At 29.1% G+C, this 57,671-nt stretch carries 47 protein-coding genes and 2 pseudogenes (2 of these 49 cut by a window edge); 7 read left to right on the top strand and 42 right to left on the bottom strand.

Translation table 11 applies throughout. The features are described 5' to 3' along the window. Positions 1-162 carry the 3' end of a tyrosine--tRNA ligase gene (gene tyrS / locus CBquer539_RS01950; protein WP_500836212.1) on the top strand. It extends 1,122 nt beyond the left edge of the window, so the window shows 162 of its 1,284 coding nt (coding positions 1,123-1,284); its start codon lies off the left edge, out of view; its stop codon occupies positions 160-162. Between the two features lie 97 nt (positions 163-259). Here tyrS and nth read toward each other — a convergent pair whose 3' ends face one another. Together nth and fumC are read right to left on the bottom strand one after the other, a co-directional pair. Continuing rightward, positions 260-919 (bottom strand): endonuclease III, encoded by a 660-nt coding sequence (nth, locus tag CBquer539_RS01945; protein ID WP_500836211.1) that lies wholly within the window; start codon positions 917-919, stop codon positions 260-262. Between the two features lie 87 nt (positions 920-1,006). Then, a complete protein-coding gene (fumC, locus tag CBquer539_RS01940) occupies positions 1,007-2,407 on the bottom strand; it encodes a class II fumarate hydratase (RefSeq protein WP_500836210.1) in 1,401 nt (466 codons plus the stop codon). Positions 2,408-2,695: 288 nt separating this feature from the next. Here fumC and CBquer539_RS01935 point away from each other — a divergent pair, with 288 nt between their 5' ends. Then, positions 2,696-4,600, top strand: a complete 1,905-nt coding sequence (locus CBquer539_RS01935; RefSeq protein WP_500836209.1) for an inverse autotransporter beta domain-containing protein — start codon at positions 2,696-2,698, stop codon at positions 4,598-4,600. A gap of 133 nt (positions 4,601-4,733) precedes the next feature. Here the strand turns inward: CBquer539_RS01935 and CBquer539_RS01930 are convergent, their stop codons facing one another. The 13 genes and pseudogenes from CBquer539_RS01930 to CBquer539_RS01870 form a co-directional block, all read right to left on the bottom strand. Beyond that, a complete protein-coding gene (locus tag CBquer539_RS01930) occupies positions 4,734-5,345 on the bottom strand; it encodes a UbiX family flavin prenyltransferase (protein ID WP_500836208.1) in 612 nt (203 codons plus the stop codon). A gap of 322 nt (positions 5,346-5,667) precedes the next feature. Next, positions 5,668-6,435, bottom strand: a complete 768-nt coding sequence (gene kdsB / locus CBquer539_RS01925; protein WP_500836207.1) for a 3-deoxy-manno-octulosonate cytidylyltransferase — start codon at positions 6,433-6,435, stop codon at positions 5,668-5,670. Further along, on the bottom strand, positions 6,432-6,614 hold the full coding sequence (locus CBquer539_RS01920) for a Trm112 family protein (protein ID WP_500836206.1): 183 nt from the start codon (positions 6,612-6,614) through the stop codon (positions 6,432-6,434). Before CBquer539_RS01920 ends, kdsB begins: the two co-directional genes overlap by 4 nt. Before the next feature lie 217 nt (positions 6,615-6,831). After that, on the bottom strand, positions 6,832-7,845 hold the full coding sequence (gene lpxK, locus CBquer539_RS01915; RefSeq protein WP_500836205.1) for a tetraacyldisaccharide 4'-kinase: 1,014 nt from the start codon (positions 7,843-7,845) through the stop codon (positions 6,832-6,834). Next, positions 7,823-9,595 (bottom strand): lipid A ABC transporter ATP-binding protein/permease MsbA, encoded by a 1,773-nt coding sequence (gene msbA, locus CBquer539_RS01910; protein WP_500836204.1) that lies wholly within the window; start codon positions 9,593-9,595, stop codon positions 7,823-7,825. Before msbA ends, lpxK begins: the two co-directional genes overlap by 23 nt. A 704-nt stretch (positions 9,596-10,299) precedes the next feature. After that, positions 10,300-11,997 carry a 30S ribosomal protein S1 gene (rpsA, locus tag CBquer539_RS01905; RefSeq protein ID WP_500836203.1) on the bottom strand — a complete coding sequence of 566 codons (1,698 nt, stop codon included), beginning with the start codon at positions 11,995-11,997 and terminating at the stop codon, positions 10,300-10,302. 75 nt (positions 11,998-12,072) lie between these two features. Then, positions 12,073-12,792, bottom strand: a complete 720-nt coding sequence (cmk, locus tag CBquer539_RS01900; protein ID WP_500836202.1) for a (d)CMP kinase — start codon at positions 12,790-12,792, stop codon at positions 12,073-12,075. 134 nt (positions 12,793-12,926) lie between these two features. After that, entirely contained in the window at positions 12,927-14,225 is a 1,299-nt protein-coding gene (gene aroA, locus CBquer539_RS01895) for a 3-phosphoshikimate 1-carboxyvinyltransferase (RefSeq protein ID WP_500836201.1), read from the bottom strand. Positions 14,226-14,358: 133 nt separating this feature from the next. Continuing rightward, positions 14,359-15,447, bottom strand: a complete 1,089-nt coding sequence (serC, locus tag CBquer539_RS01890; RefSeq protein ID WP_500836200.1) for a 3-phosphoserine/phosphohydroxythreonine transaminase — start codon at positions 15,445-15,447, stop codon at positions 14,359-14,361. Between the two features lie 296 nt (positions 15,448-15,743). Next, entirely contained in the window at positions 15,744-17,030 is a 1,287-nt protein-coding gene (serS, locus tag CBquer539_RS01885; RefSeq protein WP_500836199.1) for a serine--tRNA ligase, read from the bottom strand. A 1,210-nt stretch (positions 17,031-18,240) separates the two neighbouring features. After that, complete coding sequence (gene lolA, locus CBquer539_RS01880; protein ID WP_500836198.1) at positions 18,241-18,858, bottom strand: outer membrane lipoprotein periplasmic chaperone LolA; 618 nt, start codon at positions 18,856-18,858, stop codon at positions 18,241-18,243. Between the two features lie 138 nt (positions 18,859-18,996). Then, positions 18,997-20,181: pseudogene (locus tag CBquer539_RS01875) on the bottom strand (DNA translocase FtsK); the annotation flags it as partial. Positions 20,182-20,889: 708 nt separating this feature from the next. Further along, positions 20,890-21,351, bottom strand: a pseudogene (locus CBquer539_RS01870) (DNA translocase FtsK 4TM domain-containing protein); the annotation flags it as partial. Positions 21,352-22,034: 683 nt separating this feature from the next. On the opposite strand from CBquer539_RS01870, the gene trxB reads away from it, so the two are divergent. Next, positions 22,035-22,988, top strand: a complete 954-nt coding sequence (gene trxB / locus CBquer539_RS01865) for a thioredoxin-disulfide reductase (protein ID WP_500836197.1) — start codon at positions 22,035-22,037, stop codon at positions 22,986-22,988. Between the two features lie 433 nt (positions 22,989-23,421). Next, positions 23,422-23,640, top strand: a complete 219-nt coding sequence (gene infA, locus CBquer539_RS01860; protein WP_500836196.1) for a translation initiation factor IF-1 — start codon at positions 23,422-23,424, stop codon at positions 23,638-23,640. Between the two features lie 178 nt (positions 23,641-23,818). On the opposite strand, the gene CBquer539_RS01855 is transcribed toward infA, so the two are convergent. Beyond that, positions 23,819-25,969, bottom strand: a complete 2,151-nt coding sequence (locus CBquer539_RS01855) for a TonB-dependent receptor domain-containing protein (RefSeq protein WP_500836195.1) — start codon at positions 25,967-25,969, stop codon at positions 23,819-23,821. Positions 25,970-26,600: 631 nt separating this feature from the next. Here CBquer539_RS01855 and CBquer539_RS01850 point away from each other — a divergent pair. Beyond that, the gene (locus tag CBquer539_RS01850; protein WP_500836194.1) at positions 26,601-27,236 is read left to right on the top strand and encodes a winged helix-turn-helix domain-containing protein; all 636 of its coding nucleotides are present in this window, start codon (positions 26,601-26,603) and stop codon (positions 27,234-27,236) included. A 944-nt stretch (positions 27,237-28,180) separates the two neighbouring features. Here CBquer539_RS01850 and CBquer539_RS01845 read toward each other — a convergent pair. Together CBquer539_RS01845 and mntR are read right to left on the bottom strand one after the other, a co-directional pair. Next, positions 28,181-28,834, bottom strand: coding sequence for a transglycosylase SLT domain-containing protein (locus tag CBquer539_RS01845; RefSeq protein ID WP_500836193.1), 654 nt, complete (start codon positions 28,832-28,834; stop codon positions 28,181-28,183). Positions 28,835-29,255: 421 nt separating this feature from the next. Then, positions 29,256-29,720, bottom strand: coding sequence for a manganese-binding transcriptional regulator MntR (gene mntR, locus CBquer539_RS01840; protein WP_500836192.1), 465 nt, complete (start codon positions 29,718-29,720; stop codon positions 29,256-29,258). Positions 29,721-30,422: 702 nt separating this feature from the next. Between mntR and mnmA the strand changes: the two genes are divergently transcribed. Both mnmA and purB read left to right on the top strand, forming a co-directional pair. Then, positions 30,423-31,535 carry a tRNA 2-thiouridine(34) synthase MnmA gene (gene mnmA / locus CBquer539_RS01835; protein WP_500836191.1) on the top strand — a complete coding sequence of 371 codons (1,113 nt, stop codon included), beginning with the start codon at positions 30,423-30,425 and terminating at the stop codon, positions 31,533-31,535. Between the two features lie 369 nt (positions 31,536-31,904). Beyond that, entirely contained in the window at positions 31,905-33,284 is a 1,380-nt protein-coding gene (gene purB, locus CBquer539_RS01830; RefSeq protein ID WP_500836741.1) for an adenylosuccinate lyase, read from the top strand. Between the two features lie 333 nt (positions 33,285-33,617). Here purB and lolE read toward each other — a convergent pair whose 3' ends face one another. The 24 genes from lolE to odhB form a co-directional block, all read right to left on the bottom strand. Continuing rightward, positions 33,618-34,853: a lipoprotein-releasing ABC transporter permease subunit LolE gene (gene lolE, locus CBquer539_RS01825; RefSeq protein WP_500836190.1), complete on the bottom strand. Its 1,236-nt coding sequence runs from the start codon at positions 34,851-34,853 to the stop codon at positions 33,618-33,620. Between the two features lie 10 nt (positions 34,854-34,863). Next, positions 34,864-35,565: a lipoprotein-releasing ABC transporter ATP-binding protein LolD gene (gene lolD, locus CBquer539_RS01820; RefSeq protein ID WP_500836189.1), complete on the bottom strand. Its 702-nt coding sequence runs from the start codon at positions 35,563-35,565 to the stop codon at positions 34,864-34,866. Beyond that, a complete protein-coding gene (gene lolC, locus CBquer539_RS01815) occupies positions 35,558-36,769 on the bottom strand; it encodes a lipoprotein-releasing ABC transporter permease subunit LolC (protein WP_500836188.1) in 1,212 nt (403 codons plus the stop codon). Before lolC ends, lolD begins: the two co-directional genes overlap by 8 nt. A 242-nt stretch (positions 36,770-37,011) precedes the next feature. Then, positions 37,012-37,542, bottom strand: coding sequence for an LpoB-related protein (locus CBquer539_RS01810; RefSeq protein ID WP_500836187.1), 531 nt, complete (start codon positions 37,540-37,542; stop codon positions 37,012-37,014). A gap of 205 nt (positions 37,543-37,747) precedes the next feature. Next, positions 37,748-38,107: an HIT domain-containing protein gene (locus tag CBquer539_RS01805; protein WP_500836186.1), complete on the bottom strand. Its 360-nt coding sequence runs from the start codon at positions 38,105-38,107 to the stop codon at positions 37,748-37,750. 258 nt (positions 38,108-38,365) lie between these two features. Beyond that, positions 38,366-39,151 carry a YchF/TatD family DNA exonuclease gene (locus tag CBquer539_RS01800; protein ID WP_500836185.1) on the bottom strand — a complete coding sequence of 262 codons (786 nt, stop codon included), beginning with the start codon at positions 39,149-39,151 and terminating at the stop codon, positions 38,366-38,368. A gap of 4 nt (positions 39,152-39,155) precedes the next feature. After that, the gene (locus CBquer539_RS01795; protein ID WP_500836184.1) at positions 39,156-40,172 is read right to left on the bottom strand and encodes a DNA polymerase III delta subunit-related protein; all 1,017 of its coding nucleotides are present in this window, start codon (positions 40,170-40,172) and stop codon (positions 39,156-39,158) included. An 11-nt stretch (positions 40,173-40,183) separates the two neighbouring features. Further along, the gene (gene tmk / locus CBquer539_RS01790) at positions 40,184-40,816 is read right to left on the bottom strand and encodes a dTMP kinase (RefSeq protein WP_500836183.1); all 633 of its coding nucleotides are present in this window, start codon (positions 40,814-40,816) and stop codon (positions 40,184-40,186) included. Positions 40,817-41,200: 384 nt separating this feature from the next. Continuing rightward, positions 41,201-42,025 (bottom strand): aminodeoxychorismate lyase, encoded by an 825-nt coding sequence (gene pabC / locus CBquer539_RS01785; protein WP_500836182.1) that lies wholly within the window; start codon positions 42,023-42,025, stop codon positions 41,201-41,203. A gap of 598 nt (positions 42,026-42,623) precedes the next feature. Continuing rightward, complete coding sequence (acpP, locus tag CBquer539_RS01780) at positions 42,624-42,881, bottom strand: acyl carrier protein (RefSeq protein ID WP_500836181.1); 258 nt, start codon at positions 42,879-42,881, stop codon at positions 42,624-42,626. Between the two features lie 132 nt (positions 42,882-43,013). Continuing rightward, positions 43,014-43,748 carry a 3-oxoacyl-ACP reductase FabG gene (gene fabG, locus CBquer539_RS01775; RefSeq protein WP_500836180.1) on the bottom strand — a complete coding sequence of 245 codons (735 nt, stop codon included), beginning with the start codon at positions 43,746-43,748 and terminating at the stop codon, positions 43,014-43,016. A gap of 32 nt (positions 43,749-43,780) precedes the next feature. Continuing rightward, the gene (fabD, locus tag CBquer539_RS01770) at positions 43,781-44,716 is read right to left on the bottom strand and encodes an ACP S-malonyltransferase (protein WP_500836179.1); all 936 of its coding nucleotides are present in this window, start codon (positions 44,714-44,716) and stop codon (positions 43,781-43,783) included. Positions 44,717-44,745: 29 nt separating this feature from the next. After that, positions 44,746-45,699: a beta-ketoacyl-ACP synthase III gene (locus CBquer539_RS01765; RefSeq protein WP_500836178.1), complete on the bottom strand. Its 954-nt coding sequence runs from the start codon at positions 45,697-45,699 to the stop codon at positions 44,746-44,748. 6 nt (positions 45,700-45,705) lie between these two features. Beyond that, complete coding sequence (plsX, locus tag CBquer539_RS01760) at positions 45,706-46,761, bottom strand: phosphate acyltransferase PlsX (RefSeq protein ID WP_500836177.1); 1,056 nt, start codon at positions 46,759-46,761, stop codon at positions 45,706-45,708. 3 nt (positions 46,762-46,764) lie between these two features. After that, positions 46,765-46,935 (bottom strand): 50S ribosomal protein L32, encoded by a 171-nt coding sequence (gene rpmF / locus CBquer539_RS01755; protein ID WP_500836176.1) that lies wholly within the window; start codon positions 46,933-46,935, stop codon positions 46,765-46,767. Positions 46,936-48,239: 1,304 nt separating this feature from the next. Next, the gene (gene ybgF, locus CBquer539_RS01750) at positions 48,240-48,980 is read right to left on the bottom strand and encodes a tol-pal system protein YbgF (RefSeq protein WP_500836175.1); all 741 of its coding nucleotides are present in this window, start codon (positions 48,978-48,980) and stop codon (positions 48,240-48,242) included. 58 nt (positions 48,981-49,038) lie between these two features. After that, a complete protein-coding gene (gene pal, locus CBquer539_RS01745; RefSeq protein WP_500836174.1) occupies positions 49,039-49,566 on the bottom strand; it encodes a peptidoglycan-associated lipoprotein Pal in 528 nt (175 codons plus the stop codon). Between the two features lie 59 nt (positions 49,567-49,625). Then, a complete protein-coding gene (tolB, locus tag CBquer539_RS01740; protein ID WP_500836173.1) occupies positions 49,626-50,978 on the bottom strand; it encodes a Tol-Pal system beta propeller repeat protein TolB in 1,353 nt (450 codons plus the stop codon). Between the two features lie 85 nt (positions 50,979-51,063). Further along, entirely contained in the window at positions 51,064-52,656 is a 1,593-nt protein-coding gene (tolA, locus tag CBquer539_RS01735; RefSeq protein WP_500836172.1) for a cell envelope integrity protein TolA, read from the bottom strand. A 140-nt stretch (positions 52,657-52,796) separates the two neighbouring features. Further along, complete coding sequence (locus tag CBquer539_RS01730; protein WP_500836171.1) at positions 52,797-53,222, bottom strand: biopolymer transporter ExbD; 426 nt, start codon at positions 53,220-53,222, stop codon at positions 52,797-52,799. Further along, positions 53,191-53,937 carry a protein TolQ gene (gene tolQ / locus CBquer539_RS01725; protein ID WP_500836170.1) on the bottom strand — a complete coding sequence of 249 codons (747 nt, stop codon included), beginning with the start codon at positions 53,935-53,937 and terminating at the stop codon, positions 53,191-53,193. The genes CBquer539_RS01730 and tolQ overlap by 32 nt, the downstream gene beginning before the upstream one ends. A 342-nt stretch (positions 53,938-54,279) precedes the next feature. Beyond that, positions 54,280-55,152: a succinate--CoA ligase subunit alpha gene (gene sucD / locus CBquer539_RS01720; protein ID WP_500836169.1), complete on the bottom strand. Its 873-nt coding sequence runs from the start codon at positions 55,150-55,152 to the stop codon at positions 54,280-54,282. A gap of 4 nt (positions 55,153-55,156) precedes the next feature. Beyond that, on the bottom strand, positions 55,157-56,335 hold the full coding sequence (sucC, locus tag CBquer539_RS01715) for an ADP-forming succinate--CoA ligase subunit beta (protein WP_500836168.1): 1,179 nt from the start codon (positions 56,333-56,335) through the stop codon (positions 55,157-55,159). A 117-nt stretch (positions 56,336-56,452) separates the two neighbouring features. Beyond that, positions 56,453-57,671 carry the 3' portion of a 2-oxoglutarate dehydrogenase complex dihydrolipoyllysine-residue succinyltransferase gene (gene odhB, locus CBquer539_RS01710; protein WP_500836167.1) on the bottom strand. The gene runs 29 nt beyond the window's last position, so the window shows 1,219 of its 1,248 coding nt (coding positions 30-1,248); its start codon lies off the right edge, out of view; its stop codon occupies positions 56,453-56,455.

Here is a 57,671-nt window from a genome sequence, read left to right as displayed (position 1 = left end):
CGAACACAAGCACGAGAATTAATTACATCCAACAGCATTGCTATAAACTCACAAAAACAATTAAAAACAGAATATGTTTTTTGCGCCACTGACAGGTTATATGACCGTTACACATTATTAAAACGAGGAAGGAAACATTACTGTTTAATAAAATGGAAATAAGCCATTATTATATTGATAATATATAACTCGATTCATTTTGTTAAAAATGATATGAAATAATTTCACATCCTTTATGCCACGACCATGGAAATATTGATTATATACCTTCTCTTCTAAGATGAGACAGATGATTTTTTTCTTTAAATTCACATAAATCTTTAATCACGCAAATACGACAATTTGGACATCTAGCTCGGCAAACATTCTTACCATGCCACACTAACCATTGATGACAATTATTTTTGAATTCTTTTGGTACTACTGATAATAATTTCTTTTCTACAGAAAAAACATTATTTCCTAGTGCAAAACGACTGCGATTACAAAATCTAAATACATGCGTATCTACTGCAATTGTAGGCCAGCCGAAAACTAAATTTAGAATAATATTTGCAGTTTTACGCCCAACTCCAGGCAAAGATTCCAATCCAACACGATTTGATGGAAGCATACTATTATGCTGTTCAATTAATAAATGACAAGTATTAATAATATTTTTAGCTTTAATATTAGACAAACCGATAGATTTGATATAATTTTTAATTCCATCTACACCAAGAAGTAACATACTTTTTGGTGTATTGGCTGCTTTAAATAAATTCTTTGTTACTTTGTTAACTTGAATATCGCTTGTTTGAGCTGAGAGTAATACTGCAATTAATAACTCAAATTCCGATCGATAAATTAATTCAATGACTGGATGAATATTATTATCTCTCAATTTACACAAAATCTGATATCGTTTAATATAATTCATTAATAATATTTCATGCTTTCATATGTTTTGAAAAAAATTTGTAATACTTACTGTTGATATTTATATTGTCATCATGTGTTTAATGACTTATGACATTTCTGAGGAGTTTATCATATTTTCTGGACAAACCCATTTATCAAATTGTTGTTCATTCACATAACCTAACTGTAATGCAGCTTCTTTTAAACTTAATTCTTCTAAATGTGCTTTTTTAACAATTTCCGCTGATTTATCATATCCAAGATAAGGACTTAATGCAGTAACCAACATTAACGAATTATCGAGTAATTTTTTAATTTGTTGATACTTCGGTTGAATTCCTATAATACAATATCTATGAAAGCTTTCTATACCATCTGCCAGCAACCGTACCGATTGTAAGAAATTGTATATAATCAATGGTCTATATACATTTAATTCAAGATGTCCAGACGCACCACCAATATTTATGCTAACATCATTTCCCATAATTTGAGAACATAACATAGTCATAGATTCGCATTGCGTTGGATTAACTTTTCCAGGCATAATCGAACTACCTGGTTCATTTTCAGGAATACTTAATTCACCTATACCACATCTAGGACCAGAAGATAGCAAACGCACATCATTAGCAATTTTTGTCATAGACACCGCTAAGCCCTTTAAAGCTCCATGACTATGTACTAATGCATCACACGTTGATAATGATTCAAACTTATTTGGTGCGCTAACAAAATTATATTTAGTAAGAAGTGATAATGCATCGGCAACACGGCCGGCGTATTCTGGATGAGTGTTAAGACCTGTACCTACTGCTGTCCCACCTAATGCTAATTCACATAAATGAGGTATAGTAACTTTTATATGGTCTATGTTATGTTTCAGCATAGATACCCAAGCGGAAATTTCTTGTCCTAAAGTTAACGGGGTAGCATCTTGAAGATGAGTACGTCCAATTTTAATAATGTTATTAAATTCAATAGATTTTTCAAACAAAGTTTTTTGCAACATTTTAACTTTAGGTATTAATTGTTCGTTTAAATCCACTACTGCCGCAATATGCATTGCGCTAGGAAAAACATCATTTGAACTTTGACTTTTATTGACATGATCATTTGGATGGATAAATTTACTATTTGCGCTTTGTTTGTTTTTTAGTAATTCATTGGCTCGATTAGCTAAAACTTCATTCATGTTCATATTACTTTGAGTTCCAGATCCAGTTTGCCAGACTGATATTGGAAATTCGTCCTTATGTATTCCAGATAACACTTCATCTGCTGCTTGAATGATTACTTGAGCTCGTTCGTAATCTAACAATTTAAGATCATAGTTGACTTGTGCTACAACGCGTTTGATTTGTGCTAATGCTTTAATCAATGATGCAGGAATTTTTTCATCAGAAATATGAAAATATTTTAATGCACGTTGTGTTTGTGCTCCCCATAATCTATTATGTGGTACTAAAACTGTACCCATACTGTCTTTTTCAATACGCATCATCATAAAAATACCTTTAGTTGTAAAAAATATTAATTTCTTCCCGTTAAGAATAACAAATATAATCAGTTATATATGTCATATATACAAATAAATGATATCATTTTTAAAACTAATTTTTGTCAAAACATAATTTTATAATTATAATCTTATATTATGTATTATTCATTTAAAATTATAACAATTAAATATAATGTACTATTTAATATATTTATCGATATAAAAAAAATGCACATACCGACATTTATGATATTAATAATAGTATTTCAGATATTTTCATACAACGAGATCGCTTTGTGTAATATTTCTAAAAATTGTATCAAATTTAATGCTAGTAGCAGTATATTTCAAGATAATTTACATCAACAAGCAATGCAACTGTATGCTCACGATCATCATCCACGTCATATTCTTAATGTTTATCCCTATGCAATGAACAAATTGCGTCCTCAGGCATATGATTATAAATCTTCATTATCTTCTGCTTATAAATCTATAATACAATTACAAAATGATTCGATAAACATGTTTCATTCATTGCATACGCGATATAACGAACATCAACAAAACTTATTCTTTATGCAATTAGGAATACACAATCTTTTTTCAGAACAGTTTTTTAATTTTGGAGGAGGGAAAAGATACCTAATTAACAATAGACGTGCTATTGGCTATAATACTTTTTATTATTGTCCTATTCCCCATCAAAACGACAAACCATGCTCAATTAATTTTGGCGTAGAATATTGGTTATATAATACGGTGTGCATTCTAAATAATTATTATAATTTAGGAAATATTTTTAATTCCGAAACTTCATTACAAAAATGTGACATACACTATCCAAAAATTGGATACCAACTACATATTCAAACTAAATTTCCAAAATTTTTAGAATTTACTGGAAAAATAAAGTTGGAACAATTAATTTATGACAAAAAATATAAAAAAATTTTTAATAAAAAAAATAATGATTATTGTTTATCTTTAGATTTGAATTATCAACCTATTCCCATGTTAGGTTTTAGTATAAATAATGTTTTTGTAAATAAAAAATACAATAACACTATTTGTCAGGTATTAATAAATTACCAATTTGGTGTTCCTCTTATAAATCAAATTAATTATATAAATAGACAAAATAAATCAATGCTAAACGATCTTAATACTATAATACAACCATTTATACCTACTGTGATTCAATATTATAATTATGTTATATTTCACCATAATAAATATGTGGAATCATCGCAATCCGCTCGAAAAATGACAGGTTACCCTGGAGAAATTAAAATAATTAAAATTGATGCCAGTAGCGATAAATCTGTGCAATGGGATTGTCAATTGTTGAAACATCAAGGAGGTAATATCGTAGAAATAACAAATAATACTTATGCTCTTCATTTCCCCAGCTGTCCTATTACAAAAGAAAATGAAATTTTTATTTCGTATACTATTGTTGATGTGACGCAAACTCCTCAGGAGCAAAAAAAACAAAATATACATATTTTAGTAAAAGATTTTTCACGACAAAAATTCCTAAATACACAACAATCTGATTCTTCCATGATTGATATTAATAATGATTTCCAAATTAATAAGAATATAATTGGAGAAAATGTGCTGACTTATAATGATGATCATCATACAGCCTCAAATCTCATTACACAGCATAATGTACATGATATGAATGTGACAACCACAGAAAACACACAGAATGTCGCAGTACAAGATGATCACATATTCCCGACTCCTCCACCTCCACCTCTTCCAACTTCTTTTCCTTTTTTAGAAAAAAAATCGTCATCTATAATATCAGAAAAACTGAACGATACATTGGTATCATACCAATCTGAGTCTTATTCAGATCACCAACAAATGGGTTCTGAAAAAAATGAAAATAAAGAAGCATATAGTGGTTTTGTTGAAGATTCTAACAGTGAATTATGCCAAAATGATGATTTATCGCATAGATTGTTTATACATAAACAATCTAAATTTGCTGATATAGGCAGTAAAGACCATATAAATAAACTGGAAAATGCCATAACGGAACGAAAAAAAACAAAACACTTTAGTAATATGGAACAAATGTTTATCAAACTAAATCTTGTTCAATCTTCATCATCATCTATTAGCGAAGATTGTGTTACAGATGATAGCGATGATAGCTTTAATTCTATAAACCAAAGGGAATAATATCCTGCATATAGATAGATATAAGATACAAATAGCATGCAAATATTAACTTAATTATTTTATTAAGTTTAGGATTTATTTGTTAATAAAGTATTAAATATCGTCATATTTATTATTTATATATTGATGATATTTAATTTAATTTCATAAAATTATCATGATTTTCATGCCTAATACCTAACCAAACAGAAGAAATGTTGGTATCAATTCCAAATAAATTTAAAGCTCTCACTACAGTATAGCAAATGATATCGTCTATGGTCTTTGGATGTGTGTAATACGCAGGAACAGGTGGCATAATCACTGCTCCAAATTCTGTTAATTTAACCATGGTTCGCAAATGTCCTAAATGCAATGGAGTTTCTCTAATCATTAACACTAGTTTACGTTTTTCTTTCAACATTACATCTGCAACGCGACCAATTAATGACGACGTCATCCCTGAACTAATTTCTGACATCGTTCTAATAGAACATGGAGCAATTAACATACCTAAAGTTGGAAATGATCCACTGGCAACTGATGCTCCAATATCCTGCGGTAAATGCACAACATCTGCTAATTCATATACAGCTTGTTTGCTCATCTTTAGTTCTTGTTGCAAGATAATCAGTGCATTTCGAGTAACAATAAGATGGGACTCTATATTTATAGCACATTTTTTTAATATAGTTAACGCACGAATTCCATAAATACTACCAGATGCTCCCGATATTCCTACCACTAAACGTAATTGTCGTTGCATAATTATTTTTAAACCCCGCATTCACATAAATAGTAAACATTACTATACTTATAACTTTTAATAATGAAGCACTATACATAACACTAAACATATCTTCATGCTATAATTAATAGCAAATTTTATATATATTTCATAAATTTCAACACTTACACATCAAGAATATATGTATTTATGCTGAATACAGTAATGATAGTAATTTTAATCTAAATGACAGATAAACTGCTTAAAAGTTGATTATATATTTACTTCAATAAATAATTAAATACACTTATATTATAATTAATGAAATTATATTCATGTATTATAGCTGTATAAGTGATTTTTAACGTTTTTTGAACAAAATATTCGCATGTCTCAATGATTCGGGAGTATCTACGCTAATATTTAATGCATCATTAATAACGGATACATATATTTTTTCTCCATGCCATAATACTCGGAGCTGTTCAAGCTGTTCAAGTTCTTCCAATGGACTTTTGGTCCATGCAATATAACGATGCAAAAATTTAACTTGATATGAATAAATACCAATATGACGTAAAAACATTTTAGGTAATCCATTGTCTAGATGATTGTTATAATATCCTCGATTCCAAGGAATCATAGAACGAGAAAAATAAAGAGCATTATTATTTATATTTACAACAACTTTAACTACATTGTCATCACATGCTTCTTTTGCAAAATTCAGAGGTGTTGCTAATGTAACCATACTAGTAGTAGCGCTGACTGTAGATAAAGTACTCGCTACTTGACGAATCATAACAGATGAAATTAAGGGTTCATCTCCTTGAAGATGAACAATGGTTTGATTGTCTAAAAATTTATAGTTAATAGCTACTTCTGAAAGGCGTTCGGTACCTGATCGATGATCGGCTCGTGTTAAACATACTTCGCCTGAAGGTTGTATTGATTTAATTGTTCGCGCTATACGAGTACTATCGGTAGCAATTATTACTTTATCAGCGCCAGAATTTAAAGCATTTTCCATAACACGAACAATCATAGGTTTTCCATGAATATCTGCCAAAGCTTTCCCCGGAAAACGTGTCGAAAAAAATCTGACAGGTATAATCACTACAAAATTCATATTCTATCCTTTTGTGATACAATATTATGGGCATTTTTTTTTAAAAGAACCGGAATTCCTTTTATTATCGGGAAAGCTAAATTATCAACATTACAAATTAGCTCTTTTTTTTCTAAATCAAAGTATAATTTTGAATAACATACAGGACACACTATAATCTTTAATAAATGGTATCTCATTATAATATTATTAAATTCATAAAAATTAATTTGTATAATATTATATACACAATAAAATTGTATATATATATATATTCTATAATATAGAACGGACTGATGCTTATTTAAATAAAAAATTATTATTACTAAATAAATAGTGATATTAATATATATTAATATCGACAAGTTCTTCCATACGTTTCTATACAGAATAATCATATTATTGTAATAACAATGATTATTGTTTGATAGATTTCAAATCCTTATAAGATCTAATTTTTTCTTCCACTACACATAATAGATTATTCGTATCCATTTCATTGATTTTTACCTCTATATGCACATACCACCAGTTATTATGAGCAAAATCTAGACATTTAACAGCATCTTTTTCAGTCATTAATAATGTCTCATCTTTTTTAACAAGGGATGTTAACATTTTTTCAGAATATACGTGATGATCAGAAAATGAAATTGCTTTGACTGGAGTAATACCATAACTTTGTAAAGTATCGAAAAATTGTGCGGGATATCCAATTCCTGCTATAGCTACAACGTTATTTAAAAAATCAAGAGGTCTATGTTCTCCTGTCGACATATTTATTACAGTAGTAGGATATAGTTGCATTAATATTTCTCCAGATTGTATCTGTTCTTTTGATCCATTCGCAATAATTGCATGTACTGTATAAAGTCTGTTAATGCGTTCACGCATAGGACCTGCTGGTAACAAATAACCATTTCCAAATCGTAATGAGCTATTAACTATGACCCATTCTATATCTCTAAAAAGTGCATAATGTTGTAATCCATCATCACTGATGATGATATCCAATTCTTGTATTCTCAATAACGCATTGATTGCATCAGCGCGGTTTGGAGAAACGGCCACTAATACTCCAGTACGCCTCCAAATCAACATAGGCTCATCGCCACACCTATCACTACGAGTGTTTATATTAATAACTATGGGATAATTACTCGATCTGCCTTTATAACCTCTTGAAATCACTCCGACCTTCCAACCTCGATGTTTTAACTGTTCTACTAACCATAATACCATCGGAGTTTTCCCATTTCCTCCTATTGTCAAATTACCTATAATTACTATTGGTAGCGAAAATTTATGTACTCTACGCCATCCGTATCGATAACTGATACGATTAAGTGTACTTATTAGACCATATATCCAAGAAAATGGTATCAAAAATAAATAAAACAACGATGATCTAAACCAAATATGAGTAAACATCAGGAAATTGCAATTTATATAACCGAGCATACATTCCTTGACGCCGTATTAAAACTTTATGTATACCACGTTCTATAATATAACCATTTTCAACCACCAATATTTCATCTGCATTTTCAACGGTTGATAAACGATGAGCTACAATCAATGATGTTCTGTTTTTTTTTAGTGTATCAAGTGATTTGTGAATAATATACTCTGATGCAGAATCTAAAGCAGAAGTAGCTTCATCAAGTATTAAAATCGGACAATCTCTCAATAAAGCACGTGCAATAGCTATACGTTGACGTTGACCACTAGATAATAGTATCCCATTTTCTCCTATAATAGTATCTAATCCATTTTTCATTTTAGAAATAAAATCCATTGCATGCGCCATACGAGCTGCAGTTTCGATGGATTTTCTAGAATAAAAATTTTTACGTGCGTATGCAATATTATTTGCAATAGTATCATTGAATAAATGAACATTTTGAGATACTACAGCAACTTGATTACGTAAAGAAGAGAGTTTATAATCATTTAAATTAAAACCGTCAAGCAATATACGTCCTTTATTAATATCGTAAAAACGAGTTAATAAATTTACGATGGTAGATTTTCCAGAACCAGAGCGACCTACTAGAGCAACGGTTTTTCCTGCTGCAATAGTAAAAGTAATGTTAGAAAGTGATGGAGTACTCTTTTCGGGATAAAAAAAAGTCACTTCATCAAAAACAATATGCCCTTTTACTCGCTTAACATCAAGTGTGCCTTGATCTTTTTCTACTTCTAGATCTAAAATAGAAAATAAAGTCTGACATGCTGCCATTCCACGTTGAAATTGAGCGCTGACATTAGTCAAAGACTTTAATGGCTTCATCAAAACTATCATAGATGAAAAAATAACAGTAATAGTCCCAGCAGTGAGCATCTCCATAACACTTGGAATACTGGCTGCATATAGCACAAAAGCTAATGCCAACGATGCAACGAATTGAATTAATGGATCAAAAATAGATGCAGTTTGCACCATCTTCATACTTTGTTGTCTCATACGATTGCTTACACAATTAAATCTATCCTTTTCTGTACGCTGTCCTCCAAATATTAATACTTCTTTATGTCCTTGTAGCATTTGTTCAGCGCTGCTAGTTAATTGACCCATAGCGCTTTGCATTTTTTTACTGATTGCCCTGAATCTATGAGCAACAAGTTTAATAGTGATAGACACTATTGGAGCAATTAATACTAAAATCAATGATAATTGCCAACTGTAATAAAACATCATTATACATAAACCAATAATCGATGCTCCCTCTCGAATAACAGTGATCAGGGCTCCAGAAGAAGAAGAAGCGACTTGGTCGGAATCATAAGTAATCCTAGATACTAATGTACCAGTAGATTGCGTTACAAAAAATGAAACCGGCATATTCATTATATGTTTAAATAACGTACGTCTCATTTGCATTACTACTTTTCCAGATACCCAAGATATGCAATAAGTAGACGCAAAACCACTAATACCGCGAATACCCATTAATCCTACTAGAGCTAATGGCATCCACACAAATACATCTTTATTAGCTTTTCCAAATCCGTCATCAAGTAAAGGTTTTAATAAAGCTAACATTAAAGCATCGCTTGTTGCATTCAAGATCAAAGTAATAGACGCAACAACTAATCCTGCTCTAAATGGAAAAATTATTGGCCAGAGACGACGAAAAGTTTGCCAAGTAGAAGAATGATTTTTATTGTACTGCAACATTTATGTCCCTGCGGTCAGAATTTATTTCGTATTCAGCATACGAGTAAATCTCGATCAACACAACTATACGATATAAACGTTTCAAATTTACTGATATTCATGCGCATATCTTATGATATATATTTATATGAAAATAAACCCATCACATCTATATAAATACATTTTCTTAATATAAGAAAGCATATTATATACTTTCTTATTGTATTTAATAGTGTATATGATTTGATAATCAAAAAAATAATTTAATTGTTACCTATATCATCATCAACTTGTTTTATAACAAAATTACACTATCTGTCGTTAAAGTTATATTGACAGGTGTTAACTTAATTCAGAACAACATAAGTAAGCATATAAAATTACTATTCATATTATTTTATTTATTTGATATTAACTAAATTTCATTTCTCTCTTTTATACGTATTAATAAATTATATAAAATGAAACAGATGCATAAAATCAACAAAATCATCCTTTTTCTGTTTACTAAAGTCAAGTCAATCTCGTTGTCCTAATATAACAAATCCTCCAATTGTAATTATCAACTAACATCAACTTCTTTTTATACATAATTTAGTTATATGTAGTTTATGCATTTCATATATAAATTGAAAACTATTCTCATTTATTCTATATTGTTACTTACATTTATATCACTGTAGCACATTAACGAATTAATTGTATAAAATTATTTAACAAAATAATTATTCATTTTTAGTTGCCGCTTTAAATGCTTCTACCATGACATTAGAAAAATTCTTATCTTTCTCTTGTCTATGATTATCAACAATGTGCATCTCTGATTTTTGAATTGGATCACATGTTATATTACATTCAGATAAATTGACGATTCTATTTTTACGGTCTACCCCATCTAAGATTGCGTTTATATCACTCCCTATATGGAAGGATGTATACATTTTTTTATTACTAGGTTTATTATGTGATATGCTAGGAATGCATAGATAACCAATTACGGTATTATCACCTAATGTTATGGTGGCTCCCCCTTTTTCATCTATAGCAATAATTTTTCCAGATACTACACTTCCTTTTTTATGAGTAGATAAATATATATTTAAAGGGTCTTCTGTTAATTGTTTTATACCTAATGAAATACGTTCACGTTCCGAATCTACTTGAAGAACTATAGCCATTATTTCGTCACCTTTTTTATATTTATTCATTGCTTCTTCATTAGATAAACACCAAGAAATATCAGAGAGATGTACTAATCCATCAATACCTCCTTCTAATCCTATAAAGATACCAAAATCAGTAATTGATTTTATTCTTCCCATAACTCGATCGCCTCGATTATATATATCTGAAAATTTCTGCCATGGATTAATTTTACATTGTTTTAATCCTAAAGAAATTCTTCGGCGTTCTTCATCGATATCTAAGACCATTACCTCCACAGATTCTCCCACTGTCACAACTTTGGAAGGATGGACATTTTTATTAGTCCAATCCATCTCAGATATATGCACTAATCCTTCTACTCCATCTTCAATTTCAATAAAACACCCATAATCAGTTAAATTAGTCACTTTCCCTATCAATTTACTTCCTTCTTCATGACGTTTAACAATAGCTGCCCACGGATCTTCACCTAATTGTTTTAGACCTAAAGATACACGAATACGTTCTCGGTCAAACTTTAACACCTTAACAATAATTTCGTCTCCAACGTTTACTATATCACTAGGATGTTTAACACGTTTCCATGCCATGTCAGTAATGTGTAATAATCCATCTACACCTCCTAGATCGATAAAAGCACCATAATCGGTTAAATTTTTCACTACTCCTTTAACTTCTATGCCTTCATGTAATTTATTTAACAATTGATTGCGTTCAACACTATTTTCGGATTCTATCACGGCACGGCGAGATACTACAACATTATTACGCTTATGATCTAGCTTGATTACTTTAAACTCAAATACTTGCCCTTCTAAAAACGAAGTATCGCGTATTGGTTTTACATCTACTAGAGAACCAGGTAAAAACGCACGTACACCATTTAGTTCAACAGTAAAACCTCCTTTTACTTTTCCATTAATAATACCTGTAACAGTGGTCGTTTCTTGATACGCTTGTTCTAATGACAACCAAGATTCATAACGCTTGGCTTTTTCACGAGATAATACAGTTTCTCCAAACCCATCTTCTACCGCATCCAATGTTACATCGACATAATCGTCAACTGAAACTTCTAATTCTCCTTGAGAATTATAAAACTGCTCAATAGGAATAGCAGATTCTGATTTTAATCCTGCGTCGACCAACACAATATCTTTAAAAATAGCAACAACAACTCCACGAACAATGGATCCAGGACAAGTTTCTACTTTTTTTAAAGATTCTTCAAATAGCTGAGCAAATGATTCTGTCATTTTTATAATCTTCAATTTTTAATTAACGTCCACCATATGTCCATGCTTGATGGGGTTATAACAAACATCTCATAACTATCCTTGATTATGAGTAGTATTATATAATACTCTCGATGAAAATACTAGACTCTCTCTAACATACATAAGTACTTTAGAGCTTACTTCTTCTGCAGATAGATGGGTCGAATCTAATATTAATGAGTCAATCGCAGGAGTTAACGGTGATGATTTTCGGTTATAATCGCGCTCATCTCGCTCTCTTATTTGTGACAACAAAAGATTTAAATTAGCATTAATTTTTTTTCTCCGCAACTGATGTAATCTACGATGCTCTCTTTCTTTGAAAGAAGCATAAAGAAAAATTTTTAATTCTGCATTAGGAAATACTACCGTTCCCATATCACGCCCATCAGCAACCAGTCCTGGACACTTACAAAATGTACGTTGATATGTCAATAAATTTTTACGTACTTGTGGAAAAGCAGCAATTTTAGATGCGTAATTTCCTATAGTTTCTGTATAAATGTATTGTTTAACATCTTTACCATTAAATAATATAAAAAAATTATTTTTATTATTTATGAAAGTTATTTGTATTGTGTCAGTCAATGTTGCTATTTTTTCTTCATCGTTAAGATCAATGTTGTGTTCTAAAGCTACTAATGCTAAAATTCGATAAATAGCCCCTGAATCCAACAAATTCCACCCAAAAAATTTTGCCAATCTCTTAGATAAGGTTCCTTTGCCTGCTCCACTAGGACCATCAATAGTAATAACTGGAAATAAATTGTTCACAATTATCCCCCTATAGCATAAATACTATCCTTATGCAATAAGGATAGTATTTATGCTATTTTAATACAATGCAATAATCATAAATCTTCGTACATATATGCATACTACATATATACCACACGCTATATGAAACCCTATCGTAATACACTAATATTAGATAATTGTGTAAAAAAATCTGGGAAAGTTTTATAGGTACATTTAGGATTATTAATCATAATTGGAACATCTGATAATGCCGCCAAAGAAAAACACATCGCTATACGATGATCATCGTAAGTATTAATATAAGCTGATTTAATTTTAATTGGGGGAGTAATTTGTAAATAATCATAACCTTCCACTATATCTGCTCCTATTTTTCGTAATTCAGTGGCCATTGCAGTCAATCGATCACTTTCTTTAATTCTCCAATTATAAATATTACGTAATATTGTAGGCCCATGACTAGTAAACAATGCAGTAGTGGCAAGAGTCATAGCTGCGTCAGGTATATCATTGACATCTAAATCAACAGAATTAAGATCAGTTCCACGAGTACATTCTATATAATTGTTACCCCATGAAATCTTTGCGCCCATTCTTTCTAATATATTAGCAAAATAAATGTCTCCTTGTTTGCTATGTCGCCCGACTCCTATAACTCGGACAGTGCCTCCTCGAATAGCTGATGCTGCTAAAAAATAAGAAGCACTTGAAGCATCTCCTTCCACTAAATAATGTCCAGGCGATTGATATGTTGTGTTCCCTTTACAATAAAAAACACGATAATTTTCATGTTCTATGTTAATACCAAAAGTTTTCATAAGAGATAAAGTAATATCAATATATGGTCTAGATACTAAAACTCCATCTACTTTAATAAGAGTATCTCGAGGGGCTAATGGTGTCATCATGAGTACAGATGACAAAAATTGACTGGAAATATTTCCTCGAATATAAATTTCGCCTCCATAATACCCCCCATACAACCGTACTGGAGGATAATGATCATGTTCCATATAATCAATATGCGCTCCTCCTTGTCTTAAGGCATCTACTAAATGCAGAATAGGTCTCTCTTTCATACGAGGATGACCAGTAAGCATAATATTTTGTGTCTTTACAGACAATGCCGCAATGAGAGGTCGCATGACAGTTCCAGCATTACCTAAAGATAAAATTAGTTGATTATGGTTTTTTGATTGAAGTGCACCGCCAGCGCCATTAATCTCACAAGTTTTTCTATCATTTGAAAGATAATATGATATCCCTAAATCACGTAACGCGCCCAACATACAACGCACATCATCACTATCCAGTAAGTTAGTTAATTGAGTAGTGCCTATAGATTGAGCTGCTAACAATAATGCTCGATTCGATATGCTTTTAGACCCAGGAAGATGTATAGCTCCCTGTATTTTTTTGATAGGTGCTAATTTGATAAAATTGTTCACGTTTCACCAACTTTCTTTTACGAAATACAACTAATTTTTAAAAATTGAATACTTCATTATCACTCATAGTAAGTGTATACGATCATAGTTAATGTTTTAACTCATACATACGGAACATCGCTGTATATCTAATTTAGCGATATTTTTCGGAAAATAATTTCATGAATTTAATTAATTTTTGAACACCTTCTAATGTCATGGCGTTGTATAAAGACGCCCGTATACCCCCAACTATTTTATGACCCTTCAATCCATGTAATCCAAAACATATTGATTCTTTTAAAAAAATATTATTTAATTCATTGTTTTTCAAAAAAAAGGGGACGTTCATGCGTGAACGATTAGATAGATTAACATTATTATAATAAAAATTACTAGAATCAATGGCATCATATAAAAGCGCTGATTTTTCTTTATTACGTTTATTAATTTCTTTTAATCCTCCTTGTGTTTTTAGCCATTTGAACATTAAACTGGCAATGTACCAAGACATAGTAGCCGGTGTATTAAACATTGAGTAATTATCAGCCAAAATTTTATAATTTAAAATGGACGGAACTGCTTGACTCGGTTCTTTTAATAAATCTGTTCTAATAATTATTATCGTTAAACCAGATATACCAATATTTTTTTGAGCTGTAGCATAAATTATTCCAAAGCGGCCTACATCGAGTGGACGTGACAATAAAGTTGAAGAACAATCTGCTACCACTATTTTATTAGCAAAGTTTGGAGTTTCATATACGGCTATTCCATCAATAGTCTCGTTTGGACAATAATGAATATAAAGACTATCCTTAGAAATATCCCATCGAGACATCGGTTGAACGCTATATAGTCCGTTTTTTTTGCTGATCACATTAATTATGCGTGGATCACAATATTTTTTTGCTTCTATTGCTGCATGGTATGCCCAATATCCAGTATTTACATAATCAACACTTTCTGATGATGTTTGTAATAAATTCATAGGAATTGCCGAAAATTGTGCACGCGCTCCCCCATGACAAAATAAAACTTCATAATTTTTTGGGATATCAAGAAGGTCACGAATATCTTGTTGCGCATCTTGCATTAATTGTAAAAATTCTTTACTACGATGACTTATTTCTATCACAGATATCCCCATGTTGTTCCAATTGTATAATTCTTCTTTACATTGCCTTAATACTTGTCTTGGCAACATTGCTGGACCTGCACTAAAATTAAATATCTTATTCATGTAATGAGCTATCATTAAACATTTAAATTAATAAAAAAAGACATATTCTCCACAAGGGCTACTACTAAAAAGTGACAATTAAACACATAAAATGTAAAAAGTTTTATTCAATATCGTATCAAATAATATATTTTATTTAAATTTTTTACGCAATAAAATAATAATATATGTATTATTATTTTCGATTAAATCATCTAATTACTTGTAGTAGATATATATAAAAAATATATATTTGTTTGTTTTAATAAAAAGATAATAAAAACGTTAAAAACTAATTTTTGCTGAAAAATTAACGTTTAATTAATATGTGTCATACCATTCATATAGGGATATAACACCGAAGGAATCACTACACGTCCATCCTCTAATTGATAATTTTCAAGAACTGCTGCTAATGCCCGACCTACTGCGACTCCAGAAGCATTTAAAGTATGCAATAATTTTGTTTTTTTATGCATCTTTCCTTTATAACGTGCTCTTATACGACGTGCTTGAAAATCTCCAACATTTGAACAAGAAGAAACTTCGCAATAAGTATTGTGCGCTGGAAGCCATACTTCTAAATCATATGTTTTACAAGAAGCAAATCCAATATTTCCTGTGCATAATAATATTTTTCGATATGGTAATTTAAGTAATTGCAATACTTGTTCCGCATGACTAGTTATTTCTTCCAACGTTTGCATGGATTTGTCTGGATGTACCACTTGAACCATTTCAACTTTATCAAATTGATGCATCCTAATTAACCCACGAGTGCGATGACCATATGATCCAGCTTCATAACGAAAACACGGAGTATGCGCAACCATCTTAATAGGCAATTCTTTTTCATCAAGAATTACATCGCGAACTAAGTTGATTAGTGGCACTTCAGCGGTAGGTATTAATGCATAGGGATTAGTTTCAGTTTGTGAGTGTTGAATATGAAATAAATCTGCGTAAAATTTTGGAAATTGCCCTGAGCCATATAAAGATTCTTTATTTACTAAATATGGTAAATAATATTCCTCATATCCATGATGTTTAATATGCAAATCTATCATAAATTGAGATAAAGCACGATGCAAATGCGCTATTTGTCCTTTCATTACAACAAAACGCGATCCGGTTAACTTTGTTGCATTAGAAAAATTTAAGCCATTAATTAATGCGCCCAACGTGATATGATCCCTTACCGGAAAATTATATTGACTTGGTTGACCCCAACGCATAATTTCTATATTATCCTGATCACTAAATCCATAGGGTACTTGATCATCTGGAATATTTGGTAAAGATAATTCATATTGTCTAATGCTATTTTGTAATGTTTTATTTTCAAATTTAAGCGAAGTTAATTTTTTGCCTAATACATACGCTTCTTGACATAAACACTCTATGTTCTCTCCGCGAGATTTAGCTATTCCTATGATTTTTGCCTTAGCTTTGCGTTTAGTCTGTAAAATTTCAGTTTTTTTTTGTAAAATTTTACGTAAACTTTCTTGTTGGCGAAATTTATCAGTATTTAGTATAAACTTTCTGCGAGCAAGTTTTTTTGCAACATAATCAAGATTAGTGCGCAATAAATTAGGGTCAAGCATATTTAAACCTATACTGTTTGTTTTATTATATATTAATTTGCTAATAATGTATTTTCACAATTACAATAAATTGAATATGTTATAATAATTTACGTCATATCTGTATGTATTAAGTTTAAAATTATCATGTTTTCATTCTACTAAATTCAAAATATCATTTAGTATATCAATACTATTATAGCAACAGAACCGAATTATGAATTTTTATATATATATATAAACCATGTATTGTAATAATAAATTGATATTCTTTATTTGCTTATAATTTACTTTATTAAAATAAAGTAAATTATAAGATTTTCTCATAAATATGACAATACACATCATATATCCTACGCCTTATATAATTTTAGATCTATATAATAGACACAAAAAGATATGTTACTACTGCATAGTAGTATACACTTTTTGCTATAAATCTAATTTAACTTTTTAAAAAAATAGTCTAAAAATCCATTGACATATAAAAAATAAATTAACACAATTCACTTTCTTTTATATTTGCAAATCGCTATATGATGGCATACCAAAAACAAAAAGTAATTTAAATTAAAAATCAATTGTTATCATGTATGCCTCAATATATAAACATTATTTCATAATTTATTTTGTGATGTTAATTTGTATTAAAAATAAATTATGAAATACACCATATTTGTAAACGCAAACGCTATAATATTATTCGTTTTTTTACATTTTTTATAAAAACAATACCTTATTCATATATAAGCATGCTTGTGTATGTAAATTAATAATTACTTACAATAATTGGGATAACTTCATTAGTCTTTATTAAATAAAGAAACATGTTTTAACTATAAAAATGAAATATCACATACATCGATAATAATAATATGATCGTCATTTTTCAGTTACACAATAAAGAATATATTTTGTGAATTTTTAATTCTGAAAAGTTTATACCTATAACAATACAATAAGCAAATAAATCCCACATTGCATAATATCAAATCAAAATATTTTTTAAAATTTTATTCTATTATACAAAATGATATATTAATTTTATTGTTAATAAACAAGTTAATAAATTTATTGAATGCAATATTTATATGCATGATATATTTAAAATTCCTTCTAATATATCAATAGAATTTAAGTGAGAAATTTTATATGATTTCCTTATATTTCTCGTATAAAATAAATATTTTATAATCATGCAACAAAATATAAATGAATCACCCAATAAATATTATTTACGTTGTTCGTCTAATTCAATATCTTCAGAAAAAGTAAAACAAAACTTACTTATATCGACATCATTATTATTTTGGTCTAATAAATAGTAATCCACATGTTGTCCTGTTTCTTCAAAGATGCTAAACATCTCAATCGTACCGCAATCAGTTATCTTAATTTTGCATTCTTTTAAATTAAAACTATTACTTATTGGTATTAGAGAAAAAAAATCCCCTTGTTGAGATACATTATAATTATCCCATATACACATGTTATTTTCAAAAAATAACATAAAAAAAATGTTATCGGAAAAGTTCTGTAACCAATACGCAGTAACTTGTTTGATAGAAGGAACATAAAACCAAAGTGTTTTCCCATCAGATATTAGAAAATTTTCTTCAGGAACTATTATATGCCAATTAAATAGATTAGGACGTTTTACCCATAGTTCCCCATATCCTTCCGATAACTGATTGCTATCAGAATTAATGACTTTTTGAGTAAAATGTACGTAAAAATCATTTATTTTTTTAAGACGATTTTGTAATACAACCATTGACATATGATCAGCAACTGCTGAAACAATTACAATAATATTTAAAAAACTAGCGTATATTATTTGCTTAATCATTTTTAATTAATTATTCTCCGTTATCATATATATTTATTCAAATACATAATAACGTCATAATATCTACACACACGTACCAACCTTTGTACATGATGCTATAGTAACTCTTATTATTCAAAAAAGATTATAAATTAACTATTTAGTTTTCCAAAAATTAACTACTGCATGTATTTCTTGATCTTCTATGAATGCTCCATGTACTCGAGTAGATATGGAAGAATTAGGTCCTAAATATAACATATCACCCATACCTAATAAAGATTCTGCTCCAGATTGACCAAGAATAGTACGAGAATCTATTTTACTTGATACAGTAAAAGCTATACGTGCTGGAATATTTGCTTTAATTACTCCAGTAATCACATCTACTGATGGTCTTTGAGTTGCTAATATTATATGAATCCCAGCAGCACGAGCTTTTTGTGTTAAACGAATAACTAATTCTTCTACTCTTTTTGTCGTAGTTATCATCAGATCTGAAAATTCATCTACAATAATTACAATATAAGGCAATTTTTTTAATGTATCAGAAGATAATACACTATTAATACACTCGCTTATAATGCCGCTTGTTGCATATTTTTTATAATAACATTGTTTTATATGATTATTATAATTTTCCAAATTTCTAACGCCGATCATAGCCATTAGTTTATAACGACGTTCCATTTCCTGTATACACCATTGTAATACCTCATAAACTTCTTGCGTATCAGTGATAACTTGTTTTAAAAGATGAGGAATACCTGAATATACTGATAATTCTAAAATTTTAGGATCAATCATAATAAAACGCACTTCTTCTGGCGTAGCTTTGTATAAAATACTAATAATCATAGTATTAATGCCTACAGATTTACCTGATCCAGTAGTTCCAGCAACCAATAAGTGTGGCATAGATTTAAGATCTACAATTAATGGTTCCCCAGATATATCTTTTCCTAAGACCAATGCTAATGGAGTATTGATATTCCTAAACTGATCTGAACTAATTATATCTCCTAAATATACTGTATTACGTTTTTTATTAGGAATTTCTAATCCAACATATGGTGTACCAGGGATCACATCTACTACTTTGACAGAGGTTGTGTATAAAACACGAGCTATATCACGTGATAAATTAGAAATCTTTGACGATTTTGTACCTGGTGATAAATTTAATTCAAATCGAGTAATTACCGGGCCAGGAACAATATTGGCTACATTTGCTACAATACGATATTCTGATAGTTTTGATTCTAATAATTGAGAAATTTTCTTTAACTCTAAGCAATCCATTGTTTTTTCTGAAGAAGATCTAGTTAATAGGTTCATATCTGGAAAAGCAATAGCTTGATTGTCATAATATGTATTCCAATGCACCATAGGAATTTTTTTATGTTTAAATAAAAGCATATGTTGTTTTATGTTTGCCTTAACAAACATAGGCATTTTTCGCTTGTGATGATTACTATCAGTACATACTAGATTTAAATCTTGTATCCGTGTTGTGTCATGTTTTTGTTCTTTTTGTTCAAGACAGCATTTATTATGATTGTTATACGTTTTTTCATCACGTTTATTAGTTGTTAAGGCACAACTTTTTCGCTTAAAAAAAATATTATTCATATATTTTTTTTGATAATGCTTGTAACTTTCTTTGTTTATATATAATTTAGTGCGGGATAACAAATTCTCAATTTTATTGATAACTTGATTCAAGATCTTCGTAGCCGCAATACATTGCATTTGGATAAAATCATTTTTTAAAGTAGAATTAAATTGTTTGGAAGATCGGTGAATACTTTCAGATACATTAGAGATTGTATGCATGTTTAATAAATCATTTTCCGATTTTTTTAAAAAATTGGGATCTTGTGTAGAAAAAACTAATGGATAAATATGTTGTTTAGTGTAAAATTTTTGATGATTGAATCGACATCGACATTTTTTTTTATAAAAAAACAATGTGCGTAAATAATGTAAATAATTAAAAAACTGGTTCTTAATAGTTTTTAAAATTATCCAAAAAAATCTATTAAAAAATACCATTATATCAATAATTCCGATTAACAAAAACACGATTACACTAACATGAGAAGTTATGTTTCCATAAGTTGAAACAATATGATAGGATATACTTCCTACTATACCACCTGAAGAAAAATAAAAAACATTATTAATAGTTAAATGAGCTAATCCACAACACGAGAATAATAATATCAATATACCTATTAATTTAAATAAAAAAAATGAAATAGTAATATGAATATTTTGCGTATAAATCCTCCAAAGATAAAATAACATAAATAACGGAATTATAAAAGCTGGAGCACCAAAAATAAAAAATAAGAAATCAGAAATTTTTGCTCCTAATATACCTCCAATATTATGAATTGGTCCATGCCATATAGTCTGTAACCATCCAGGATCTGCAGGATTGAAACTAATTAACGTAATAATTAAATATAATAAAGTTATGCTTATACCAATTAATATTAAATTAATCACTAAAATACATCCCTTACTTAAGTATTTGATGCAAAATTTTTTGTTTAATATTATTTATTTATATTAAGTATTCTCATTAAATTTAGATAACCGTACCTTCAATTTATCATAAATGATCATACATACTATAATTATAGTATGTATGTATAAATACATATTATTTATACACATTAAATTTACATAAATTATGAATAAATAGTATGTTCATAAAATTATTTAAACTCACATATACATATTTGATAAAAATAGATATCCTGATAAAATTCAAAAAGTATTTTTAATTTTTCTATAAAATACTTGTTATATATTATAAATATATCTTGCAATACGTTGCGTTTTATATAATCTAAGATTTTTTACGGTTAGCAATTTACTATACAGATAATAATCTGTATCATTTTGATTACGATCCTTATACGCAATAAGGTAAAAAAAAATTAGATGTCTGATTACATATTAATATCATATCAAAAATATATTTCTACATTAATTAAAAATTTAAAATTGATATAAGAAGATAAGTTTACAAAAATCATAAAAAGTAAATAGTAATTTTTATTTTAATTGCATATATTACGTTTGTTTTTTTATTAATATTAAATAGCATAATATTAGTACTTAGTTCAACACACGTAAGCAATGTTTGAATTTTATTTAGACAATATATGATAAGGCACAACGTTATGGCAATAAAAAAACATTGCAAACTACTTATATTGGGATCAGGGCCTGCCGGGTATACCGCCGCTGTTTATGCTGCACGGGCTAATTTAAATCCTGTGTTAGTCACTGGATTAGAAATAGGAGGACAACTGAATGGTACTACAGATATAGAAAATTGGCCTGGAGATCCAAAAAATCTCACTGGACCTATGTTAATGAGTCGTATGAATGCACACGCTACTTATTTATGTACAGAAATTATTTCTGATCATATTTATAAAGTAAATTTTAAACAATATCCTTTTTGTTTGTACGGCAATACATATGAATACACGTGTGAGGCTTTGATCATAAGTACAGGAGGGTATGCACGCAACCTTGGTATACCTTCTGAAGAAAAATATAAAGGTAAAGGCGTATCTTCGTGTGCTACTTGTGATGGATTTTTTTTTAATAAACAAATTGTTGCAGTTGTAGGGGGTGGTAATACGGCAGTAGAAGAAAGTTTATATTTATCTAATATTGCTTCTAAAGTCCATCTTATTCATCGTCGTGATAAATTTAGTGCAGAAAAAATATTAATTAGCAGACTTATGCATAAAGTACAAAACAATAATATTATTTTACATACTAATCATGTTGTCCAAGAAATATTAGGTAATGGTACTGATGTTACTGGGTTACGTGTAAAAGACATAACACAACATATAGAACATATAGTAACTCTCCAAGGTGTATTTATTGCTATCGGATATAATCCAAATACTTCTATATTCAGTGATCAACTCGTATTAAACAATGGATATATTGGTGTACAATCTGGTATAAATGGAAATGCAACAGCTACCTCTATTCCAGGTATATTTGCAGCAGGAGATGTTATAGATTATAATTATCGTCAAGCAATTACTGCAGCTGGATCAGGTTGTATGGCTGCAATAGATGCTGAACGCTATTTGTCTTCTTTAGATTAATACATGTACATGTACAAAAAATAAAATAAAAAAACAAAATTTAAAATACATTAATTCTACAGGAAATAAATATATAATTGTTTTTATTTAAAGGGTTCACATGCAGAGCGCTTATATTATTGATACATGCATTAGTTAATTACGTTAAATATGCAGCAATTATATTAAAACCTATACATATATGAAGATACCGAAAAAAATAAGATTCATACTAGGTATTCATACATGTATATCTATGAATAAAATAGGTAATAATTTATAACAATAGACGTGCATATTTCTATTGTTATGAACTTTAATAGTTATATTTTATTTTTAAAATTTTGTTGAAAATTAAAACATTCAATCATTGTATGCATAGAAATCAACACTTGATTAGTTTTTATCTTATGATAGAATTCTAACTTATTAGTTTAATTTACTAGAGACCGCGATGACAAAGGAAGATAATTTTGAAATGCACGGCGTAGTATTAGACACTTTACCTAATACAATGTTCCGTGTAAAATTGGAAAATGGACATATCATTGTGGCACATATTTCTGGAAAAATAAGAAAAAACTATATTCGAATACTAACAGGAGATACAGTTACCGTCGAACTTACACCATACGATTTAAGCAAAGGAAGAATTATTTTTCGTAGCCGATGATAATAATGAACAGAGTTGTATATACTGTTTAAAATACATCACTGAGATCGACTTATGATTTATGCATTAAGTTTACCACGAACACTAATGAAGTTAGGTATGTACACTTACATAAATTATATTAGTATAAATTATAAGTTAAAATTCTTTCTATTTCCTTATCATTTTTTGTTTATATTTACAACGCCATTCCCACTTTTATCCACCAAGTACGCCCTGGTTCATAAATTAATGTGCCAGCAGGATATCCAAGTCGTTTATGAACATATGAATTTAAGCAGTTTCTATAATTACTATTTAATAAATTGTCTACGCCAACGCTAAATTTATAAAATTGAGATCTTGTCCAGGCCAAATGTGTGGATAACGTTCCAAACCCTGAGTTGTTATGATCTGTACCTGTATGTAACAGTACATCCTTAGGAGTAACAGGTAACGGCGGCAATAACGAATTATTAGTAGATTGCGTGGATAATGCAAATCTCCACAAAGCAACCATACTATAACATCCTTGCGTCCATTGACATGTGATTTTGCCTTCTAATGGGGGAATTTTAGGTAAAACACAATTATCGTCTATATTAAATCCTCGGGTCCATGAGACATTACTTTCAGTACGCCAATGGTTATTAAATTTATAATTTAATCCTACTTCAGCTCCGCATATTTGAGCGCGGACATTCTTTGTATAACTGACATCATCTTGTGTGATACCATCATTGTCATAACTACACAAAATAAAATCTTTAGTATAGCCAATATAAGATGATACCCATCCGTTTGTTTGTAGGTGTTGAAAATGCGCTCCTATATCTACTTGTATAGTTTTTTCAGGTTTCAATTGAAAAATATCATCTATGTTAACGCCTTTTTTTGGTCTAGTATAGAATAACTCCAAATAATCAGGTAAACGAAAACTTGTTCCCACACCAACATAATATGACAATAACGGATTAAAATCATCTTCATAGCGTATGAATCCAGCTGGATATATTGTACTATATCGTTTGTATTGAGTAGGATAATGATCAAAATTAATTACACTGTGTTCCAATCGCGCACCCCCAACCAATCTTTTTTGTGATAACGAATCAATAATAAATTCAGTAAATATACCAGTATCTTGAGAGATAACATCTGTTTTCCAATGAAAATCAGATTTCAGATGTTTTCTATGTTTATTAATTTGTATATCTGCGCCACTATAATATTTAATGTTGTTGCATTGAGATACGGTAATACCTCTCACGCCCCATATCAATCGATCGACATTATTATTAGTATTATCACTAAAACTACAACATTTTTTAGTAGATGATTCTGTAATATGAGATATAGTATCAGCCATAATATGATTTACATAGTTATGCCAAACTTGTAATTCAATTTTATCTAGTGTTTTGCTGATATCTGCGGTTTCTATTTTCATTCCATAACTTTCTCTGGCAAAACATACCCCATCCATAGATCTAGAGGCATAGTTTGCATTGCCATTTCCCTGGCCTAAGCTAATTTCTAAATATGTATCTGCACTTAGGTTAAATGACAAAATCGCATCAGCGTTCCATTTATACCAAGCAGAATGTACTTGATGTTTATTCCCATCATAATAATCGTCTGAACGAGAAACATTACCTATCAATCTAAGATAACCATATTCATTCCCCATAATACTGTCTATATTTTTTTCTATTTTGTTATTTGCACCTATTGTTACGTTACTACGCAATTGAATTTTTGATTTATCAAATCGAGGGTGATATCGTTCAAATTGTAATGTGCCTACAGACGGTACAGGACCCCATAGCACTGTCTGAGGGCCTTTAATAATATTCAAAACATCAAAAGTCCCTGGAGAAATGTAAGCACTAACAGGATCCATGTGAGAAAAACAAGCACCAAGTACTTCACCGCTGTCTATCAAAATGCGCATCCTAGACCCAAACATCCCTCGAAATACTGGTTCATTATTTACTCCTCCATTACGAATAGCAGTAAATCCAGCAATACCTTTTAAATAATCGGCAACATCAGCTACATATAACGATTGCAAAGATATTGCTGGAGAATCAGTAAAAATCAATGGAGAACTTTTTGGTGAAATAATAGTGATAATGTCATCATGTGCTTTTATTTGAACTAATGTGGGTAGTTTCTGTATATCATTAAATAGCAATATCGAAGTATCATTAGATTGCCTACTAACAGATACATCATCTGAATCAGCCTGAGAATTATTAAAAGTGAATATGATTAAAACAAAGTATATTAAAAACAAAATTATGTGAACTAATATTCTAAAACTATGAAAAAATATACTATAAACCATATGTGTGCTCATAATTATTATTATATGTTTCAATATAGTTATTACAATAATCGCAATGTATATATTACACAATCATTTCATGCTAGGAGCCATGGGATAAATCGATAATATTAACAATCTTAATTGAAACCATGTATCTCTAATTAATTAAATACACAGTCTAAATTACTTACAACAATCATAATACTAAAAAATAGATTATGATCTATAGAATTTTCGACTAAAAATAATGTTTTAGTATTAGAAAAATAAAAACATTTATTGTTCTGAAATTGTCTGAAATGTAATTGACGCATATTATTTAATTTAGCATCAAAATCAACTGACAACTTATATATGTCGGCATACTAATATACATAACAATATTATTTTTTTTATATATTACTCTAGGTGTTCTCTAATACTAATACGCTAGATTTTTGAAATATGTTGTTATACTATCTAAATATAAATTGTAAAATTTCCACAATCTAAAATAATAGCACTAAAATTGTGTTAATTTCAATTTTCATAATACAAATACTTTTTATGGTCTTTATATATTTTAATTAAAAAATTATATATTTAGATCTTATATAACAGCTAGTGTAAATATTGCTGTGTCCATGTACTATTCATATAGAGCAACTAAATGAAATATATCATCCAATCAACTATAATATTTGATACTACAGAATATATTTTGACATCATTAACTGATTCTGATACATCAGTGAAATTATCTAATTCTGCTGGACGAGTGTTGGAAGAACTCATTAAGCAGCATAATGCTGATATTTGTGCGCCGGTCGCTCGAGAACACTTATTTTCAATTGTTTGGAGAGCTTATGGACTTGAACCATCTAATGGCAACTTAAATCAACAAATTAGTTTAATACGCAAAACTTTAACTTCTTTTGGGTTAGATGCTTCATCTATTATAACTATTCCCAAACGAGGATTAAAACTCAATAATCAATTGACCATAGAAAAAATAAATGAAGACAAACCATGTGTATCTTCTTCCCTACTCAAAACCACAGATCAAAATAACAATTTATCATCTCCTATTTTGTTACATATAAAAACTCATATAAAATACATGATTACTTTGACAATAATGGTCTTAATATTATTCAGTATCGGTTTTTTGTACCTATATACTAAAAAAGATCATATTAAATTATATTGTTGTAAAGAAATAAATTCATGCAATATTTGTACTTTTCATTCAGAATTAGGAATTGAATGCAATGACTGTAATATACAATGCACCGAAATCACATAATACAAATAGATATAAATCAATCTACATGGAGAGTAATGTTATTATATTTCTAATTCTGAATATCTTGGATATCATATCAATATATTTAACATAATATTTACTTTTAATAACTATTTTTTATTTCTAACACTATGTTATCAAATAACTATTAATAACACATTGAAAGAGAGCAAATATAATTTATTTATATGTTCTTTTGATCAGAAACAATTCTTGCAAATGAGGCACTCATTTATAAACTTTTTCAAAGAATCAATAAAACTTGAACTTACTTTTCCTATCTATTAAAAATTTAACAAAAGTAATATACAATTAATAACCATGCAGTTATTGCAATATTACATTTTTTATTCAACACTACTATATCATTTGCAATTCTGAATTTTTCAACAGAAGTAACAGTGCTATAAAATAGCTATTACAAAAATTTTAACAATTATCATTTTTTATTTTAATACTATATAGCGATACTGATTCATAATACCTACTAAAAAATATAATCACTATAGATATAGCTGTATATATAAATAAAGTGAATATATATATCTATACATAACAATAAATTTTATATCATTAAATACAAACGAATATCTTATCCGGCAAAACTTAGTACACAGTTCATTTACAACGTACAATAAGTGTTAACTAAATAAAAACATGAAAAGTATTATTGTATTCTCAAAACTATTATAGTTGATTTGATTAATCAACTAACAGCGCACTAATACTCAAACGTCGGGTCAATACTTCTCATAATTTTATTTCAATAATAATTGAAATAAATACGTCATTTGTTTATTTGTAACTTATGTAAAAATTAACTCACTATAAATAAATAGTATTAATAATATATTTTATAAAATAACTTTTATTAGACATATACCTCATAAAACTATTGTTAAAAATAAAACATTAAAACAATGTTTTTATACATCAGATTATAACTAATCTTGCGCAACGTAAATAGAATTAATTTTAGATAAATAACGTGGTGCTTGTTTAGATGGATGATGAGATTGTATGTATTGGTAAAATTGTTCTGGATTAAGCTTATTTATTTTTTCAATAGCATAATCGTGATCAATAGAAAATGTTTTTAATAACGCGCTTAAACCATTCACGTAAGCAACAATTACAGCGTAACGTCTAGTTTTTAGATCAATAATTCCTTCTAATTGTTTTTGCAATATAGATAAATAAGCAGTACCAAGATCAATATTAATAGCAGCATTTTTTAAATCATGAATACTAGGTTTCCCTCCCCATCCTTTCAAACGGTAAGCATCTCTTCCTGCGGCATCTGCTTTAAGCTGCATTAATCCAACAGCATTAGACTTACTGATCACAGCAGGATCATAATTAGATTCGACCTGAATAATAGCTTTAATTAAAGATGCATCTACTCCGTAATTCATTGCACAACGATGAATGTAATCATTGTACATAGATGGTGTAATACGTTGTTGATGTTTAGGAGAATAAATCATCTTGTGCCTTGAATTAGTATATAATATTTGTGTGGTATTTTTTTCGATGTTCTGTTGTACACAAGTTGTTACCAACAACATCACAATTATATATATTATATATATCTTCATAAGTTCATGATTTTTATACTTAAAACATATACTTTATATAAAATTGTTGTACAAAAGTAATGTTTTTTATACTTAAAAAAATCTATTTTATATAATAGAACGATTGAGATACGCAGGGATATTTATTTACATATGCATATATAAATAAATGAACAATGACTCAGATTTAGATTCGTTATTACAATAAACAAAATGCATTGCAAATTTATACTAAAAATGTCAAAAAAGTTGATTGCGCTATACACAATCAAATATTTCATTTTTTAATAGGTAAGCAAATACAGTTACATATACATTAGTTTGACTGAAATAAACAACCCAAATTAATTGAATGCCTATGTTTATACTATAAACATAGTTTATTATAATACAAAATTAAACCCTGTTTGATTATATAGATATCCTTGCATAAATTATTATATTATCTATTGAAACGCTCAGAAAATTGTCTAAACGCCAATAGCGTTTCATTACTAACGTGATGTTCAATGCCTTCTGCATCTCTTTGAGCAATTTTTTTATTTATACCTAAAGCCATGAGAAAAGTTTTTACAATTTTGTGTCGTTTATGATTTTCATTAGCCAATTGTTTCCCTTGTTTTGTCAACGACACTCCGCGATAACGTTTATGTTCAACTAATGAATAAGCAATTAGTTTTTTTAGCATTTTAGCTACTGTTGGTTGTGCTACTCCAAGCCTTGATGCTAAATCTACTTGACGCGCTTGCCCGCATTCTTGAATTAAATCTGCAATTAATTCAATGTAATCATCAATAAGCTCACGTCGATGCGCTTCTCTAACTTGGATAAATCCCTGTAAATTATCTGTTTTTTTTATAAAATGCGCTAAATTATTAGACAACACTTTTATATTATTTTTAGCCATAATAAAATCTCATTTTACATTATAAATAATAGTACTTTTTTATCAATATGTATAAGTAGATATGTATTAAAAAAATAATATCATCATATATTATTTGCATATGCAAATGTAAAATACAGCGGACATTGTCCACGTCATATTAATGCGGTTTAATACATTAAATGATTTATGCATATAAATAAGAATAATAAACATCTAATTTATATAGAGACAACCATAAAAATAGATTTGAATGTTTTATATAGCGCTGAATTTTCAAATAAGAAGGACATCATCTAAATAGCAAATATGATTTTTTTTTATGCATTTTTTTAATAATCAATGACGCTGAGGAAATTGCATTGATCTGTTGCACTATATCCGTATAGTAGATACAAAATAATAATAATTAATGTACATGGATAAAATATTAGTCAACTGATGATATTTAAAATATAAGCATATGTTTAGATTTAAAACTACTTGAATAAACATAATATAATTAATATAATTTAAAACACTGTATGATTACTTTCATATCATAAATGAATATTTGCTAGTCTTCATATTTTGTATAAATTTAAAATACTATTTTTTAAAAATATTCAATTATTACATGCATTTTATAATTAAGTTATTTTAAATATAAAACTTGATATATTAATTGTAATTTCCTATAGTATTATTGTAAATAATTTTTGTATTTTTCTTATATAAATTATTATGTCATATACCCGTAGAAAAAAAGTGATTGTTGGTATGTCTGGCGGTGTAGATTCTTCTGTATCTGCATGGTTATTGCAACAACAAGGATATAAAGTAGAAGGATTATTTATGAAAAATTGGGAAGATGACGATAGTTCAGAACATTGTGCGTCAACATCTGATTTATCGGATACCCATGCTGTCTGTAACAATTTGGGTATATATTTACATACTATAAATTTTTCTAAAGAATATTGGGAGAATGTATTTCAGGTATTTTTACAAGAATATAGTGTTGGTCGCACTCCTAATCCCGATATACTCTGTAATCAAGAGATTAAATTTAAGTGTTTTTTGGAATTTGCGCTGAACGATTTAGGCGCTGATCTTATTGCAACCGGACATTATGTACGTCGTATGAATGTGAACACAGAAACTTATTTGATACGTGGTTCAGACTTAAATAAAGATCAAAGTTATTTTTTATATACACTTAGTGATAAACAACTTAAACAATGTTTATTTCCTGTAGGAGAATTAAATAAATCACAAGTTAGAAATATTGCCAAAAAATTAAACTTAATTACAGCAAACAAAAAAGACTCAACTGGTATTTGTTTTATTGGTAAACGCAAATTTAAAGATTTTATTAGTAATTACATACCAATACGACCAGGAGTTATAATTAATGTAAATGGAGACAAAATTGGAGCACACCAAGGCGTGTCATTTTATACTTTAGGGCAAAGAAAAGGGTTAAATATAGGTGGGGTTAAACAAGGAAACGGACAACCGTGGTACGTAATAGATAAAGATATAATAAATAATACATTAATTGTAGCACAAGGACGTAATCATCCACGTCTCATGTCTATCGCATTCATTACTGAACAAGCGCAATGGATAACACGGCACACACTTAAATCATCTCTATATTGTACAGTTAAAACTAGATACAGACACCTAGATGTCCAATGTCAAATATACCCTCTTTTAAATAACAAGCTTAAAGTTATTTTAAAAACTCCGGTATTGGCAATTACACCAGGACAATCAGCAGTTTTTTACTTGAAAGAACGTTGTTTGGGTGGAGGAATTATTGAAAAAAGATACCCTTTTCTAGATTCTTAACGCTAAAATAATACTTGTGATAAATATAAAACAACCATTAAATTCAATTAAAAATCATTAATAACAATATTAAACATTACTACAACCAAAACAACTAATCGTTATTATATTTAATACATACACATATACTTTCATTATAAATATATTAATGTTTTTACTTTTAGTATTTAGCTAACATCACATTTAATATGAACATCAACAAATCAATCATATGAATATTCATATGATTCCTGCGATTATGAAAATAAATTTTTTCTAATCACAAAAAATATATAAAAGCTCATAAAATGCAAGATTTATATTAGATGAACTCAGTTTAAACATCCATATAAATATAAACACCTAATGAATATAAAAGGAAAAAAAGTGATAAAATCATCGCCTTTAACCGCAATATCTCCTATCGATGGTCGTTATTATGAACAAACTAATTCTTTACGTAATATTTTTAGTGAATTTAGTCTACTAAAATTTCGTGTTCAAATAGAAATACATTGGTTAAATAAATTAGCTAACACAATTTCTATTAAAGAAATCCCACCTTTTACACAAATCGAATATGATTTTTTAAATAAATTGGTAACTAATTTTAATATTAAAGATGCAGAACGTATTAAAGAAATAGAAAAAATTACCAATCATGATCTCAAATCAGTAGAATATTTTTTAAAAGAAAAAATAAAAATGTTACCTACTTTAATAAAAATAAGTGAATTTATTCATTTTGCTTGTACTTCAGACGATATTAATAATCTTGCATATGGATTAATGTTAACTAACACTAAAAAAACTATTCTTTTGCCCATTTGGAAAAAAATGATTGATGCAATAAAAAAAATGAGCATTAATTATAAAGATATCCCCATGTTATCTAGAACCCACGGGCAACCCGCTACCCCTTCTACCGTTGGAAAAGAGATGGCTAATATTGCATATCGACTGATACGTCAATATCATCAATTAGAATCAATAAAAATACTAGGTAAAATTAATGGTGCCGTAGGCAACTATAATGCCCACATAATAGCGTACCCAGAAGTAAATTGGCATAAATTCAGTGAAGAATTTGTTATATCTTTAGGTATTGAATGGAATCCTTATACAACACAAATAGAACCACATGATTATGTTGCTGAACTATCTGACTGCATTGCACGATTTAATACCATTTTAATAAATTTTAATAGAGACATATGGGGTTATATTGCTCTTAACTATTTTAAACAAAATCATAACAATATCTCAATTGGATCCTCTACTATGCCATATAAAGTAAATCCTATAGATTTTGAAAATTCTGAAGGAAATTTAGGCTTAGCAAATGCTATGTTTAATCATTTTTCCAACAAATTACCAATATCACGTTGGCAACGTGATTTAAGCGATTCTACCGTTCTAAGAAATATAGGAATGGCTATGGGGTATACCTTAATTGCCTATTATAGTGTATTGAAAGGCATAAAAAAATTAACAGTTAATAAAAAACATATATCGATTGAATTAAATAAACATTGGTTAGTGTTAAGCGAAGCTATTCAAACAGTAATGCGAAAATATAATATTCATGAATCTTATGAATATACGAAAAAATTTGTCAGCAATACAGAGATTAATCCTGAAAAAATAAAAATTTTTATTGAATCACTACCATTACCAACAACAGAGAAAATACGATTACAACAAATCACCCCAATTGATTATACAGGTTTAGCAGCAGAAATGGCAAATGATATCACCAATATAACATAATACTAAATATAAAATAATTAATATTTAATATTAATATGAAAATATTAAAAAAATAAAACGTCATCGTTTTATCTAAATTAATTTACTTTAATCATTATTATAAAAGATAATAAAACAAATATGAATATTATACTTATACATACATATAAATAGACTTAACCTCTATTTTAGGATACATATACATTCAAAATATAATAATAGTAGGTTTTTATAAACAAAAAATAATATATGATCTTATTGTATTTTTTTTTAATTAAATAATAAGCTAAACATTAAATATTAAATGTTCTGTATTTTATATATAAAATCACAATTACATACTTGTTTAAATATTTATCTTAAGATCTTAGATAGATGGGCTTTCTTTGTTTTCGATGCTACATACCAACTAGTTAACGATCCAAGTAATAATGTTGTACTTAATATCGATAATACATCCCATGTATTTAACTTAACAGGTAAAAAATTAATAAAATACACTCCTTCTGATAAAATTTTACCTCCTAGCATATTATCACATTTCGTAATTACATTTGTTAAATTAAAAGTTATAAAAACACCTAGTCCAGCACCTATAATACTAGAAATAATATAAATTATTAATCCATACCAAAAAAACACACATTGAATAAAAGTGTTTTTACCCCCTAATGCGCGAATTATCGCAATATCATAATTTTTATCTTTTATTGCTAAAATTAGAGTAACAACCACATTGAAACAAGAAATGCCAATGATTAATATCATTGATAAATATATAATTATGCGAACCATTTGAATATCTTTATAAATATATCCATAAGTGTCCATCCAACTGCGTACACAAACCTGATGATTAAGTACTCTTTTAATTTGATGTACTATTTTATTAACAGAAAAAATATCATTAGTTTTAATAGCTATTCCCAAAACATCTAATGTTTCATTGTAATAATGTTGTACATCTGACAAAGACATTACAGCGATATTATAGTCTAATTGACTATTTAAATTTAGAATTCCAGCTACGTGTAAGCGAATTTTCTTAGATGATAATAATTTTTTGTTCGAACGAAAATCATGAGAAATTAAAATAGTAATCCAGTCACCTACTTTAATTCCTAAAACATCTGATATTCCTTTCCCTAAGATAATTTGTTTCGTATTTTCATAAAAATATTTCCAAGTATCTTTCTCTATGAAATTAATCAATTGATTTTCATGTATGTTTTGTGTTAAATCTATACTTCTAATATAAACTACATGCCATTTATTATTATATTCAATAACTCCAGAAAAGTTAATATAAGGGCTTGCATGAATAATATCTGGTATTTGGCGAATTCGAGCTAACACCGTTTGCCAATTAATAAAGGGTACATTTACTGGTTCAATTTCTCCATGCGGAATAACTGCCAAAATACGGTTACTTAATTCATATTTAAAACCATTCATTGTGCTTAATGCAATTATAGATATAGCTATTCCTATGGTAATACTAACAATAGAAATCAATGATATTAAAGATATTAAGATATTACTTTTTGAACCTCGATGAAATTTTAATGCAATTTGTAAAGATAATATCATTTGTCAACACTTACCTATATGAGTTATCTTGAATCAGTGTTATTTTTCCGTCAGATATCGTTAATATTTTATGACATTGTTTAGCTAAACTTAAATCATGTGTTGCAATTAAAAAAGTTGTACCATAATGTGTATTTAATGTCTTTAATAATTGAAAAATACATTCTGAATTTTCTTGATCTAAATTACCAGTTGGTTCGTCAGCTAATACTAAAGCTGGATTGTTTACTATAGCTCGAGCTATAGTAACCCGTTGACTTTCTCCTCCAGATAATTCATGTGGAAAAGAATCAATGTGATTCTTTAATCCAACTGATTCTAGTATACGTTGCGCTCTATTTTTTGCTTTATTAAATTCAACGCCTCCAATTAATAAAGGCATAGCTACATTTTCTAAAACATCAAAATCCAATAATAAATGATGAAATTGATAAATAAAACCTAAACGTCTATTACGTATTATAGCGCGCTCATTATCAGATAACTTATGTAGCGCATAACCTTCAAAAAATATCTCTCCTTCAGTTGGTTGATCTAATCCCCCAAGCAAATGCAATAATGTACTTTTACCAGATCCAGATGTTCCCACGACAGCAATAAATTCATTAGGTCGTATACTTAAAGTAATACCATCTAATACCTTAATTATAAAATTAGCACGCTTATAATATTTCGTTAATTGAACACAATACAATAATGGGATATCAGCCATAACGTAAAATTTTTGCAGGATGAAAAGAAGTTGCACGCCACGATGGATATAACGTACCTATCAATATGATCATAAACGTTATAAATATTATACCTAATATTTGAAAACATTTTATTTCCACAGGAAATTGTAATGTATCTGGAAATATTTTTAAAAATAATAATATTTTATTTAATTTATTAGACAATAATACTCCTAATCCTGTTCCGAATATAATACCAAAAATACCATTACTAATTCCCTGAATCATACAAAGCAACACAATCTGTCGACGAGTAAAACCATATGTTTGTAGTATCGCAATCTCTATTTGTTTTTCCAGTATTAATAAAACTAAAAAAGAAATCATGTTAAAACTTGCTGCTATTACGATTAAACCTAACAATAGGGACATTATATTCTTTTCCATTTTAACCGCTTGAAACAAAGATCCTTTATATTCTCTCCAATCTCTCCAAATCCAATCTTTATATGATTGTAGTTGTTTATTATTATAATAGCTATTAATTGAAAATGGTTCACGCAACCATAAACGCCATCCAGTAACACATTGCGATGGATAATGCATTAATGCAGCAGCATCTGATTGATGCACTAATACTTGATAAGAAGTAACTTCACTGCTAGTAAAGTAAATATTCAACACTGTAAACAAGCGTTGACTAGGAATATAACCAATAGGAGTAATTTGCATAACAGAGGGAACAATTAAACGAATTTGATCATTTATATGTACTTTGAGTTGCTTTGCTAATTCTGATCCAATAATTATATAATATTTGCCTAAAATCAGTTGATTTGAGCTTTCATTAACTAAATAGACATATGATGATTTAAAAAAATTTGAGTCGATCCCTAACATAACTCCGCACGACACCTTTGTAGAACTTTGTAATATTACATTAGATATGACCAACGGCTGCACATGTATTATATTGTTTAATTGGTGTAATATTGAATTTGGTTTATGTCCAACATGCACATATCCTTTTGAAGTAGTAAGCAGCGCATGAGGTATAAAATTAAGAATATTTTGTTTTAGATCACGTTCTACACCATTCATGACTGATAATATAGTGATCATAGCCATTACACCTATCATAATGGCAACAGTAGAAATCCAATAAATACACCGACCAAATTGATCTCTTGATTTTCCTAAAATATAACGTAGCGCAATAAATAATACAGTTGATCTATACATCAATATCTGTTTAGCTTACCTTATAAGAATATAAAATACCATTTTAAATTTGTATACATATAATAATAATGTGGATATAAATTCAGTCTATGTAAACTCTACCACACGGATAAATATAATTATCTTATTAAGTTTTAATAATTGAGTTATTTCCCGAGATCATACTTTTAAAATCCTTCAAAATTCTTTTTAAATCGCTATTACTTTATATTATAAAGAGTTATTTACAATCCTATTTTATTTTATACAGAATTATTGACAACACGCAAAATCTCACCAGTTTTAACTGATATTAATTGTAATTCTAAATTTGGTTTTACTGCATCTCCATAAGCAATACCATATAAAATGTAATTTGCTTGTAAATAATTTGCGATTTTCATAGAAAAATTATAAGAATTTCTATTATCTTCCGGAGACACACCTAACGTTCTATATACAGAATACAATTCTACTATATCAATAACATTATATTTTCTAGTATTTTCTGAAATACAGTGAATTAAAATATTTGTAATATTACTAGCCTGTAAAATACCATTAGTGTTATTTTTTACCATATTTACTAACAATACGCTACCATACTCAATGCTATCAAAAAAAAATACATTCTGAAGCATTTTAAATAAAACTGGCTTCCAATTAATTAAATTAATTTTTGATGGTACTGATAGTACAGGTTCCGTGGTCAAAACAGGCACATTATTATTATGTGATTCAGTAGAATATGAATAAAGTATACTAAAAACTAAATATATTATCTTTTTATTCATGACAATAATACGTATTATTTATTGTGCTAATAACAAAATTTAAATATTATTTTTTATAATTTCGTTTAATTATATAGATTTTATACAGTAAGCAACGCACGTCATTACCTATACATCAGCTAGCATACACATACGCACCTTATGATATAAAGAAAACACAACTACTTCAAAAATACCTTAATGAAAAAATTATTTTTTAATTCAACTATATTGTTACTTTCTGTAACAAAGGACCCAAAGGTTTTCCTCCTAATAAATGCATATGAAGATGATAAATTTCTTGCCCAGCATTATTGTTACAATTAATTATTAAGCGATACCCTGAAGAATGTATATTCTTTTGCGCAGCAATTTTTGCTGCCACTGTAAATAATCTACCTAATATTATTTCATCATGAATTGTTGCATGATTAACAGTAGGGATCAAAATATTAGGAACAATTAATACATGAACAGGTGCCTGCGGGTTTACATCATAAAACGCAGTAACTAACTCATCTTGGTATAAGATATCAGTTTTAACTTTCTTTTTAATAATATCTATAAAAATATTGTTTTTTTTCATGACTCATCCTATTTTTGTAAATCATATAAATCCTATAATAATTTTTTTAAACATATAAACTCACATCGTATCCCTAAATACAGACTTTACATCCATATTGCTGATACTATCTGATATATTTACCTTATAATTATTTACCAAATTTATTCCAATATTAACTAAATTATAATTTAAATATAATATAATTATTGTTATTATAAAGATTAATTAGAGTTCTAAAAAAAATAATCTCTTCATAGAATATATGTTGCCATACTTTTACTCTAAATGAAATAAGGTACGAAAATTAGATGTAGTGATGCACGCTAATTTATCTATACTTACATTTTTTACAAGCGCTACATACTTAGCAATTGCATATACATAAGCGGGCTGATTCTCTTTACCTCTATGAGGAACTGGAGTTAAATAAGGAGAATCAGTTTCTAATAAAATACGATCAGAAGGCACATATTTGATTACTTCCTGCATCATATGAGATGTAGTAAACGTTATCATACCAGAAAAAGATATATAAAAGTTAAGATTTAATAATAGCCTTGCAGTATCTATATCTTCGCTAAAACAATGTAATACACCACCGCACTCTCCTGCTTTTTCTGAGCATAAAAGAGTAACGGTATCCTTACAAGCAACACGACTATGTACAATAACTGGTTTTTTTGCTGCCTTAGCAATATTAATATGCTCTTGAAACACTCTTTTTTGTTTCTCTTTGCTGTCTGTTTCTAATCGATGATAATAATCTAATCCAGTTTCACCTATAGCTACTACGTTTCTTTTAGAAGACAGAATGTACAATTTTTCGCTATCAAAATTTTTAATATTGTATACATATGTAGGATGTACTCCACAAGAAAACACCACGTCGTTTCTATATCCAATTAATTCAACCATGTCATCATAATCTGACATAGTGAGACTAACCGACAAAACTAGCTGCACTCCTTTTTGTTTAGCTTTGTTCAATACATCTGAAACATTTTTATGAACATTTTTATAATTCAATTTATGTAGATGACAATGAGAATCAACTAAAAACATAATGTTATATACTCCATGAATGAAAACAAGATTCAACAATATCTTGTTGCCAATTTAACAATCGATAAGTTAATAATAATTCGCGATCAACATTAGTAAATTCCTGAAGATAACGTAACAACACTAACCATTGTTGTAACTGACGACTTAAAGATAGAATACTCCAATGGGTTGCAATGACATTAATCAATTCTACTTGATCTAAATTTATTATAAATCTTTTTTTTACTCCTTGCTTCCATTTTAATGCATCTACAAGTATGGTAATAAACCAATATAAAGATGTATTGTTCTGACAAGTATTTAAAAAAAATGGTAAAATTTTTAAAAAATCTCCATTTTTGATTGCATAATTTATAAATTTACATAACTCTAATCGTTGTTTCCATAAACCCAATTTAAACATAGCCTCTGCTTCTATGGGAGCTCCGTCACATAAACGTAATGCGCATTGCGCCAATAAAATATCATTTACCTCCCCTTGTTGCTGCATTAACCACTGTAACCCAAGTGATTCCTCTGGTGATATAACAGGCCATCGCATACATCGACTCAACAATGTTAGTGGTATTCTTGTATGATCACGAGTTTTAAAAAAAAAATAAGTATTTATTGGAGGTTCATCAAGTGTTTTTAATAATGCGTTTGCAGCCTGGTTAGTTAAATATTCTACATATTTTATAAATATAATTTTTGCTTTACTTTGATAGGAATGCTTATATATAGCATTAATGCAAACACGTATGGTATCTACACCTACAGTTTGAGTATTATTCTCAGAACTTATTTTATAATAATCAGGATGATGGCCTGCATTCATTAACTTACAATCATGACAAACATTGCAGTATCGAGTTTCATCAGGATGAGAGCAAGTCAACCAACGCACAATAGCATCAATTAAAACATCTTCGCCATTATCCCGTTTGCTATTTAAAAGTAATGCATGATGTCCTTTGTTTTTACGATAAGAATTTAATATTTGATTATAAGTAACATTTAACCAAGGATACCATCTCATATAATTTGTTCCTACGAACGTAAGAACCACCGATCTAAATGTTTATAGATAGAATTAGAAACTTCTTCTAAATTTTGGGCAGCATCAATTGTGATAATATTTTTTTTTTCAGAAGCTAACTTCTTGTAACAAGAACGCACTCGATCAAAAAAACTCAGAGGTTCTTGTTCAATACGATCTATTTTTTTTCTGTTATTTATACGAGACACACTTAATTCTGGAGAAATATCAAGATAAAATGTCAAATCTGGAGATAAGCTATTTGTAATCTTATCTGACAAAATACGTAACAATAATGCATCAATTCCTCTTCCTCCCCCTTGATACGCCTGAGAAGACAAATCGTATCTATCTCCAATTACCCAATATCCTTGAGATAAAGCTGGTTTAATAACATTGTCTACTAATTGTAATCGTGCAGTATATATCATTAATAACTCCGATATATTATTAATAGGTTCATCTGTAGGTCCGCCATATTTAATTAATATGCGCAATAAATCCGAAATAGGTGTTCCCCCGGGTTCATGTACAGTTAATATATTGGTAACACCATACTGATTTAAGTATTTACTTATTCTGTAAGTAACAGTAGTTTTTCCAGCGCCATCTAGCCCTTCAATTGTAATAAACCTATTGTCCATAGTATACCTTATGCAAGGTTATTGACATCATTCATTTATTATTATAATTATTTACTACAATCCATGAGATTTTATATATGTATGTAACAAATGATAATTAAAATATCATTATTCTTGAATATGTTCTAATTATATCTTCTCAAATATATACGCATTCATTCAAAATAATAGAACCTATTAATCCTAAAAAATAACAATAATGATTTATATGATATTAGAATGAAATAGCATTTAAACTCTGTAAGAGTAATACTATTTCATAACGATTATGATCGAAAGAGCTAAATAATCGCTTTTTTAATAAGTTTGTATGTGACATATTTATGATAAATAGAAATTATAAATATTTGCGCACATTATTTTTATGCAACATTATAAATATTATTAAATTTTACCACTTATAATATGTAAACGTAGTAAATGAAATAGCGTCCTATCTGAATAACAATAATCGTCAATCGAATTAACTGATGCTAACGGTAACAAAGAATTTGTAATAAAAACTTCATTTGCATTTTTTAAATGCTCAGGTCCAACTGTCACTTCCCGTATACAATACCCTAATTCCGGCAGTAATTTTAATACCAATTGACGTACAGTCCCATTAACACCAGCATGACATAAAGACGGGGTAAACACTTGGTATTTATATCGCCAAAAAATATTGGCACTACAACATTCCACAATATTTCCATCGGTATCCAAAACTAATGCTTCATCAGTGGTCTTGTTTTTACTTAGCCAAGTGGCAATCATCACTTGTTCCAATCTATTAAGATGTTTTATTCCGGCTAAACAAGTGTTGCGCGATAATCGCACAACACTTGTTTTTAAACAAATTCCAGAACTAATCCAGCGCGTATAACATTTTGGTAATTGACTAACATGAATTATACGCAACGGTTCAATATCATTGCTACATTGATAGCCATATGACCTATAATTATTATTTCTACTTATTATTACTTTAATGACATTAAACATATCACTATACGCAGCTGCATTTTGCATCTCTTCACGCAAAAGATTAAAATCAAAATTATTAAACATCAACCTTTTTGCTGATATAACTAATCTATCCATATGCCAATCTAAAAAATCTATTTTCCTATCTCTTAATTTAGCGGTTGTAAAAAATCCATCTCCAAAATGTAAGGCACGATTATTTAATGATATTGTTTTCTTTGAAATTCCATTAACCCAATACATTTTTGTCTCAATTGATCAGTATTTAATACTATCACATGATTATAATGTAATTATAATATTTAAAAATTTATACACACTATACATCATTGTGTTGTCATGAACACAACGATCTACTACCACATGTAATAATTTGATATATATATATATAGTCAATTAATATCTTTTAATTGTATATATTTACATATATATAGATTCTAAGTCTTATATGATAATTATTTGATTCTCATGACGTCTCCAATGATACATAAATAAAACGATTACATCAATATTAACAATACTTTCTATAAAATCAGTCTTGTAATTGTTATCTTTTAATTTACATATATTATTAATTATATTATGACTCGCCTTATTTATAACAACAATGAGTCATTATATTATCAATAACACATACACAAAAAAAATAATTAGCGTATAATATAACGTAATTGATGAATTTTGATTAAATAAGGTTAAATGCTCAATAACGTTCACCATCAATCACATATACAACAGCATTATCACGAATTAAATTTGATATACATAATATATATAGTTATAAATATGATTTACTAAAAAATTATTTATATCTTATCTTAAGATCAGCCAAGGCATCAGTTTATAATTCATCATTCTTATCTTGTTTACGACTATTGCTAATAAAGTCTATTGCTGCTTGAACAGTTGTAATTTTTTCAGCTTCTTCATCTGGAATTTCAGTGTCAAACTCTTCCTCTAATGCCATAACTAACTCAACAGTATCAAGGGAATCAGCTCCAAGATCGTCAACAAATGAAGCATGATTCACAACTTCTTCTTTTTTAACTCCTAATTGTTCAGCAATAATTGTTTTCACTTTTTCTTCTATAGTACTCATATTCTTATTTTCCTATCAAAATGAGCTTATACGATAGTTTTCAAAAATTAAAAATATACCACACTACTAGCTATGAAAAAAATTATATTTTAATTGTATTAAATATTTAATATATATACTAAATAAAATAAATTATCCCATATACATTCCTCCATTAATATGCATCGTTTGTCCAGTAATATATTTTGAATGATCAGATGCAAAAAAAATTACTGAATAAGCCACATCCTTGGGGTCTCCAAAACGATTGACTGGTATTTGCGATAAAATATCACTTTTTTGCTTATCAGTTAATTTTTTAACCATATCTGTGCAAATAAATCCTGGTGTTACTAAATTAACCGTAATACCTCTAGAAGCAACTTCACGAGCTAAAGATTTCGTAAACCCAATCAATCCTGATTTAGCAGCGGAATAATTTGATTGTCCAACATTACCCGTAATGCCAACCACAGAACCAATATTAATAATTCTACCATAATGTTTTCTTATCATCGATTTCATTACTGCTTTAGACATACGATATACAGCAGTCAAATTTACATCGATAACAGATTGCCATTCATCATCTTTCATATATAACAAAATATTATCTTGAACAATACCAGCATTATTTACCAATATATCAACACTACCAAATTCTTGGTGCATATTTTTAAAAAAAATATCAATAGAATATTTGTCAGTAACATTTAGTTGCATTCCTTTTCCTTGATTTCCTAAATACATATTAATATCTTTAACACCTACTTCACTGGTTGCAGTGCCAATTACAGTCGCTCCATACATTGCGAACATTTCTATAACAGCACGGCCGATGCCGCGACGGGCACCAGTAACTAAGACAATTTTTTTATTAAAATTCATCCTATATACTCCTATGCAAATATACTCTAATTCTAATTAATTTTAATTGCTTTTGACAAAGAAACAGGATCATTTACTGATAAACTGAATACATTGTTTACAGTACTGTGTATCAACTTAGTTAATATTGTTCCAGGACCCATTTCTAAAAATCTCTCAATTTTTTGCTGATGAATGCAATATTGCACGATTTCATGCCAACGCACTGGAGTATACAGTTGTCGTATTAACGCATTACGAATATCGTTTGGTTCCCGCTCGACATACACATCAGTATTATTTACTACTGGTATAGTAGGCGTAGTAATAAGCACTTTTTCTAATTCTTTTCTGAATTTTTCAACTATTGGTTTCATTAATGCGCAATGTGATGGAACGCTAATTGGCAGCATAAATATATGTTTCGCCCCTACATTTTTACAGCACAAGTTAACACGATTTACTGCTTCTTTATGTCCGGCAATAACTATATGTCCAGGCGCATTAAACCCAGCGGGAGAAACAATTTGATCTTGTTGTGCTGCTTTACATAATTTAAAAACAACATCATCATTTAGCCCAATAATTACAGACATAGCTCCATGGCCATACGGTACTACTTCTTGCATCAACATGCCACGTATCATCACTAATCTAGCTGCAGAAGATAAATCTATGCTTCCCGCGCATACTAAAGCGGAATACTCGCCTAAACTATGTCCTGCCATTATCTTTGGTATACAACCTCCTTGCTGCTTCCATATTCTCCAAACAGCTACTGAAGCTGTCAAAATAGCTGGCTGTGCTCGGTAAGTTTTATTTAATTCTGTAACAGGGCCATACTGTACCATTTTCCATATATCATAACCCACAACCTCTGATACTTCAGCAAAAGTCTCCTCTACTAATGGATAATGTGCTGCAAGAATTTTTAGCATTCCTACTCGTTGAGCCGCTTGCCCTGGAAAGATTACAGCCAATGTATTCATATGAACTAATATTCCTCTTGTAATTTTTTCTAAAATCTTAATAACGCTGAACCCCAAGTAAATCCAGCTCCAAACGCTTCTAATAATACTAATTGACCCGATTTAATACGACCATCGCGTACGGCTTCATCTAATGCTAAAGGAACAGAAGCTGCGGATGTATTCCCATGTCTATCAAGTGTAACCACTACCTTTCTCATATCCATATCTAATCGTTTAGCAGTAGCGGAAATAATTCGTAAATTTGCTTGATGAGGTACTAACCAATCTAATTCATCTTGACGTAAATTATTAATATTAAGAGTTTCATCGATAACACGTGCCAAAACAGAAACAGCTATTTTAAACACTTTGTTGCCAGACATAGTTAAATAATTAGATACGGTAGGATACTTCCTATTACAATTAGGGAGAGTTAATAAATGTCCATGATGTCCATCTGCATGTAAGTGGATAGAAATAATACCTGGAGTTTTAGAGCGGCCAAGTATGACTGCACCTGCTCCATCGCCAAACAAAATCAATGTACCACGATCCCTAGGATCCAGAGTATGACTTAAAGTATCCGATCCTACAACTAAAGCATACTCTACACTGCCATTTTTAACATATTGATCTGCTACACCTAATGCATAAACAAATCCAGAACAAGCTGCTGATAAGTCGAAGGCAATAGTATCTCTTATACACAAATCACGTTGAATTTGACATGCTGAACTAGGAAATGCATGACTGGAAGATGTAGTTGCAACAATAATAATACCTATTTTGTCAGCATGTACACAAGACATATCTAAAGCTCGTTTGGCGGCAAAATAACCCATTTTAGCGACAGTTTCATCAGAACTAGAAATACGACGTTCTTGAATACCAGTACGAGCTACAATCCATGCATGCGATGTATCTACCATTTTTTCTAAAACAATATTAGATCTAATGTGTTGAGGCAAATAACTCCCTGTTCCAAGAATTCTAGTAAACATGTATATTTAATGATTATTTTTAGATAATACTGCGCTTAATTGATTAGAAATTTTTTCTGGAACTTTTCGTTCTACAGCATTCATCGCTTGTGTAATAGCAGCAATAAATGCACGTTGATTAGCTGCGCCATGACTTTTGATCACTGTACTTCGTAAGCCTACTAAATGAGCACCGTTATACCAATCGGGGTTGAATTGACTGAATTGATTAAATAAATATTTACTCATACAAAATTTAATACCTTTCATAAACCAGTTCAGGTTATTTTTTTTTCCTGATGATTGCAATGTTGCTAAAATGACTCTTATAACTCCTTCCATAGTCTTTAAAGTAATATTACCAATAAATCCATCGCAAACTAAAACATCCGTTTTTCCCATTAATAAATCATTTGCCTCAATATAGCCAACATAATGAATTGATGAGATAGTATGCAATATCTTTGAAGCATAGCGAATATTATCTAAACCTTTAGTTTCTTCTGATCCAATATTTAATAACGCTACTCTTGGATTACTTATACCTAAAATTTGTTCTGATAATACTGAACCCATAATTGCAAACTGTACTAACATTGCGCCATTACATGAAATATTAGCACCTAAATCTAAAATAACAGTTTTTCCTTGTTTTTGATGTGGGAGCAGTGTTGTTAAAGCCGGGCGTTCAATACCATTTACAGATTTAAGCACTAATTTAGATAAACCCATGAGGGCGCCTGTATTTCCTGCGCTAACACAAGCTTGAGCACGGCCTGACTCGATAAGTTCTAAAGCTACACGCATTGAAGTATCTCTGCTCACTCTAATAGCCTGAGCAGGTCTAATATCTCCACTTATTACTGATTTTGCCGGAATAACAGTTAACCTATCCAGACATACAGATCTTGATTCTGCTAAAATAGGTACAATTGTATCAGGATTTCCAACAAGTAACAATTCGAGTCTTGGGTATAAAGACAACGCTTGCAAGGAAGCGGGTACCGTTACAACAGGACCGAAATCACCGCCCATTGCATCCAATGCGATAACTAAATTTTGTAATTGTATATCGTTTTTCAAAAATTACTTCTCAATCATTTTTCGTCCACGATAAAACCCATCAAAAGTAATGCAATGACGCCGGTGTACTTCCCCAGACATCCGATCTGTTGATATAGTAACCGGGCGCAATGCATGATGAGAACGACGCATTCCTCTTTTAGAACGAGTAGATTTATTTTGTTGTACAGCCATGTTATATCTCCTTTTCAGGATATTTTAATATTGTTTGCTATCAAGTGGTCAATCTAATTGTAGTTAAATTGCCAAACAATTAAAACGAACTTTCTTTAATTATACGCAACATAATCTTCACATTAATAATATTTTATTTATTTGTAATTTAAAACATTATTTTACTAAAAAAATAACAGATTAATTATCTATCGCTCAGTAAATATATTTTTATTTATTTAATTAAACTATTTATTTACTTTATTATAAAATGCTCTATAACTTATTTTAAAAAACAATGATTACATACGTATACTAAATACGTATATATGATTATATATATAATCATAGCTTATGTTAAGGTACCAATATTATCATAGCACTGTGTTCTTGCTGTATTAATTTTATGAACTTACTGATTTCCACGATAAAAAATATTATCTATAGAACATCAAAAACAAGTCTTTTTAACATCAACCATTTATACACAACTCAATATAACATTAAATGATACGTTCAAAAGAAAATCAACTTGCTTAAATATATACATCTTCACCTCTTACATTGTATAGCTATATTGTGAATATTAAATTCTTACTTATGATCAATATTATCAAATCTACACACTTCCATAATTCATCAAAAATCAGCAATTAATTGTATTTTTTTTTTAGAATAAAATTATCTAAATATTATGCAAATAATACTAATTTTATAAAATCTTTGATTTCATAATTAATTTAAATAATTAGTTATATGAGATAATATTCATTTTTAATTAAAAATATGCAATTAATTAATGTTGGAATTAATTATAGTTTTTATTATACAATAAATAATTTTAAAACTATTTAAAAATAGCATACATCATCTTTTTGAACATAACATTAACGATAATAATTAAGTTTTATTTTTAAAAATATTAAATATGATGTTTGATTTAACAAGTTATTGCAATTAAACTGGTAATTATATGTTATGTATTATTTAAATGTAACATCTCCTGATATGATTTCTACATGAATAAAATCATATTCAGATTATAATTAATTATTTTCAACAAAACGTTTTTGTTACTAGATATTTTAATGTTTATTATCAATAATAATATTAAAAACATTTCGTTAAGAAAAGATAAAGTGATAGTCATTATAGATGATGATAATGACTAAACAGTAGAATTTTGCTGTAGAAATTAATAATTTTTTTTTAATTATATAAGGCTACCGTTCTTTATTATTTTGGCTATCAAAATGATATTTCGTGTCAACTATCACATAATGAGAGATTAAAAAAAATTAATTTCAAGCAATAATTTATTATGATTATAAATGTATCAAACGTTTTTGTGCTTGTTTTGCTGCATCACTGTTAGGATATAATTTACCTACTTGTTTGTATATTATTTTAGCTTTATCGTTTTGTTCTGTTTCTTGCATAATGATTCCTATTTTTAATAATGCATCTGATGCTTTTAATGATTTAGGGTAATTCTTCACGACTAGAGCAAAATGATAAGAAGCATCGTTTTTGTTACCTTTATTATAATAAAGTTGCCCTAACCAATAATGTGAATTAGCTTGATAAATTGATTCTGGATAATTTTTAACAAAACTTTGGAAAGCTTCTATTGCTTGATTATACTGTTTCTTTTCCAATACCAATGACACTGCTTTTTTATAAGCAGTGTCTACATCAATTATCCCAGTATTATTAGTTTCTTGATTTTTTTTAATGTTCGAATTAATGGATAGTTTATCAGCAATATTGTCAGAATGGTACGTATTGTTATGTTTATTTAGGATATTGGTGATGTGATGATATGATTCTTTTTGATTATTTACAATTTCTGATATATGTCGTTGTATATCTTGAATATGCCCACGTAATATATCAATATCTTGTTGATTTTCAGTTAATTGTTGTTGTATTTGAATTAAACATTGACTGTGTGCATCGTATATTTGATGTAATTGTTCCATGTGTTGATTGTTATTTGTCTTATAATGTATGCTTTTGGCGCATACAATATTGCGTTGTGTAATACTACTACATACGGTTATCATAATTATAACCGTATGTAATTTAAACAGAAATGATATAAATTTTATTATATGAATATTATTATCCATATATTAACACAACGCGTCTATTTTGAGCATAAGCTGTTTCGTTATGTCCTAATACAGCTGGTTTTTCTTTACCATAAGATACAGTCAACATTTGTTCAGATAGTACACCTTTACTTTGGAGGTATGATTTTACAGAGTTAGCTCGACGCTCACCTAATGCAATATTGTATTCCGGAGTACCACGTTCATCTGCATGACCTTCAATCTTAATGCGATATAACGGATTATTACATAAAAAATTAGCATGCATATTTAATGTACAAAAAAATTTAGGAGGAATGTCATATTGATCCAAAGAAAAATAAATAATTTTATCAGATTTTAATTCTTGGATTTTTGGTTGTATTTGTTTATTAAGTGCTCTGTTACTTTGTGTATTGGTATGTTTATAATTATCCGATTTGATGTTTTTATAACTATAAGTAATGGTATTGTTTTTGGGCAGTGAAGAACATTCAGTTATTACTATACTCATACTTATTGTAAATACTAGTTGTTTAAAAAAATTATTTAGTTGCATTTATATATCCATTATGCATTATTTTTAATTGTTAACTATAATAAAAATAATTATGCATTTTATTCTGAATGTAATGGAGACCAAGTTGGAAACCTCATATTTCCCACACACCCTTGTATATGAGCTTTAAAATGTCCATCAACAGAAATTAACTCTAAATTAGATGTTGTTGTGGTTACATCTTTAATATTGCTGTATATCACCATAGTATTGTTAGGCGCTATACTGGGGGTATCAGCCAAAAATGTATCTGTTAATATCTCTTCTTGCCCAGTTAATAAATTCAATTTAGCAATATTTTGTTTCCCTTGATTTCTGTTCACCATCATTATCAATGTACCGTCTGAGCTAACATTTGGTTTTTGATTACTAGTGCGCAGCCAAGATAATCTTTGAACATCAGCAGTATTAATATTAATTTTATATATTTGTGGTCTACCTCCTTGATCAGAAGTATAAGCTATATTTTGATTATCCGGAAACCAACTAGGCTCAGTATTATTGTTTCTATTGTTGGTTAGCTGTTTAATTTCTCCAGACTCTAAGTCTATAATGTATAAATTTAAACTACCTGTCTTAGATGAAGCAAAAGCTAATTTTTTGCAATCAAAAGAAAAAGCAGGAGCACCGTTATGATTTGGAAAGTCAATAATATTGTCAACAAACCCAGTGCTTAATGTTTGAATAACCAGCTCTGCATGACCAGAGTCGAAAGTAACATAAGCAATTTTTTTTCCGTCTGGAGACCAGGCTGGAGACATTAATGGTTCTGTTGATCGACAAACTGAGATTTGATTATGACCATCGTAATCAGAAATGTATAGTTCATAAGGATATTTGCCATTGTTAATACGCAACACATAAGCAATACGTGTACAAAACACACCTTTTATACCGGTTAATTTTTCAAAAATTTCATTACTTATAGTATGCGCCACATAACGTAACCATCTTTTTTCTACCGAATATTGATTTTCTGCAATTATCAACGCAGGGTTGCTAGAAGTATCTATTAAATGATATGAAATAATATAACTCTCATCATAATTTATATGTATTGTTCCTAATACAATAATATTAATACCTAATTTTTCCCAAAAAGTTGGGATCACATCAGATACCTTAGTAGGCTTATGTGGTAAATATTCCACGGGCACAGTATTAAATTTACTACTATTGCGTAAATCAGAAGCTATTATTGATGCTATATCTTCAACTGGTATTAATTTATTATATTGATTATTAACACACATAAAAGGTATTATAGCAATGGGATGCGCGGTATTTACTCCACATGTAATTTTAACATGCATATCTGCAATCAATGAAGGTTTACCCAAACATAAAATTAATAATATTAATAGAAATATTCTTTGAAACCAATTTGATAATTTATTAATTTTTTTAATCATTGAGGCATAAAAAGTTTTGTAGTTAAAAAAGATCATTTAATAACTAATATATTATTATTATTTTATAAATGTGTAAATATTTTGTTTATTGAGGGGAAAAATTTAATGTTGTATTTTTAAATATTTGATAAATATCTGTATTTGGGGGTGTAGGAATTTTTGCTAATTTAACTGCTATCATTGCTGCTTGACATAGATCAGGATCTCCAGATATAGCAGTTACTGACAGCAATGTGCCATTAGGTGCTAATTTGATGAGTAGGCTACATTGTTGACCAACATAGTGAGAAACGTTATAAAATTTTTGTTGGATTGATTCACTGAGCATGCGTTTGTATGTATTGATTTCATTATTTTTAATCACATCGTTTGAGATATTATTGTGATTGCCATTTTTTTTTGTTGTTAAATTTAACTTTGATTCTTTGTTATTTTTTATATATTTTTGTTGACTAGTTAATGTATTTAATAAAGTATTCAATTCGTTAGAATTATGAGACACATAATTTAACTCATCATACGTTAATGTATTTTTTTTTATAACATCATTTTTATGTTGATTTTTTTTATTAGGGGTGTTGGGTGCTGTTGATCCTCCCAATTGACGCTGTGTTTCTGTTATGTTGAATCTATTTGATGGATCTTGATGTTGATTTTTTTTATTAGGGGTGTTGGGTGCTGTTGATCCTCCCAATTGACGCTGTGTTTCTGTTATGTTGAATCTATTTGATGGATCTTGATGTTGATTTTTTTTATTAGGGGTGTTGGGTGCTGTTGATCCTCCCAATTGACGCTGTGTTTCTGTTATGTTGAATCTATTTGATGGATCTTGATGTTGATTTTTTTTATTAGGGGTGTTGGGTGCTGTTGATCCTCCCAATTGACGCTGTGTTTCTGTTATGTTGAATCTATTTGATGGATCTTGATGTTGATTTTTTTTATTAGGGGTGTTGGGTGCTGTTGATCCTCCCAATTGACGCTGTGTTTCTGTTATGTTGAATCTATTTGATGGATCTTGATGTTGATTTTTTTTATTAGGGGTGTTGGGTGCTGTTGATCCTCCCAATTGACGCTGTGTTTCTGTTATGTTGAATCTATTTGATGGATCTTGATGTTGATTTTTTTTATTAGGGGTGTTGGGTGCTGTTGATCCTCCCAATTGACGCTGTGTTTCTGTTATGTTGAATCTATTTGATGGATCTTGATGTTGATTTTTTTTATTAGGGGTGTTGGGTGCTGTTGATCCTCCCAATTGACGCTGTGTTTCTGTTATGTTGAATCTATTTGATGGATCTTGATGTTGATTTTTTTTATTAGGGGTGTTGGGTGCTGTTGATCCTCCCAATTGACGCTGTGTTTCTGTTATGTTGAATCTATTTGATGGATCTTGATGTTGATTTTTTTTATTAGGGGTGTTGGGTGCTGTTGATCCTCCCAATTGACGCTGTGTTTCTGTTATGTTGAATCTATTTGATGGATCTTGATGTTGATTTTTTTTATTAGGGGTGTTGGGTGCTGTTGATCCTCCTAATTGACGCTGTGTTTCTGTTATGTTGAATCTATTTGATGGATCTTGATGTTGATTTTTTTCTATTTTTGAATCGGAATGGTAGATGAAGGTATTGATTGGATTTTTATTATTGGCTATGTTGGTGGTACACTGTTGTTTTTTTGTCATTATGTGTTTATTTAAAAATAAACACATAATGACATGTCCAATGATAGATATCATCACAGCAGAGCCAAATTTTTTATAATATCTATTAAATAAATTTAATAATATCATCTGGTTTTATAAGAAGAGTCTCACTACGTAATTTAAATAGAAGGATTAGTTATCAGTCCAATTGAATGAACGCCTATGCTATTTAATAAATTTAACACTTTGACAATTTCATCATATGCTACAGTTTTAGAAGCAGCTATCAAACATGTTATATTAGGAGTAATGCGTATTTGATAGCTTATTTCTGATGAAATTCGATTTACACGTATCTTCCTCACATGTGTATTATCGATAGTAAGATTATAAAATCCCATTCCTAAAATTTCAATAGTAATTATAAGTTTTTCATTATTAATAATATTTGTTGTTACCTCACTATTTGGAAGATTTACTTCAAAAATTTGTGTTATTTTAGATGGTACTATCATAAACATCATTAAAAGAACTAACAATATATCTAAAAACGGTATGATGTTAATATCAGATTTAATCGAGTGTTTTATGCGCTTTCTCTTCATATTGATTTTCCTTGTTTAACATAGAATCAATATTAAAAAAAATCTGATGATATAAAATTGTAATAAATTCTTCTGTAAAATTATTATAATCTTGATCCATATTATTTATTTGTGTAGTTAAATAATTAAATGCCATAACTGCTGGAATAGCTACTAATAAACCAATTGCTGTAGAAATTAATGATTCAGCGATACCTGGAGCGATGATTTGTATATGAATTGTTTGAGTAACAACATTGTTAGCAGTTGTTTTACCCAATTCGAGAAAAACGTGTATAATTCCTAATACGGTTCCAAGTAAACCAAGATACGGACTGATAGATCCTATGGTACCTATTAATGCAATATAATCTTCTAATGACTTTAACTCTATATTGATTGCAGTATGCATGTTATCTAATGTTCTGGCAATTATTGTATCAGGTGAACAATGTTTCACTTGATACAACTTAGAAAATTCTCTAAAACCTACATAAAAAATTTGTTCAGCTCCATTTAATTTATTGCGACGAGTTGAGGTTTTTTGATATAAGTTAGACAAGTCGGTTCCAGACCAAAATTCGTCTTCAAATATTTTTAGTTTACGCTGTGCTGAATTAAGCACAAAGACACGATGAAAAATAATACTCCAAGATAATACAGAAAATCCAATTAATATGCATACACTAATTTGCACCAAAATATTAGTTTTTAAAAATAAATCAAAAATGTTCATACTAATTATTAATTACATGTTGTATAAAAGGTATATAATGCATTTTTTTTGCGGATGATATATGTAAGAGTTATAAAAAATGTGATTTTTTCTATAAATAACAAATTGTCAAATATAAAAGAGTTTTTTAAAAACATATTAAAATAAAAAAGCACCTATTTTGTTTTCTCATAAAACGAAATAGGATAAAGAACAAAAATGATCACATTCTTAAAGTTGAAAACAATAAAAAACCGGTATCATCATACTTAATCTATTGTCACTATTATATATCAATTTATATTAATATTTTTTTAAAATATTTTATGTATATGTTATTTTTGTAATATATATTGTTTGTTGTTATTTCATACCAATGGATTTGATATATTGACCAATGTTAATAAAGTCATTTACGACATGTACTCCTGACTTAGATAAAATAGCGCATTTTTCTCGAGCCGTGCTACCGATTCCAGAAATAATAGCACCCGCATGGCCCATACGTTTTCCTTTAGGAGCAGTAGCTCCAGCAATATACGCAACCACTGGTTTTCTAATATATTTTTTAATATGTGTTGCTGCTTTCTCTTCAGATCTACCTCCTATTTCACCAATCATTACTATTAATAATGTTTGAGGATCTTGTTCAAATAATGATAATATATCAATGAAATCTAAACCGAGTATTGGATCGCCTCCAATTCCAACACATGTGGATTGACCTAATCCAAGATCAGTGGTTTGTTTTACTACTTCATATGTTAAAGTACCTGATCTGGACACAATGCCTACGCCACCTGGGTTATGAATATCATTGGGCATGATTCCAAGTTTACACTGACCTGGAGTAATAATTCCTGGACAATTTGGTCCAATCATATATGTATCATGTTTTTTTAATTGTTGTTTTATTAACAACATATCCAACATTGGAATACCTTCGGTAATACAAACTATTAGCTTGATACCCGCATGGATTGACTCTAAAATAGCATCTTTACAAAAAGGAGCGGGCACATAAATAATAGAGGTTGTTGCATGAGTATTACTTATTGCTTCATCAACAGTATTAAATACTGGCAATCCAAGATGGGTGCTTCCTCCTTTTCCCGGGGTAACTCCACCTACAATTTTTGTACCATAGTTTAATGCTTGTTGCGAATGAAAACTGGCGTGTTTACCAGTAAATCCTTGACAAATTATTTTGGTGTCTTTATTAATCAAAATTGACATTTTTTCACTTCACCGCGGTTACAATTTGTTGAATTGCATAAATTAAATTATTAGTAACAATAATATTAAATTTACTGTCAATTAATCGATTAGAACCTAATGTAGAATTATTACCTTCTAATCGAGCTACGATAGGAATATGTGCTGTATTATATGCGGATAATGCAGTGATGATACATTCAGCAATTAAATCACAACATATAATTCCGCCAAAAATATTTACAAGTATCGCTTTTATTTTAGTATCTTTTAAAATCATGTCAAAAGCTGATATCATGCATTCTTTACTAGCGCCCCCTCCAATATCTAAAAAATTAGCAGGAACCCCGCCTAATGATTTAATTAAATCCATAGTAGCCATTGCCAACCCAGCCCCATTAACCATACAACCAATGTTTCCCTCTAAGGGAACATAGTTAATGGAATCCCATTGACTATTAGATATAGTATTATTATTATTATTGATGTTGTTTACCGTACATATATTTAATAACTCTGATTGTCTAAATATAGCATTGTGATCTACAATAATTTTAGCATCTAAACAAAAAAAGTGATCATTATCAGTAATAGCCAATGGATTAATTTCAATTAACGTTAGATCTCTTTCCAATAACATATGTGTTGCATTTACAACAATTTTAGAGAACTGATTGATTTTGACGCCAGATAAACCTAATTTACATGCTAATACCCGTCCTTGATAAGGATATATTCCTGTTATAGGATTTATAATACTCTTATGAATAAGATTGGGTGTTGTTTGTCCCGTAATTTCGATGTCTGTCCCACCTTGTGTAGAAGATATGCACATTATTTGAGCTTCATCTCTATCAACTAATATACTTAAATAAAATTCTTGAATAATATTGACAGCTGGCTCTATTAGAATATAATTCACTAATTCTCCAGCATCAGTTGTTTGATATGTCACCAATCTATTACCAAGCCACTTATTAGCAAAAGATAATATATCTGTTGTGGAGTGGACAACACATACTCCTCCTGCTTTTCCACGCCCTCCTGCTTGTACTTGACATTTCATTACCCATGGGCCACTGCCTATGCTATTTGATGAAATATAATGTTCTATATCATTTAAAGTAGCACATAAGAAGCTTTTTAAAATGGGTAAATTATATTTTACCATCAGTTTTTTTGATTGATATTCATGTAAATTCATAATATGTGACCATGCGTATTGTGATTGCTGAAGATAATATAGTAATTAAATTTAATAATAAAATTAATTCATTAAAAATATACGAATATAAAATATATTTATTGTGCACGCATACCATTAAATTTCTAAAAACAAGCGCACTGGATCTTCTAACAACTCTTTAATATATACCAAAAAACTTACCGCATCTTTTCCATCGATTAATCTATGATCATATGATAGCGCTAAATACATCATAGGTAATATTGTTATCTGCCCATCTTGCGCTATAGGTCGGTCTTTTATTGCATGCATACCAAGAATTGCGCTTTGCGGAGGATTAATAATAGGAGTAGACAGTAATGATCCAAAAACTCCCCCGTTAGTAATGGTAAAATTGCCTCCACTTAATTCCTCAATTGTTAGTTTGCCATCTTTCCCTTTTTCAGCTAAAGATCTTATATTTTTCTCTATATCAGAGACACTTAATGTGTCAATATCTCGTAATACTGGTGTAATTAAACCACGTGCTGTAGATACTGCAATACTTACATCAAAATAATTATAATATACTATTTCTTCTCCATCAATAGATGCATTGATTTCAGGAAAATGCTTCAAACCCTCTAAGACTGCTTTTACAGAAAAAGACATCAGTCCTAACTTAACTCCATAACGTTTTTCAAACAATTCTCCATATTTTTTCCGTAATACTATGATAGATTGCATGTTTACTTCATTAAAAGTAGTCAACATAGCTGTAGTATTAGTGACAGCTAACAAGCGTTCCGCAATTTTTTTTCGTAATCTACTCATTACAATGCGTGTTTCTTTACGATCATTTTTTATGTTTTTCATATGATAATGATTTGCATCATCTACATAATTTTTTTGATCAGTACAGTGTATTTTTTTTTCTGAATGAATATGTGCTTCTATATCTTGGCGAGTTAAGCGTCCTTTAATTCCACTGCCTTGAATGTTCTGTGATTGTAAATTATGTTCTACTATTAATTTGCGAATAGACGGAGTTAAAATCTTATGATGCTCATTGTTTTGAGTAATAATATGTTTTGGAGATACTGATGATACAATAGATTTTTGATCTGGCAACACTTTTTGCATATCTTTTTTAGGAACGACATGATCAATATTTAAACGACCTAAAATTTGCCCAGATACTACTATTGATCCCTCTTGTTCTAAAATTGATTCTAATATTCCTGTGTTGGGAGCAGGAACTTCTAACATAATTTTATCCGTTTCAATTTCAAGTAAAATATCATCTTGTTTAACTTTATCTCCTGCTTTTTTATGCCAAACCGCAACAGTAGCGTCTGCAACCGATTCGGGTAAA

It is taken from the genome of Blochmannia endosymbiont of Camponotus quercicola (genome assembly GCF_059935335.1).
The sequence above is the reverse complement of the archived record's forward strand: the minus strand, read 5'-3'. Positions and strand labels throughout refer to the sequence as shown.

Excerpts from the sequence above, each read along its gene's own strand:
- CBquer539_RS01730 (WP_500836171.1), bottom strand. The coding sequence starts at position 53,222 with ATGAAGAGAAAGCGCATAAAACACTCGATTAAATCTGATATTAACATC.
- sucD (WP_500836169.1), bottom strand. The coding sequence starts at position 55,152 with ATGTCAATTTTGATTAATAAAGACACCAAAATAATTTGTCAAGGATTT.
- sucC (WP_500836168.1), bottom strand. The coding sequence starts at position 56,335 with ATGAATTTACATGAATATCAATCAAAAAAACTGATGGTAAAATATAAT.
- pal (WP_500836174.1), bottom strand. The coding sequence starts at position 49,566 with ATGCAACTAAATAATTTTTTTAAACAACTAGTATTTACAATAAGTATG.
- CBquer539_RS01800 (WP_500836185.1), bottom strand. The coding sequence starts at position 39,151 with ATGTTTTTAGTTGATTCTCATTGTCATCTACATAAATTGAATTATAAA.
- pabC (WP_500836182.1), bottom strand. The coding sequence starts at position 42,025 with ATGTATTGGGTTAATGGAATTTCAAAGAAAACAATATCATTAAATAAT.
- serC (WP_500836200.1), bottom strand. The coding sequence starts at position 15,447 with ATGAATAAGATATTTAATTTTAGTGCAGGTCCAGCAATGTTGCCAAGA.
- CBquer539_RS01795 (WP_500836184.1), bottom strand. The coding sequence starts at position 40,172 with ATGAGATGGTATCCTTGGTTAAATGTTACTTATAATCAAATATTAAAT.
- fabG (WP_500836180.1), bottom strand. The coding sequence starts at position 43,748 with ATGAATTTTAATAAAAAAATTGTCTTAGTTACTGGTGCCCGTCGCGGC.
- lolA (WP_500836198.1), bottom strand. The coding sequence starts at position 18,858 with ATGATTAAGCAAATAATATACGCTAGTTTTTTAAATATTATTGTAATT.
- serS (WP_500836199.1), bottom strand. The coding sequence starts at position 17,030 with ATGCTTGACCCTAATTTATTGCGCACTAATCTTGATTATGTTGCAAAA.
- acpP (WP_500836181.1), bottom strand. The coding sequence starts at position 42,881 with ATGAGTACTATAGAAGAAAAAGTGAAAACAATTATTGCTGAACAATTA.
- CBquer539_RS01765 (WP_500836178.1), bottom strand. The coding sequence starts at position 45,699 with ATGTTTACTAGAATTCTTGGAACAGGGAGTTATTTGCCTCAACACATT.
- CBquer539_RS01920 (WP_500836206.1), bottom strand. The coding sequence starts at position 6,614 with ATGAGATACCATTTATTAAAGATTATAGTGTGTCCTGTATGTTATTCA.
- CBquer539_RS01850 (WP_500836194.1), top strand. The coding sequence starts at position 26,601 with ATGAAATATATCATCCAATCAACTATAATATTTGATACTACAGAATAT.
- tolA (WP_500836172.1), bottom strand. The coding sequence starts at position 52,656 with ATGACAAAAAAACAACAGTGTACCACCAACATAGCCAATAATAAAAAT.
- tolB (WP_500836173.1), bottom strand. The coding sequence starts at position 50,978 with ATGATTAAAAAAATTAATAAATTATCAAATTGGTTTCAAAGAATATTT.
- nth (WP_500836211.1), bottom strand. The coding sequence starts at position 919 with ATGAATTATATTAAACGATATCAGATTTTGTGTAAATTGAGAGATAAT.
- lpxK (WP_500836205.1), bottom strand. The coding sequence starts at position 7,845 with ATGTTTACTCATATTTGGTTTAGATCATCGTTGTTTTATTTATTTTTG.
- CBquer539_RS01930 (WP_500836208.1), bottom strand. The coding sequence starts at position 5,345 with ATGCAACGACAATTACGTTTAGTGGTAGGAATATCGGGAGCATCTGGT.
- CBquer539_RS01855 (WP_500836195.1), bottom strand. The coding sequence starts at position 25,969 with ATGGTTTATAGTATATTTTTTCATAGTTTTAGAATATTAGTTCACATA.
- infA (WP_500836196.1), top strand. The coding sequence starts at position 23,422 with ATGACAAAGGAAGATAATTTTGAAATGCACGGCGTAGTATTAGACACT.
- kdsB (WP_500836207.1), bottom strand. The coding sequence starts at position 6,435 with ATGAATTTTGTAGTGATTATACCTGTCAGATTTTTTTCGACACGTTTT.
- CBquer539_RS01845 (WP_500836193.1), bottom strand. The coding sequence starts at position 28,834 with ATGAAGATATATATAATATATATAATTGTGATGTTGTTGGTAACAACT.
- CBquer539_RS01805 (WP_500836186.1), bottom strand. The coding sequence starts at position 38,107 with ATGAAAAAAAACAATATTTTTATAGATATTATTAAAAAGAAAGTTAAA.
- lolD (WP_500836189.1), bottom strand. The coding sequence starts at position 35,565 with ATGGCTGATATCCCATTATTGTATTGTGTTCAATTAACGAAATATTAT.
- msbA (WP_500836204.1), bottom strand. The coding sequence starts at position 9,595 with ATGTTGCAGTACAATAAAAATCATTCTTCTACTTGGCAAACTTTTCGT.
- CBquer539_RS01810 (WP_500836187.1), bottom strand. The coding sequence starts at position 37,542 with ATGAATAAAAAGATAATATATTTAGTTTTTAGTATACTTTATTCATAT.
- trxB (WP_500836197.1), top strand. The coding sequence starts at position 22,035 with ATGGCAATAAAAAAACATTGCAAACTACTTATATTGGGATCAGGGCCT.
- mnmA (WP_500836191.1), top strand. The coding sequence starts at position 30,423 with ATGTCATATACCCGTAGAAAAAAAGTGATTGTTGGTATGTCTGGCGGT.
- lolE (WP_500836190.1), bottom strand. The coding sequence starts at position 34,853 with ATGATATTATCTTTACAAATTGCATTAAAATTTCATCGAGGTTCAAAA.
- tolQ (WP_500836170.1), bottom strand. The coding sequence starts at position 53,937 with ATGAACATTTTTGATTTATTTTTAAAAACTAATATTTTGGTGCAAATT.
- rpmF (WP_500836176.1), bottom strand. The coding sequence starts at position 46,935 with ATGGCTGTACAACAAAATAAATCTACTCGTTCTAAAAGAGGAATGCGT.
- ybgF (WP_500836175.1), bottom strand. The coding sequence starts at position 48,980 with ATGATAACCGTATGTAGTAGTATTACACAACGCAATATTGTATGCGCC.
- rpsA (WP_500836203.1), bottom strand. The coding sequence starts at position 11,997 with ATGACAGAATCATTTGCTCAGCTATTTGAAGAATCTTTAAAAAAAGTA.
- lolC (WP_500836188.1), bottom strand. The coding sequence starts at position 36,769 with ATGTATAGATCAACTGTATTATTTATTGCGCTACGTTATATTTTAGGA.
- mntR (WP_500836192.1), bottom strand. The coding sequence starts at position 29,720 with ATGGCTAAAAATAATATAAAAGTGTTGTCTAATAATTTAGCGCATTTT.
- tmk (WP_500836183.1), bottom strand. The coding sequence starts at position 40,816 with ATGGACAATAGGTTTATTACAATTGAAGGGCTAGATGGCGCTGGAAAA.
- fabD (WP_500836179.1), bottom strand. The coding sequence starts at position 44,716 with ATGAATACATTGGCTGTAATCTTTCCAGGGCAAGCGGCTCAACGAGTA.
- fumC (WP_500836210.1), bottom strand. The coding sequence starts at position 2,407 with ATGATGATGCGTATTGAAAAAGACAGTATGGGTACAGTTTTAGTACCA.